50 protein-coding genes and 1 pseudogene (1 of these 51 cut by a window edge) are annotated in these 57,671 nt (G+C 43.5%); 31 read left to right on the forward strand and 20 right to left on the reverse strand.

What is annotated here, in order from left to right; all coding sequences use genetic code 11:
- Positions 1-127 precede the first annotated feature (127 nt).
- Positions 128-3,814, reverse strand: coding sequence for an AAA family ATPase (locus PTE_RS01045; RefSeq protein ID WP_036842378.1), 3,687 nt, complete (start codon positions 3,812-3,814; stop codon positions 128-130).
- On the reverse strand, positions 3,811-5,046 hold the full coding sequence (gene sbcD, locus PTE_RS01050; protein ID WP_036842379.1) for an exonuclease subunit SbcD: 1,236 nt from the start codon (positions 5,044-5,046) through the stop codon (positions 3,811-3,813). Before sbcD ends, PTE_RS01045 begins: the two co-directional genes overlap by 4 nt.
- 261 nt (positions 5,047-5,307) lie before the next feature.
- On the opposite strand from sbcD, the gene phoB reads away from it, so the two are divergent.
- From phoB to brnQ, 3 genes are all read left to right on the forward strand, one after another.
- Complete coding sequence (phoB, locus tag PTE_RS01055; RefSeq protein ID WP_036842382.1) at positions 5,308-5,997, forward strand: phosphate regulon transcriptional regulator PhoB; 690 nt, start codon at positions 5,308-5,310, stop codon at positions 5,995-5,997.
- Positions 5,998-6,020: 23 nt separating this feature from the next.
- On the forward strand, positions 6,021-7,358 hold the full coding sequence (gene phoR, locus PTE_RS01060; protein WP_036842384.1) for a phosphate regulon sensor histidine kinase PhoR: 1,338 nt from the start codon (positions 6,021-6,023) through the stop codon (positions 7,356-7,358).
- Positions 7,359-7,707: 349 nt separating this feature from the next.
- Entirely contained in the window at positions 7,708-9,039 is a 1,332-nt protein-coding gene (gene brnQ / locus PTE_RS01065; protein ID WP_036842386.1) for a branched-chain amino acid transport system II carrier protein, read from the forward strand.
- A gap of 125 nt (positions 9,040-9,164) precedes the next feature.
- On the opposite strand, the gene ggt is transcribed toward brnQ, so the two are convergent.
- The 3 genes from ggt to PTE_RS01080 all read right to left on the reverse strand — a co-directional run bounded on the left by ggt (position 9,165) and on the right by PTE_RS01080 (position 12,535).
- Positions 9,165-10,928 (reverse strand): gamma-glutamyltransferase, encoded by a 1,764-nt coding sequence (gene ggt, locus PTE_RS01070; protein ID WP_036842388.1) that lies wholly within the window; start codon positions 10,926-10,928, stop codon positions 9,165-9,167.
- Positions 10,929-11,151: 223 nt separating this feature from the next.
- Positions 11,152-11,754 (reverse strand): peroxiredoxin C, encoded by a 603-nt coding sequence (locus PTE_RS01075; protein WP_036842390.1) that lies wholly within the window; start codon positions 11,752-11,754, stop codon positions 11,152-11,154.
- 160 nt (positions 11,755-11,914) lie between these two features.
- On the reverse strand, positions 11,915-12,535 hold the full coding sequence (locus PTE_RS01080; RefSeq protein ID WP_036842391.1) for an acyl carrier protein phosphodiesterase: 621 nt from the start codon (positions 12,533-12,535) through the stop codon (positions 11,915-11,917).
- A 104-nt stretch (positions 12,536-12,639) separates the two neighbouring features.
- On the opposite strand from PTE_RS01080, the gene queA reads away from it, so the two are divergent.
- The 12 genes and pseudogenes from queA to PTE_RS01140 form a co-directional block, all read left to right on the forward strand.
- A complete protein-coding gene (queA, locus tag PTE_RS01085; RefSeq protein ID WP_036842393.1) occupies positions 12,640-13,707 on the forward strand; it encodes a tRNA preQ1(34) S-adenosylmethionine ribosyltransferase-isomerase QueA in 1,068 nt (355 codons plus the stop codon).
- Between the two features lie 60 nt (positions 13,708-13,767).
- Positions 13,768-14,892, forward strand: coding sequence for a tRNA guanosine(34) transglycosylase Tgt (tgt, locus tag PTE_RS01090; RefSeq protein WP_036842395.1), 1,125 nt, complete (start codon positions 13,768-13,770; stop codon positions 14,890-14,892).
- A gap of 94 nt (positions 14,893-14,986) precedes the next feature.
- On the forward strand, positions 14,987-15,319 hold the full coding sequence (yajC, locus tag PTE_RS01095; protein WP_021323460.1) for a preprotein translocase subunit YajC: 333 nt from the start codon (positions 14,987-14,989) through the stop codon (positions 15,317-15,319).
- 27 nt (positions 15,320-15,346) lie between these two features.
- Positions 15,347-17,194: a protein translocase subunit SecD gene (gene secD / locus PTE_RS01100; protein ID WP_071992917.1), complete on the forward strand. Its 1,848-nt coding sequence runs from the start codon at positions 15,347-15,349 to the stop codon at positions 17,192-17,194.
- A gap of 10 nt (positions 17,195-17,204) precedes the next feature.
- On the forward strand, positions 17,205-18,173 hold the full coding sequence (gene secF / locus PTE_RS01105) for a protein translocase subunit SecF (RefSeq protein ID WP_036842400.1): 969 nt from the start codon (positions 17,205-17,207) through the stop codon (positions 18,171-18,173).
- A gap of 114 nt (positions 18,174-18,287) precedes the next feature.
- Complete coding sequence (nrdR, locus tag PTE_RS01110) at positions 18,288-18,737, forward strand: transcriptional regulator NrdR (RefSeq protein ID WP_036842402.1); 450 nt, start codon at positions 18,288-18,290, stop codon at positions 18,735-18,737.
- A gap of 6 nt (positions 18,738-18,743) precedes the next feature.
- Positions 18,744-19,853: a bifunctional diaminohydroxyphosphoribosylaminopyrimidine deaminase/5-amino-6-(5-phosphoribosylamino)uracil reductase RibD gene (ribD, locus tag PTE_RS01115; protein ID WP_071992918.1), complete on the forward strand. Its 1,110-nt coding sequence runs from the start codon at positions 18,744-18,746 to the stop codon at positions 19,851-19,853.
- Positions 19,854-19,979: 126 nt separating this feature from the next.
- Positions 19,980-20,450 carry a 6,7-dimethyl-8-ribityllumazine synthase gene (gene ribH, locus PTE_RS01120; protein WP_036842404.1) on the forward strand — a complete coding sequence of 157 codons (471 nt, stop codon included), beginning with the start codon at positions 19,980-19,982 and terminating at the stop codon, positions 20,448-20,450.
- A gap of 26 nt (positions 20,451-20,476) precedes the next feature.
- Positions 20,477-20,893 (forward strand): transcription antitermination factor NusB, encoded by a 417-nt coding sequence (nusB, locus tag PTE_RS01125; RefSeq protein WP_036842405.1) that lies wholly within the window; start codon positions 20,477-20,479, stop codon positions 20,891-20,893.
- A 102-nt stretch (positions 20,894-20,995) separates the two neighbouring features.
- Positions 20,996-21,985: a thiamine-phosphate kinase gene (gene thiL, locus PTE_RS01130; protein WP_036842406.1), complete on the forward strand. Its 990-nt coding sequence runs from the start codon at positions 20,996-20,998 to the stop codon at positions 21,983-21,985.
- Complete coding sequence (gene pgpA / locus PTE_RS01135) at positions 21,978-22,469, forward strand: phosphatidylglycerophosphatase A (protein ID WP_036842408.1); 492 nt, start codon at positions 21,978-21,980, stop codon at positions 22,467-22,469. Before thiL ends, pgpA begins: the two co-directional genes overlap by 8 nt.
- A 308-nt stretch (positions 22,470-22,777) precedes the next feature.
- Positions 22,778-23,713 (forward strand): annotated as a pseudogene (locus tag PTE_RS01140) (MFS transporter); the annotation flags it as partial.
- A 240-nt stretch (positions 23,714-23,953) separates the two neighbouring features.
- Here the strand turns inward: PTE_RS01140 and dxs are convergent.
- The 3 genes from dxs to xseB form a co-directional block, all read right to left on the reverse strand.
- Positions 23,954-25,819, reverse strand: coding sequence for a 1-deoxy-D-xylulose-5-phosphate synthase (gene dxs, locus PTE_RS01145; protein WP_036842410.1), 1,866 nt, complete (start codon positions 25,817-25,819; stop codon positions 23,954-23,956).
- Between the two features lie 120 nt (positions 25,820-25,939).
- Positions 25,940-26,857, reverse strand: coding sequence for a (2E,6E)-farnesyl diphosphate synthase (gene ispA, locus PTE_RS01150; RefSeq protein WP_036842411.1), 918 nt, complete (start codon positions 26,855-26,857; stop codon positions 25,940-25,942).
- A 4-nt stretch (positions 26,858-26,861) separates the two neighbouring features.
- On the reverse strand, positions 26,862-27,140 hold the full coding sequence (gene xseB, locus PTE_RS01155) for an exodeoxyribonuclease VII small subunit (RefSeq protein ID WP_036842413.1): 279 nt from the start codon (positions 27,138-27,140) through the stop codon (positions 26,862-26,864).
- Between the two features lie 196 nt (positions 27,141-27,336).
- Between xseB and thiI the strand changes: the two genes are divergently transcribed.
- Positions 27,337-28,785 carry a tRNA uracil 4-sulfurtransferase ThiI gene (gene thiI, locus PTE_RS01160; RefSeq protein WP_036842416.1) on the forward strand — a complete coding sequence of 483 codons (1,449 nt, stop codon included), beginning with the start codon at positions 27,337-27,339 and terminating at the stop codon, positions 28,783-28,785.
- Positions 28,786-28,862: 77 nt separating this feature from the next.
- Here the strand turns inward: thiI and panE are convergent, their stop codons facing one another.
- On the reverse strand, positions 28,863-29,774 hold the full coding sequence (gene panE, locus PTE_RS01165) for a 2-dehydropantoate 2-reductase (protein ID WP_036842417.1): 912 nt from the start codon (positions 29,772-29,774) through the stop codon (positions 28,863-28,865).
- Positions 29,775-29,908: 134 nt separating this feature from the next.
- Here panE and PTE_RS01170 point away from each other — a divergent pair, with 134 nt between their 5' ends.
- Positions 29,909-30,400: a YajQ family cyclic di-GMP-binding protein gene (locus tag PTE_RS01170; protein WP_036842418.1), complete on the forward strand. Its 492-nt coding sequence runs from the start codon at positions 29,909-29,911 to the stop codon at positions 30,398-30,400.
- Positions 30,401-30,554: 154 nt separating this feature from the next.
- On the opposite strand, the gene PTE_RS01175 is transcribed toward PTE_RS01170, so the two are convergent.
- The 9 genes from PTE_RS01175 to PTE_RS01215 all read right to left on the reverse strand — a co-directional run bounded on the left by PTE_RS01175 (position 30,555) and on the right by PTE_RS01215 (position 40,296).
- A complete protein-coding gene (locus PTE_RS01175; protein ID WP_036842420.1) occupies positions 30,555-31,913 on the reverse strand; it encodes an MFS transporter in 1,359 nt (452 codons plus the stop codon).
- Positions 31,914-32,062: 149 nt separating this feature from the next.
- Positions 32,063-32,947, reverse strand: coding sequence for a heme o synthase (gene cyoE, locus PTE_RS01180; protein ID WP_036843442.1), 885 nt, complete (start codon positions 32,945-32,947; stop codon positions 32,063-32,065).
- A 13-nt stretch (positions 32,948-32,960) separates the two neighbouring features.
- Positions 32,961-33,293, reverse strand: coding sequence for a cytochrome o ubiquinol oxidase subunit IV (locus tag PTE_RS01185; RefSeq protein WP_036842421.1), 333 nt, complete (start codon positions 33,291-33,293; stop codon positions 32,961-32,963).
- Positions 33,293-33,907 (reverse strand): cytochrome o ubiquinol oxidase subunit III, encoded by a 615-nt coding sequence (locus PTE_RS01190; protein ID WP_036842423.1) that lies wholly within the window; start codon positions 33,905-33,907, stop codon positions 33,293-33,295. Before PTE_RS01190 ends, PTE_RS01185 begins: the two co-directional genes overlap by 1 nt.
- A complete protein-coding gene (gene cyoB / locus PTE_RS01195; RefSeq protein ID WP_036842424.1) occupies positions 33,897-35,888 on the reverse strand; it encodes a cytochrome o ubiquinol oxidase subunit I in 1,992 nt (663 codons plus the stop codon). Before cyoB ends, PTE_RS01190 begins: the two co-directional genes overlap by 11 nt.
- Before the next feature lie 4 nt (positions 35,889-35,892).
- Positions 35,893-36,819: a cytochrome o ubiquinol oxidase subunit II gene (cyoA, locus tag PTE_RS01200; protein ID WP_036842426.1), complete on the reverse strand. Its 927-nt coding sequence runs from the start codon at positions 36,817-36,819 to the stop codon at positions 35,893-35,895.
- Positions 36,820-37,183: 364 nt separating this feature from the next.
- On the reverse strand, positions 37,184-37,945 hold the full coding sequence (locus PTE_RS01205) for a nucleoside-specific channel-forming Tsx family protein (RefSeq protein WP_036843444.1): 762 nt from the start codon (positions 37,943-37,945) through the stop codon (positions 37,184-37,186).
- Positions 37,946-38,186: 241 nt separating this feature from the next.
- Positions 38,187-39,665 (reverse strand): muropeptide MFS transporter AmpG, encoded by a 1,479-nt coding sequence (gene ampG, locus PTE_RS01210; RefSeq protein WP_036842435.1) that lies wholly within the window; start codon positions 39,663-39,665, stop codon positions 38,187-38,189.
- Positions 39,666-39,717: 52 nt separating this feature from the next.
- Positions 39,718-40,296 (reverse strand): lipoprotein, encoded by a 579-nt coding sequence (locus tag PTE_RS01215; RefSeq protein WP_036842437.1) that lies wholly within the window; start codon positions 40,294-40,296, stop codon positions 39,718-39,720.
- Between the two features lie 244 nt (positions 40,297-40,540).
- On the opposite strand from PTE_RS01215, the gene bolA reads away from it, so the two are divergent.
- The 9 genes from bolA to PTE_RS01260 all read left to right on the forward strand — a co-directional run bounded on the left by bolA (position 40,541) and on the right by PTE_RS01260 (position 51,044).
- Complete coding sequence (gene bolA, locus PTE_RS01220; protein ID WP_036842439.1) at positions 40,541-40,852, forward strand: transcriptional regulator BolA; 312 nt, start codon at positions 40,541-40,543, stop codon at positions 40,850-40,852.
- A 376-nt stretch (positions 40,853-41,228) separates the two neighbouring features.
- Positions 41,229-42,533 carry a trigger factor gene (gene tig, locus PTE_RS01225; RefSeq protein WP_036842442.1) on the forward strand — a complete coding sequence of 435 codons (1,305 nt, stop codon included), beginning with the start codon at positions 41,229-41,231 and terminating at the stop codon, positions 42,531-42,533.
- 273 nt (positions 42,534-42,806) lie between these two features.
- Entirely contained in the window at positions 42,807-43,430 is a 624-nt protein-coding gene (gene clpP, locus PTE_RS01230; RefSeq protein ID WP_036842445.1) for an ATP-dependent Clp endopeptidase proteolytic subunit ClpP, read from the forward strand.
- Between the two features lie 137 nt (positions 43,431-43,567).
- A complete protein-coding gene (clpX, locus tag PTE_RS01235; RefSeq protein ID WP_036842447.1) occupies positions 43,568-44,839 on the forward strand; it encodes an ATP-dependent protease ATP-binding subunit ClpX in 1,272 nt (423 codons plus the stop codon).
- Between the two features lie 209 nt (positions 44,840-45,048).
- The gene (gene lon / locus PTE_RS01240) at positions 45,049-47,403 is read left to right on the forward strand and encodes an endopeptidase La (protein WP_036842448.1); all 2,355 of its coding nucleotides are present in this window, start codon (positions 45,049-45,051) and stop codon (positions 47,401-47,403) included.
- Between the two features lie 230 nt (positions 47,404-47,633).
- Positions 47,634-47,909 (forward strand): nucleoid-associated protein HU-beta, encoded by a 276-nt coding sequence (gene hupB, locus PTE_RS01245; RefSeq protein WP_081738128.1) that lies wholly within the window; start codon positions 47,634-47,636, stop codon positions 47,907-47,909.
- A gap of 177 nt (positions 47,910-48,086) precedes the next feature.
- Positions 48,087-49,958 (forward strand): peptidylprolyl isomerase, encoded by a 1,872-nt coding sequence (gene ppiD / locus PTE_RS01250; protein ID WP_036842452.1) that lies wholly within the window; start codon positions 48,087-48,089, stop codon positions 49,956-49,958.
- 150 nt (positions 49,959-50,108) lie between these two features.
- A complete protein-coding gene (locus PTE_RS01255; RefSeq protein ID WP_036842455.1) occupies positions 50,109-50,483 on the forward strand; it encodes a ComEA family DNA-binding protein in 375 nt (124 codons plus the stop codon).
- A 153-nt stretch (positions 50,484-50,636) separates the two neighbouring features.
- A complete protein-coding gene (locus PTE_RS01260; RefSeq protein ID WP_021323860.1) occupies positions 50,637-51,044 on the forward strand; it encodes an acyl-CoA thioesterase in 408 nt (135 codons plus the stop codon).
- 28 nt (positions 51,045-51,072) lie between these two features.
- On the opposite strand, the gene queC is transcribed toward PTE_RS01260, so the two are convergent.
- Both queC and PTE_RS01270 read right to left on the reverse strand, forming a co-directional pair.
- Complete coding sequence (gene queC, locus PTE_RS01265; protein ID WP_036842457.1) at positions 51,073-51,771, reverse strand: 7-cyano-7-deazaguanine synthase QueC; 699 nt, start codon at positions 51,769-51,771, stop codon at positions 51,073-51,075.
- Between the two features lie 32 nt (positions 51,772-51,803).
- A complete protein-coding gene (locus tag PTE_RS01270) occupies positions 51,804-52,856 on the reverse strand; it encodes a PLP-dependent cysteine synthase family protein (RefSeq protein ID WP_036842458.1) in 1,053 nt (350 codons plus the stop codon).
- Positions 52,857-52,982: 126 nt separating this feature from the next.
- Here PTE_RS01270 and PTE_RS01275 point away from each other — a divergent pair, with 126 nt between their 5' ends.
- From PTE_RS01275 to amtB, 5 genes are all read left to right on the forward strand, one after another.
- On the forward strand, positions 52,983-53,444 hold the full coding sequence (locus PTE_RS01275; RefSeq protein ID WP_036842459.1) for an Lrp/AsnC family transcriptional regulator: 462 nt from the start codon (positions 52,983-52,985) through the stop codon (positions 53,442-53,444).
- 86 nt (positions 53,445-53,530) lie between these two features.
- Positions 53,531-55,300, forward strand: a complete 1,770-nt coding sequence (locus PTE_RS01280) for a SmdA family multidrug ABC transporter permease/ATP-binding protein (protein ID WP_036842461.1) — start codon at positions 53,531-53,533, stop codon at positions 55,298-55,300.
- A complete protein-coding gene (locus tag PTE_RS01285; RefSeq protein WP_036842463.1) occupies positions 55,293-57,077 on the forward strand; it encodes a SmdB family multidrug efflux ABC transporter permease/ATP-binding protein in 1,785 nt (594 codons plus the stop codon). The genes PTE_RS01280 and PTE_RS01285 overlap by 8 nt, the downstream gene beginning before the upstream one ends.
- 167 nt (positions 57,078-57,244) lie before the next feature.
- The gene (glnK, locus tag PTE_RS01290) at positions 57,245-57,583 is read left to right on the forward strand and encodes a P-II family nitrogen regulator (RefSeq protein WP_036842464.1); all 339 of its coding nucleotides are present in this window, start codon (positions 57,245-57,247) and stop codon (positions 57,581-57,583) included.
- A gap of 22 nt (positions 57,584-57,605) precedes the next feature.
- Positions 57,606-57,671, forward strand: the start of a protein-coding gene (gene amtB / locus PTE_RS01295; RefSeq protein ID WP_036842465.1) for an ammonium transporter AmtB. The gene runs 1,218 nt beyond the window's last position; only the first 66 of its 1,284 coding nucleotides appear in the window; the start codon lies at positions 57,606-57,608; the stop codon falls past the right edge of the window.

The following is a 57,671-nucleotide window of genomic DNA, read 5'->3' on the forward strand; positions in this document are numbered from 1 at the left end:
AAGTTAGGTAAATGTAAAATAAACGGAGTATAGAATCGTTGATAAATGAATTAAATATGGCAGGATAAACAAAGTGGAATCCTGCCATGGCGCTTTCATTTTAGTGATGGTTTTTTATTATTTTCCGCTATTGTTTATCATAACGAAACTCAGGTGAAAGTTTACTTATTCCAAGTCCATTAATTTTTTTAACCTTAATCTGTACTGGGATCCGTTCTTTCATGGCTTCGACGTGGCTTATAACACCAATGGTTTTCCCGGAAGCATTCAGATGGTCCAGAGCATCAAGCGCAATATCGAGGGTTTCTGGATCAAGTGTGCCAAAGCCTTCATCCAGGAACAGTGAATCAATACAGGTTTTATTGCTGACTAAGTCAGACAAAGCTAAAGCCAGAGCGAGGCTGACCAGAAAACTTTCACCACCGGAAAGGGTTTTGGTATCACGAATGGCATCGGCTTGCCAGGTATCAACAACTTGTAGTTCAAGACCGTCACTGTTTTTGCGTTGCAAATAATAGCGTCCGTGAAGTTTTCTCAACCGTTGATTGGCAAGATGAACCAGATGATCCAGTGTTAGCCCTTGGGCAAAACGGCGGAATTTAGCGCCATCTGCTGAACCAATCAGGTTATTAAGGTAACTCCAGTCATCATAATTTTGTTGGCAATGGTTGATCTCTTCCAGCAAGGATTTTTGTTGTTGGCGGCGTACTGCGTCATTACTAAGCAGGTTTCTCAATTCTCCTTGTTGTAAGGTGTTTCTTTTCAGCTCATCAGTGATGTTTTCCAACTGTTCAGTCAATTGTGGTTTTGTATGTTGAGCAAGTAACTCAGGGCGATTTTTCAGATGTTGTTGCAGGGCTTCTGCTGCTTTTTGACACAAGGCTTTGACCTGTATCTGTTGTTGTTCGAGCTGTTCTTTGAGTTGTTGCAACGCTTTACGTTGCTCTGGTGATAATAGGGCGGCTTCAAAGGTACTCTGATCGGCAAATATGCTTTTTGCTAACGCAGAGTTGAAATTCTGTTCTGCCAGCTGTTTTTGTTGTTCAGCTTGTTTGCTGTTTTTTTCTGTCTCATGAATTGCGCCGGTAAGCTGGTTGATACTGGATTGTGCCTGTTGCAGAGATGACAGTATCTGTTTGTACTCTTCTTCCAACTGCTGAGATTGTTGCTGTAATGCCTGAGTAATTTTCGCGACCAACTGTTCACCAAATAGTTTTTGGCGCTGCTGTTGCGTATCTGCGAGTTGCTGTTTCTGTTGTTGTTCTTTTTGATTAAATACGTTTAAACGGGATGCATATTCTTCTTTTTGTTTACTCAGTGATTCAATCTGGTTTTGAACGATGGCTTGTTCTTTTTGAATCTGTTGCCAATTTTCACGGCAGTTTTGATATACCTGCCACTCATTTCTACGTTGTTGCAGCCAGTTTTCAGCATCATTCAGGATCGGCAGTGATAAATCATATTCCTGTAATTCAGAAGTCATTTTTTCGATAATATCAGCCAGCTTACTCTGTTGTTGCTGTATCTCTGGTTGCAGTTCAGACAGGTGTTTTTTCAGGGCATTGTATTGTTGTTTATTTAGTTCAATGCCTTGCTCCATTTTTTTAATCTGTTCTGTATGTATTGTTAGTGTTTTTTCTGTTTTTTGATGTTCTTTTTCTGCCAGTTCAAACTCGGCTAATTGGGCCAGACAAAGCTGATAAGCCGATTGGTTCTGTTGTACAAATGCTTCAAGCGCCGGTTTATCTGAAGGAGAAATTTCAGTTTGTAATGTTTCGCAAGTTTGCTGCCATTGTTGAATTAATGAATTCAATTTTGGTTCAGCGTCAGCAACTTCTTGCAAAATATGGTTGTATTGTTGCTGTTGAAACTCGTTTTTATTAACTAACGATATTTTGGTAGTTTGTAGTTCTTCACATTCCTGACGTAAATCTTTTAGCCGTTGTTCTGATTTTGGCAATTCAATCTTTTGATAAGCTTGAATAGCCGGATGATGTTCAGAACCGCAAAGTGGACAAGGAACGCCTTCTTTGAGTTGTGCCCGTTCTTTTTCCAGGCTGACAATTTTTTGTTCTAACTGAATACGTTGAGAAAGATCTGCTAAATGTTGCTGTTTGTCTGAGAGTTGTTTATCAATAGCTTCAATTTGAACAGGAAGTTCCTTTAATAATCTTTCCGGTTGTTGTAAACGAACATGATTACTGGCAATCATGGCTTGTAATTGCAGGATCTGCGGGGACAGTATTTCCAGTTTATGTTGCAGCGGCAGTTGTGCCTGATGTTCAATTAATTGTTTTTGTAATCTTTCCGGTGAATATTGCTTTTGCAGATGAAAAAATTGCTGTTCTGCTTGTTCAAACGCCAGTTTCAGTGGTTGGTTATTTTCAATCTGTTGTTTTAGGTCTGCTTCTTGTTTATGCAGACTAGTGTTGAGCTGTGTGATTTCGGTGGTGAGCTTGTCAATTTTTTGAGTCTGGTGATCAATCTGTTGCTGCTGCTCTTGCCACCAGGAGAATTGGTGTTGCCAGAAAGCAATTTTTTCACCGAAATATTGATGATAAACCTGCTGTTCGAAATAGTTTTCCAGTTGTTTTCTTTGATTAGTTAATGATAGGGCGTGCTGATTTGCCGCGTTATATTGCTGGTCATTGTTTTCAAATGCTACTTTCTGTTCGCCGATTTGTTGCAGGGTAAGATTAAGATCTTTAGTCTGACCATCAATCTGATGATCCAATGGGATCACCTGTTCTGATATCAGTTTTTCTTGTTGTTGTCGGTGTTGTTGATGTGCTTCTCTGGCAGAATCGGCATCAGTCGCTTTTTGTTGTATCGGCGTGAATGTCTGCTGCTGTTGTTGAAGTTGCTGATGCATATCTTCCAACTGCTTATTGATTCTCTGATGCTCATATTGAGTTCGGTTTTTGTCATCCAATAATGGACGAAGTATTTCTGCTGGTTCACTGTTAGCCAGTTTTTGCAGTTGCGGTTCTGCATGGGTAAGCGCGTTTTCTGCCTGTTGTAAAATAACCTGATTTTCAGTAGCAAATTGTTGAAGTTCTTCCTCACGGATCAACCATTGCTCCGAATGTTGCAGGGTTTTAATTTGTTGATTCAGCTGTGATTCAGAATCAGCGAGTTGTTGCTGTTGCTCGAGATATTGTTGATGCTGTTCTTCCGTTAACAAATCAATGGCAGAGGCTTTGGCTTGCAGAATACTCAGTTCTGATTGGGCTTCTTTATGTTGCTGGTAAATTTGCTGGGATAAAATACCGTAAATTTCAGTACCGGTTAATTCTTCTAATAAATCAGCCCGTTCATTGGGCTGAGCATTGAGGAAAGCAGCGAAGTCGCCTTGGGATAACAGCATGGATTTGGTGAAACGACCGTAATCCAATCCGGTAATTTCGATAATTTTCTCTTTCTTATCCTGGATCTTATCTGCCAGAATTTTGCCGTTGCTGCTGAATGCGAGTTCCACTTTCGGGGCTTGCAGATTGCCGTCCGGCTGGTTGCGCGCTCGCCGTTGGCTCCAGAAAGCGCGGTAAGCGACACCTTTCACTTCAAACTCAACCTCAGCCAGGGATTCTGCTGTGTGGCGGGTCATCAGCTCATTTTGTGATGCCGAAACTGTCAATCGCGGTGTTTCGTGATAAAGCGCAAGGCAGATGGCATCCAGTAAGGTGGTTTTACCCGCACCGGTAGGGCCGGTTATGGCGAACAGACCGCTGCTGGCAAACGGCTCTGTTGTGAAATCAATCTTCCATTCACCTTGTAATGAATTAATGTTTTTCAGCCGCAGACTCAGAATTTTCATGCCTGTTCCTCCTTGTTTTTATCCTGATAGAGATTATTCAGTGTTTGTTCGAAAAGGGTGGTCAGACGTTTTTTGTGTTCTTCATCTTCAAGTTCTGATTGCTCAAGCCGCCGGGTAAAAACCTCGTTAACGCTGAGTTCTGTCAGGGTTTCTCTGTTTTCTTGTGCCAGCATATTGTGCCGTTGTGTTTTACTACGCCGCAGCAGAATGACTTCGACAGGAAGTTTTGTAACCATTGATTGAATTCTTTTTTGGATATCGTGGAGGTAATCTTGTGTGGCAACTTCAATATCCAGCCAGACGGGTCGCTCACCTTTATAGTCATTAAACGTTTGTAATTGTTGTTCAATTTGTTGCAGATCACCCCTGATAAGTTGTATAGGCTGATATTGAGGAATGGGTAAAAGTTTAATGGATTCCAATTTGTCTTGGGTAAATTCCACTAAACAGACACTTTTCTCCTGCCCGACTTCATCAAAACTGAGTGGTATGGGGGAACCGCTGTAGCGAATATGTTCAGATTTGGCGACGAGTTGCGGCCGGTGAATATGCCCAAGTGCAATATAGTCCGCCGGTGGGAAAGCTTGTGCCGGGAAGGCATCAAGTGTACCAATATAAATATCCCGGACTGAATCTGTGGCAGAGGCACCAACGGTGGTGAGATGCCCGGTGGCAATAACAGGTAAGGGTAAATTCAACTCATCACGTAACTTACATGCTTGCTGATAGAGTCGATCATAGTGTTCTGCAATCGCTTCCTGTAATGCCAGTTGTTTTTGTTCTCCTGACTGGCCCGACTGGCTGGTCATAATATCTCTTGGTCGCAGAAAAGGGATTGCACAGAGGATGGCGCCAGCTTGACCTTCCCTAGTGTTAAGTGTTTTTATCTGTTTTTGTGGATCTTCGTCAGCATTTGCAATAACGGTGGTATTCAGGCAGGAAAGCAGCTCTTTTGATTCATTCAACGTTGCCACGGAATCATGATTACCACCCAAGATAATTAACTGACAGCCAGTAGGTTGCAGTTCAACAACAAAGCGATTATATAATTCACGGGCGTAACTGGGTGGTGAGCCGGTATCAAATACATCTCCGGCAACAATTAATGCATCGACCTGGTAATTTTCAACCTGTTTAATCAGCCAACGCAGAAAATGTTGATGTTCAGCAGCCCGGCTTTTTGTAAAAAAATATTGACCAAGATGCCAGTCCGAAGTGTGAATAATACGCATAGTGCCACCGCAATGGGTTAAAGTGAATGATGATTATAATGGCTATATTCTAAATGTCGCCGTTAAATCTGGCTTCGTGAATATATCTCCGAGCCGCCTCGCATTCATGATGAAATATGACAGTTGTTTAAATTAATTATTGCGAAACAGATTGCAGGTGAAGGATAACCGAGGCAGGATTTCATAAATCTGTCATAAATCTGACGCATAATGCCTTTTAAAACTCAGTCGCGTTTATCTCAATATTTAACAGGATTAACCATGATAAGACGTATTCTGGTCGTTGAAGATGAAGCTCCGATTCGTGAGATGGTCTGTTTTGTGCTGGAAAAAAATGGCTATCAGCCGGTAGAGGCGGAAGATTATGATTCTGCGCTGGCATGTTTGTCTGAACCCTATCCTGATTTGGTGTTATTGGATTGGATGATCCCCGGGGGTTCTGGTTTGCAGATAATCAAGCAAATGAAACGGGATAATAATGTCCGTGATATTCCGGTGATGATGCTGACAGCACGTGGTGAAGAGGAAGATCGGGTTCGCGGCCTCGAAGTTGGGGCCGATGACTATATAACCAAGCCTTTCTCTCCTAAAGAGCTGGTTGCCAGAGTCAAAGCGGTATTGCGGCGTATTTCACCTATGGTGATGGAAGATATCATTGAAATGGATGGCTTGGTTTTGGATGCCACTTCCCATCGTGTAACCAGCCAGGATCTGGCTCTGGATATGGGGCCGACCGAATTTAAATTGCTTCATTTCTTTATGACTCATCCTGAGCGGGTCTACAGCCGTGAACAGTTGCTCAATTATGTTTGGGGAGCAAATGTTTATGTTGAAGACAGAACTGTCGATGTCCATATTCGACGTTTACGTAAAGTCTTAGAGATTGGAGGTCATGATAAAATGGTGCAGACCGTTCGTGGGACTGGTTATCGTTTTTCTACCCGTTACTGAGTTTGCGCACCGGAGAACCTGATGTGTTAGAACGTTTATCCTGGAAAAAACTGGTTTCAGAACTGTTTCTTTTTTGTTTGCCTGCATTAATTTTGTCGATATTTATTGGTCATTTATCCTGGTGTTTGTTTGCTTCGGTATTTTTGGCGCTGATATGGCATGGCTATAATTTGCTGAAACTTTCGGATTGGTTATGGTTAGATCGCAGGATGTTGCCGCCGTCGGGAAGAGGGGGATGGGAGCCGATTTTTTACGGTATTCACCAAATGCAGCAACGGAACCGGAAACGGCGCCGTGAACTGGCGTTATTGATCAAACGGTTTCGTAGTGGCGCTGAGTTATTGCCGGATGCCATTGTTATGATGACAACCGAAGGTAATATTTTCTGGTGTAACCGTTTGGCCCAGCATTTACTGGGTTTCCGTTGGCCTGAGGACCATGGGCAGCCTATTTTTAATTTACTTCGCTATCCTGATTTTAATCGGTATATGCTTTCCAGGGATTTTACGCGTCCGTTATCAATAGAGTTAAATAACGGCTTCACTGTTGAGTTTAGGGTTATGCCTTACTCTGAAGAGCAACTATTAATGGTTGCCAGGGATGTGACGCAGAAACGGGCCCTGGAAAATGCCCGCCGTGACTTTTTTGCAAATGTCAGCCATGAAATGCGTACGCCTTTAACCGTATTACAGGGTTATCTGGAAGTCATGCAAGATCAGGAAGTGTCTGGTTCGCTGAATAATAAAGCGCTGAATACGATGCAGGAGCAAGCCCGGAGGATGGATAGTTTGGTGAAGCAATTATTGCAGCTTTCTAAAATTGAAGCCGCTCCTCAGATTGATATGAATGAAGTGGTTGATGTGCCTCTGATACTTAAGGTATTGCGTCAGGAAGCCGCTGCGCTTGGTAATGAATGCTATAAAATTAATTTTGATATTGGTGAAAAACTAAAAGTTTTCGGCAATGAAGAGCAGCTTCGCAGTGCAATGTCGAATCTGGTTTATAACGCAGTTAACCATACCCCGAAAGGCACTCAGATTGATGTCAGTTGGAAAAAGAACTCCCACGGTGCTGAGTTTACTGTGAAAGATAATGGACCAGGTATCAATGCAGAACATTTACCCCGTTTGACCGAACGTTTTTATCGGGTAGATAAAGCCCGTTCCAGACAAACAGGGGGAAGTGGCCTCGGTCTTGCTATTGTTAAGCATGCTTTACATCATCACCATTCCCACCTTGAAATCTCCAGTGAAATAGGACAAGGAGCAACCTTCAGTTTTACTTTACTGTCAGGATTGATTGTACCGGATAGAATAACCAGTAAAAGAGATAAGGATAGTTTGATTAAAAGTAATAATTAATCTTCGCAATTAATCATTAGCTTTACAGGTTAAAAAAAACGCAAATCATATAGTGTGTATTCAATGATAGCTAACAGCAATCACTGGTTTTGAAAAAGAGTGCGGCATATAGTTCTGCATTATGGTTTATCTATTGCCTTCTAGCGCTATAAAAGTTTTACTTGTGGGCAGTTGCTGGCGATTCTATCTATAATAACCACTATAGTTTTGTATTCAACAGATACTGGTGAATATTATTTTGATAATAAATCGTTAAATTAGGGTTCAATATTGCCAATGTAGGCTTAACTATTGGCGGTATTTATATTATTCAAGCCATTAAAATGGTAACAAAAAATTAACAATTATTATGACAAATCGTTTATCATCTAAGGATATTTGGGCGTTAGGGTTTATGACCTTTGCCCTGTTTGTAGGGGCGGGAAATATTATTTTTCCTCCTATGGTGGGATTACAATCGGGTGAATATGTTTGGGTAGCTGCATTAGGCTTTCTAGTCACTGCGGTTGGTTTACCGGTCATTACAATCATTGCGTTGGCAAAAGTAGGCGGTGGTATTGAAGAGCTGAGTTCACCCATTGGTAAGGTTGCGGGGTTGCTGCTGGCGACGGTTTGTTATCTGGCTGTTGGCCCTTTATTCGCAATTCCACGTACTGCAACGGTTTCTTTTGAAGTGGGTATTGCTCCCCTTGCCGGTTCGGGTGAATTACCGCTCTTTATTTACAGTCTGATTTATTTTGCCCTGGTAATTGCTGTCTCGCTTTATCCTGGTCGTTTACTTGATACTGTCGGGCATGTGCTAGCGCCCATTAAAATGCTGGCGTTAGGTATACTGGGTGTTGCTGCTCTACTTTGGCCTGCGGGGGCCTCAATTCCTGCAATTGATGCTTATCAGCAAATCCCATTCTCCAGTGGTTTCGTTAATGGTTATCTGACGATGGATACCTTGGGCGCGATGGTATTTGGTATTGTTATCGTTAATGCGGCGCGTTCAAGAGGTGTTGCTTCATCGTCATTGTTGACCCGTTATGCGACGTGGGCAGGGGTGATTGCCGGGTTCGGTCTGGTGCTGGTTTATCTGTCTCTGTTCAAACTGGGTTCTGGCAGTGGATCATTGATTCCTCATGCGGAAAATGGCGCTGTAATTTTGCATGCCTATGTTCAGCATACTTTTGGTGGTGTTGGCGCTCTTTTCCTCGCCGTGTTGATTTTTGTCGCCTGTATGGTGACTGCGGTTGGATTGACTTGTGCGTGTGCTGAGTTTTTCAGCCGTTATCTGCCTCTGTCTTACCGCTCATTGGTTTTGATCCTGGGTTTATTCTCCATGCTGACTTCTAACCTTGGTTTGAGTCATTTGATCAATATTTCTATTCCGGTACTGACTGCGATTTATCCACCTTGTATCGTTTTGATTGTTCTGAGTTTTACTCTGCGCTGGTGGAATAATTTCAGCCGTATTTTGGCTTCGGTTATGTTAATCAGTCTGCTGTTTGGCATTTTAGATGCTATCAAGTCATCAGAAACCTTGGTGTATTTATTTCCAAACTGGGCAACTCGTTTACCATTGGCTGATCAAGGGTTAGCTTGGTTAGCTCCCTCCCTGTTGGTTCTGGTTGTGTTTGGTGCTTATGACCGTATTTGGGGGCGTTCTGGTTCACAAGAAAGTCAAAGTCATCAGTGACAATGGTCCGTTTATTTGACCGTTCGTCATCGTCAGATCGTTAGAGAAAGTGCGGGATGGCGTGCCTGAGAAAGGTATTCCATCCCGCTGTTACATAGTTTGCTGGTTTCTTTAACTATCTGTCATCAGTAACCAATAGCAGCACCAGCCGGGCGTCGAACATCATTGGCACCATAGAAATAGTTTTCACGAACTTGACCAGATACGGCGGAATCATTACCCGAAGAACCGGTATTTGAAGCGTCGGCAGCTTTTGGTAAACCAACCATAATCAACTCAGCTGCGCCCCACGGTGTTTGTTCCACCATCTTATATCCCATTTTTTCCAGCAAATTCAGCGAGTCTTTAGAAACACCACGTTGTTCATAATAAACTTCATCTGGTAACCATTGGTGATGAATACGGGGGCTATTGACCGCTTCTTGAGGAGGCATACCGTGATCAATGATGTTTAAGGCAGTTTGTAAAGTGATAGAGATAATACGAGAGCCTCCGGGTGAGCCCAGAACAAGGAATATATTATTGTCTTTAGTGACGAGTGTCGGGCTCATTGATGATAGTGGGCGCTTACCGGGGGCGATAGAGTTAGTCGCACCCTGAACGAGCCCATACAGGTTCTTCTCACCAATTTTTGTCGTGAAATCATCCATTTCATCATTGAGGAAGAAACCGGTTCCAGGTGCGATAACGACAGCACCGAAAAGCCCATTGATTGTATAAGTGGTTGAAACCGCATTACCTTCTTTGTCTACAATAGAGTAGTGTGTGGTTTCTGGTTTCTCATGTGGTTCAATACCCGGCTGAACATTTTCTGATGATGTTGCTTCCCCTGGTTTTATTTTTTTACGCAGAGATTCGGCATAGCTCTTACTTAGTAAGCGATCAATTGGGTTTTTGACAAATTCTGGATCGCCAAGGTGAGTATTTCTGTCCATATAGGCATGACGCATCGCTTCCGTCAGTGTGTGAATATAGTCAGCAGAGTTGAATCCCATTTCTTTGAGGTTGTAACCTTCCAGAATATTCAGGGTTTCACACATTGTTACCCCTCCTGAACTGGGTGGCGGTGAAGAGATAAATTTATAACCGCGATAGCTACAGGTGATGGGGGTTGTTTCTGAGATCTTATAATTGGCGAAATCGGCTTCGGTAATAATGCCGCCTGATTTTTTAGCTGCTTCTGCAACCCGTTTAGGAATATCTCCATGATAGAACGCTTCTTGCCCTTTGTTGGCAATTAATTCCAGTGTATTTGCCAGATCGGTTTGTATCAATCTGTCGCCCGGTTGATAAGGGGAGCCATCTTTGCGCAGGAAGATGCGGGCTGCTTCTGGATCTTTGCGGAAACGTTTGATTGAAGTGTCCAGAATGTCTGTGTCTGCACGGGTCAATATATAACCTTCGCGTGCCAGTTTAATTGCAGGCGCCATGACCTGTTCACGACTGAGTTTGCCATATTTTTTTAGGGTACTGTCCAGCCCCATCACAGTTCCGGGCACTCCAGCGGCCAGGTAGCCATATAAACTGGCTCCTTTAACAACGTTGCCTTCTTTGTCCAGATACATGTTGGCACTTGCCGCATTTGGTGCGGTTTCGCGGAAGTTAATAAAAGTATTTGTGCCATCGGCCAGATGAATTGTCATAAAACCACCGCCGCCGATATTGCCGCAGCATGGGTTTACAACGGCTTGGGCATAGCCAACAGCAACAGCTGCATCAATAGCATTTCCACCTATCTTGAGGATATCCACACCAACTTGTGAAGCAAGGTGTTGGGCTGAGACAACCATGCCATTCTTAGCTTCAACGGCGGGTTCTGAAGCGGCATAAAGATGGGAAGAGATGAGTAAGGATATTATTACCAGTGGTGTTTTCCATGTTTTCAACATGTTGTGAACTCCTGTCGTTTTGCGGGATGATTTGTATAAAGTGGAAGTGCTTGTTTTATTTACATGAATTTTAATGTTAACTAATTGTAAATTTAATTATAAGAGGTGATAGTTATTAGAAAGGTTTATTTTTTGTGCGCAAGGCTGCAAAACGAAGAATTTCAGCGATAAAGAAACCAGTTGGCAGAAGCCAACTGGTCTGAATTATGGGTAACGTTTGAGATTACAGTTTAGATGCGTTCTGAGACAGGTATTTAGCTACGCCGTCTGGAGATGCGCCCATACCTTCTTTACCTTTTTCCCACTGTGCAGGGCATACATCGCCGTGCTCTTCGTGGAATTGTAGTGCGTCAACCATACGCAGCATTTCGTCAATGTTACGACCCAGTGGCAGATCGTTAACAACCTGGTGACGGACAACGCCATTTTTGTCGATCAGGAAAGAGCCACGCAGAGCTACGCCAGCGTCTGGGTGCTCAATACCGTATGATTTTTGAATTTCACGTTTAGTATCAGCAACCATTGCATATTTAACTTCGCCGATACCACCGTTATCGATAGGAGTTTTACGCCATGCGTTGTGGACGAATTCAGAGTCGAAAGAAACACCAACAACTTCAACACCGCGTTTTTTGAACTCTTCGTAGCGGTGGTCGAATGCGATCAGTTCGGAAGGACATACGAAAGTGAAGTCCATTGGCCAGAAGAAGATAACGGCAGGTTTACCGTTCAGGTGTTTTTTCAGGTTGAAATTCCCAACTATTTCGCCGTTGCCAAGGACAGCTGCTGCTGTAAAGTCAGGGGCTTGACGAGTTACCAGAACCATGAGTTACTCCTGTAGTTTTAACCGGGGTTTATGTGAAAATTGGATGTAGAATAAGGAATTAGCGTACATCAATAAAGGGTAAAATACTAATTTTTGCAATAGATTTTACCTATCAATACTTTATTTTTATTTTCTTTACTATAACGCTTTACCCGTGTTGTTAATTGGGTGAGGTTTCCAGTTTCATTTGGGGGAGATTGTAAAAATCTTTATTTTGTGCTTTTTCCATCATAGAGGGATAAAATTGCCAGAATAATGCTTCAAGGTCAGAGTAATGTTGTTCTATATCCTGAAATGATCCCGATAAAGCAGATAATCTGGGATGTCTTCGGGCCATGCCATTTAGTACATTTGCGATAAATGTAAGATCTGCATAGCGGATCAACCAGTTTTGTGACCATAAAAACTCATTCATTTCCTGAAATTTTTCGGGAGTTTTATAAAGATGAGGTTCTATCTGACTGTGGACACGGTGAATAAATGCCGGTAATGAGTCATCGGGAACCAGTTTATCCCAATATCGGGAAAGGAAGTGATCCCAAATAATATCCAATGTAATCGGTGCAACCCGCCGATATTGGCTACTGAACAGGTAACGGGCTTGAATAACCAACGGGTGGGTATCTGTTAATACATCAACCCGTCGATGCATGCGAATGCCTGCAACCACGTCAGCGCTGTATTGTCCCTCTGGATTACCGCGAACAAAATCCGCCATCAGGTTCCCTAACAGGGAGCTTTCAGCCAGAGTAGCTAAATGAAGGTGAGCGAGAAAATTCATCCGGTGATTATAATATAAATCAGCGAAGTTATGTGCTTATTTGTTGCACCCTCAGAGCTGCGGCACTAGACTAGTCCGCTTGTTTTTCTGAATGATTAAATACAATGCGAGTCTCCGATTTTACTTTTGAACTTCCTGACGAAATGATTGCTCATTACCCTCAACCACAACGCAGTGGCTGCCGTCTGCTCTCTCTTGATGGTGAAACAGGGGGGTTAACGCATGGTGTTTTTACGGATGTTCTTGATAAGCTGAATGCCGGGGATTTACTGGTTTTCAATAATACTCGGGTTATACCCGCGCGTATTTTTGGCCGGAAGGCCACCGGCGGTAAACTGGAAGTTCTGGTTGAACGGGTGCTGGATGATAAGCGGGTACTTGCACATGTGCGCGCTTCCAAAGCGCCAAAAGAGGGGGCAGAGCTGTTGCTGGGGGACAGTGAGAACGTTAAAGCGACGATGCTGGCCCGCCATGACACGCTGTTCGAAATACGTTTTGATGATCCGCGTGATGTGCTGTCCATTCTGGATGATGTCGGCCATATGCCTTTGCCGCCTTATATTGATCGCCCTGATGAAGAAGCGGATCGCGAGCTGTATCAAACGGTATACAGTGAACGCCCAGGCGCAGTAGCCGCGCCAACGGCGGGTCTCCATTTTGATGAGCCATTATTGGAAGCCCTGCGTGAAAAAGGGGTGGCAATGGTTTTTGTTACCTTGCATGTAGGGGCCGGTACTTTCCAGCCAGTGCGTGTGGAAACCATTGAAGACCATATTATGCATGCTGAATATGCTGAAGTGCCGCAGGATGTGGTTGATGCTGTCCTGGCATGTAAGGCCCGGGGTAATAAGGTTGTCGCTGTCGGAACAACGTCAGTCCGCTCGTTGGAAAGCGCAGCAAGAGCTTGCCAGGATGGGTTAATTGCGCCATTTTTTAATGATACGCAGATTTTTATCTATCCGGGTTTTGAATATCAGGTTGTTGATGCGCTGATTACCAATTTCCATTTGCCGGAATCGACACTTATTATGCTGGTTTCTGCATTTGCTGGTTATAAAAATACTATGAGCGCTTATAAAGAGGCGGTGGCAGAAAAATACCGTTTCTTTAGTTACGGTGATGCCATGTTTATTCGCCGTAATCCTTTGGCTTGCAAGGAAAAAGTTTCTTAATTTATTGTAATTAATGTATGAAATCAGCATCAGACTGTTTATCTGGTGCCTGGAGGTTAAGTGAAATTTGAATTACAAACTACTGATGGTAAAGCTCGGCGCGGTCGTCTGGTTTTTGAACGTGGCGTTGTGGAAACGCCGGCATTTATGCCTGTGGGGACTTACGGCACAGTAAAAGGCATGACACCGGAAGAAGTGAAAGAAACCGGGGCGCAAATTCTGCTTGGTAATACTTTCCACTTGTGGCTGCGTCCAGGGCAGGAAATCATGAAACTTCATGGTGACTTGCATGGATTTATGCAATGGCATGGCCCGATTTTAACGGATTCAGGCGGTTTTCAGGTATTCAGCCTCGGCGCGATGCGTAAAATCAAAGAGGAAGGTGTACATTTCCGTAATCCAATTAATGGTACGCCTGTTTTCCTTAGCCCGGAAAAATCAATGGAAATCCAGTATGACTTGGGTTCTGATATTGTGATGATTTTTGATGAATGTACGCCATATCCTGCTGATTGGGATTATGCGAAACGTTCGATGGAGATGTCCTTGCGCTGGGCAGCTCGCAGTCGTCAGCGTTTTGATGAATTACAGAATAAAAATGCTTTGTTTGGTATTATTCAAGGGAGCATTTACGAAGATTTACGTGATATCTCAGTAAAAGGTCTGGTAGAGATTGGTTTTGATGGGTACGCTGTAGGCGGTCTGGCGGTTGGGGAGCCTAAAGAAGATATGCACCGTGTTCTTGAACATGTCTGCCCGCAAATCCCGCAGGACAAACCGCGTTATCTGATGGGGGTGGGAAAGCCAGAAGATTTGGTGGAGGGGGTTCGCCGTGGCATTGATATGTTCGATTGTGTAATGCCAACCCGTAATGCCCGTAATGGTCATCTTTTTGTCACCGAGGGTGTCATTAAGATCCGTAATGCCAAACATAAAGAAGATATTTCACCGTTGGATGAGCAATGTGACTGCTATACTTGCCAAAATTATAGCCGTGCGTATTTGCATCATCTTGATCGTTGTAACGAAATTCTCGGTGCAAGGCTGAATACTATCCATAATTTGCGGTATTATCAGCGTCTAATGGCTGGGATCCGTAAAGCCATCGAAGAAGGTAATCTTGAACAGTTTGTTGAAGATTTTTATCAGCGGATTGGTAAACCGGTTCCGCTATTAAATGTTTGACTTAAGTGGTTATTGACTGACCTCAGTGTGTATAGCATATTGCGGTTGGTTTTTTGATTACTATCAATTTTGATAACAATGAGGGAAAAGTTTAATGAGTATTATTTCTGAAGCAACGGCATCTGCTGGTGCACCGGCGGCTCAGGGAAGTCCATATTCTCTGATCATCATGTTGGTTGTTTTCGGTCTGATCTTCTACTTCATGATCCTGCGTCCACAACAGAAACGTACGAAAGACCATAAAAAACTGATGGATTCTATTTCCAAAGGTGATGAGGTTCTGACCAATGGTGGTTTGATTGGTCGTGTAACTAAAGTTGCTGATACGGGTTATGTCGTTTTAGCACTGAATGACACCACTGAAGTGACTATTAAACGTGATTTCGTCGCTGCCGTTTTACCGAAAGGTACAATGAAGGCTCTGTAATTTCTGATTTTCCCGAAGGGAACTGCCGTGCTAAACCGTTATCCTTTGTGGAAGTATCTGATGCTGATCGCTGCGATCCTCATCGGTTTGCTTTATGCACTTCCCAACCTTTATGGTGAGGATCCGGCTGTACAAATCACTGGCGCGCGAGGCATTGCCGCCAGTGAGCAAACGCTGGACCAAGTCCGTAATGTTTTAGAGAAAGATCAAATCACGAGTAAATCTATTGCGCTGGAAAATGGTGCGATTCTTGCTCGTTTCAATAATTCTGATATTCAGCTTCGTGCCCGTGAAGCTCTGATGTCCGCGTTGGGCGATCAGTATGTGGTGGCATTGAATCTGGCACCAGCAACACCAACCTGGTTGGGTAAGATTGGCGCAGAGCCAATGAAACTGGGCCTTGATCTGCGTGGTGGTGTGCACTTCCTGATGGAAGTGGATATGGAAACCGCATTAGGCAAACTGCAAGAGCAGAATATTGATGGCCTGCGTACTGATTTACGTGAAAAAGGTATTCCTTATTCTACTGTCCGTAAAATTGATAATTACGGCGTAGAGATCCGCTTCCGTGATGAAAAAGCCCGTTCTGATGCGGAGAGCTATCTTACCAATCGCCATCGTGATGTAGTTTTCAGTGTTGGAGCCAATAATACCCTGAAAGCGGTGATGAGTGATGAGCGTCAGCGTGAAGCCCGTGCTTATGCGGTACAGCAAAACATTACCATTTTGCGTAACCGCGTTAACCAGCTGGGTGTGGCCGAACCGTTAGTTCAGCGTCAGGGAGCTGACCGTATCGTGGTTGAATTACCGGGTATTCAGGATACTGCCCGTGCTAAAGAAATTCTTGGTGCGACAGCAACCCTGGAGTTCCGTTTAGTTAATACTAGTATTGACTCTACTGCGGCTATATCAGGTCGTGTACCGGGTGATTCTGAGGTGAAAAATACCCGCGATGGTAGCCCGGTTGTATTATATAAGCGAGTTATTCTGACCGGGGATCATATTACAGATTCAACCTCTGGTACGGATGAATATGGTAGTCCGGAAGTGAATATTTCACTGGACAGTGCTGGTGGCACCGCAATGTCTAATTTCACAAAAGACAATGTTGGTAAGCCAATGGCAACGTTGTTTGTGGAATATAAAGACAGCGGTAAGAAAGATGCTAATGGCCGTGCTGTGTTAGTCAAAAATGAAGAAGTGATTAACATCGCCAATATTCAGGTTCGTCTGGGGAGTAATTTCCGTATCACCGGTATTTCTAATGCAACTGAAGCCCGTCAGTTATCCTTGCTGCTGCGTGCCGGCGCTCTGATTGCACCGATTCAGATTGTGGAAGAACGTACCATTGGGCCAACTCTTGGCCTGCAAAATATTGAGCAAGGGTTGGAAGCCTGTTTGTGGGGCCTGGTCGCATCAATCCTGTTTATGGTGATTTACTACCGTAAATTCGGTTTGATTGCGAGTAGCGCGCTGTTGGCTAACCTGGTGCTGATTGTTGGTGTTATGTCTCTGTTACCGGGGGCTACGCTAACCATGCCGGGGATTGCTGGTATTGTTCTGACGCTGGCAGTGGCAGTCGATGCTAACGTGTTGATAAACGAACGTATCAAAGAAGAGCTGCGTAATGGCCGTACCATACAGCAAGCGATACATGAAGGCTATAAAGGTGCTTTCTCCAGTATTATCGACGCCAACCTGACTACGCTGATTACTGCGATCATTCTTTACGCTGTTGGTACAGGGTCAATTAAAGGCTTTGCAATAACAACGTCAATTGGTGTCGCTACTTCTATGTTCACTGCTATTGTAGGTACTCGGGCTATCGTGAATCTGCTATACGGCGGTAAGCGTATTAAGAAGCTGTCAATTTAAGGAGCACGTTGTGGCACAGGATTATACTGTTGAACAATTGAACTACGGTCGCAAAGTCCATGACTTTATGCGCTGGGACAACGTTGCTTTCGGAATTTCGTTGCTACTGTTGGTGGCTTCTGTTTTTGTGATGGCAACCCGCGGGTTTAACTGGGGATTGGATTTTACCGGTGGTACGGTAATTGAAATCAAACTCAGTCAACCTGCTGATTTGGATAAGATGCGTGATAGCCTGGCGAAAGCAGGTTTTGAAGATCCTCTGTTGCAAAACTTCGGTAGCAGCCGTGATGTGATGGTGCGTATGCCACCGCTGATGGGTGCGGCGAATGAGGAACTGAGCAAAAAGGTTATTAAGGTCATCAATGACTCCGTTGATAAAGACGCGAGTGTGAATCGTGTTGAAATTGTTGGGCCAAATGTCGGTGCTGAACTTGCCCAAAATGGTGCGATGGCGTTACTGGCGGCGCTTATCTGTATCTTGATTTATGTTGGGTTCCGTTTTGAATGGCGTTTGGCGTTGGGGGCGGTTCTCGCGCTTGCGCATGATGTCATCATCACGCTCGGGGTTCTGTCGTTGTTTCACATCGAGATTGACCTGACAATTGTGGCGTCGCTGATGTCCGTTATCGGTTATTCATTGAATGACAGTATCGTGGTTTCTGACCGTATCCGTGAAAACTTTCGTAAGATCCGCCGGGGTACGTCGTATGAAATTATGAACGTCTCTTTGACTCAAACATTGAGCCGTACCATCATGACTTCTGCGACTACCTTACTGGTGGTGCTGATGTTGTATATTTTCGGTGGTGCAATGCTGAAAGGTTTCTCACTGGCGATGTTAATCGGTGTTTCTATCGGTACGATATCTTCTATCTATGTTGCTTCCGCATTGGCGTTGAAACTGGGTATGAAGCGTGAACACATGATCCAGCAAAAGGTTGAGAAAGAAGGGGCTGATCAGCCATCTTTATTGCCTTAATTATTCTGCCTTGATGCTGTTCAAACACCCTGTGAGTATTCGGCTGGCAGGGTGTTTTTTGTTTAGATTAAGGTAAACTGTAAACTGAGTTCGGACTAACCATCAGGAAGTGATATGCATTGCCCATTTTGTGCCGCTGTTGATACCAAAGTGATTGACTCCCGTTTGGTGGGGGATGGCTCTCAGGTGCGCCGGCGTCGCCAGTGTCTTGAGTGTCATGAACGATTTACCACTTTTGAAATGGCTGAGTTAGTTATGCCGAGAGTGATAAAAAGTGATGATATCCGGGAGCCATTCGATGAAGAAAAACTGCGCCGAGGTATGCAAAAAGCATTGGAGAAACGTCCGGTCAGTTCTGATGATGTAGAAGTGGCGATTAGCTATATTAAATCTCAGTTACGTGCTACCGGTGAACGGGAAATTCCATCTAAAATGATTGGTAATGTGGTGATGGATGAATTGAAGAAATTGGATAAAGTCGCCTATATCCGTTTTGCTTCCGTCTACCGCAGCTTTGAAGATATTCGTGAATTTGGCGAAGAGATTGCTAAATTACAGGATTAATAAGTAGTGAATAACGATGAAAAATATATGACGCGTGCTTTCGAATTGGCGCGTCAGGGATGTTTTACCACATCACCTAATCCTAATGTCGGTTGTGTGATTGTGCGTGATGGGCAGATTGTTGGGGAAGGTTTTCATTTACGTTCTGGTGAGCCACATGCTGAAGTCCATGCTTTGCGCATGGCCGGAGATAAAGCCAAAGGGGCAACGGCTTATGTCACTCTTGAGCCATGCAGCCATCACGGTAAAACACCGCCTTGTGCCGATGTCTTGATTGCTGCCGGCGTTAGCCGTGTGATTACCGCTATGCAGGATCCTAACCCGCAGGTCGCGGGAAGAGGGTTTTATAAGCTACAACAGGCGGGTATTGAAGTCGAACATGGGCTGATGATGGAGGCGGCGGAATCCCTCAACAAAGGGTTTTTGAAGCGGATGCGTACAGGCTTCCCGTATATTCAGTTGAAGATGGCGGCTTCTCTTGACGGACGAACTGCGTTGGCTTCTGGAGAAAGCAAATGGATTACCTCATCCCAGGCTCGTTATGATGTGCAAAAATTCCGTGCTCAGTGCAGTGCGATTCTGAGTTCCAGCAGTACTGTTCTGGCTGATGATCCTAGCCTGACTGTTCGCTGGAATGAACTGGATGCAGAAACTCAGGCGATTTATCCTGAAGAAACTCTTCGTCAACCAGTGCGTGTTATTGTTGATAGTCAGAACCGTGTTACCTCGCAGCATCAGGTCATACAACAACCCGGCCATTGTTGGCTTGCTCGTACTAAAACGGATGAACATAACTGGCCTGAAAATGTAGAGCAGATACTGTTGCCTGCTCATGGTGCTGGTGTAGATTTAGTGTTATTGATGATGCAATTGGGTAAACGTCAGATTAATACTGTCTGGGCCGAATGCGGCCCGCTGTTGGCGGGTGCATTACTGACTTTGGGGCTGGTAGATGAATTGATATTTTATGTTGCGCCAAAAGTGCTGGGTGATGCCGCCTGTGGTTTGTTTACCATTCCTGAACTTAAAAATCTGGCGGATGCGCCGGAATTTAACATTTTTGATGTACAGCAAGTCGGGCCTGATCTTCGTCTGCGTTTGCGGCCTGTATACTGATTGAATATGTGAGTGCGGGTTAACCCGCCTGTTTTTATGCTCTGTTGCTAAATCGGCAGGCGCGGCTAACGAAAGAATATGATAGAATCCGCCCCCCCGCGGATATGAACAGATATAAGGAAGGCTATGAACGTCATCAAAGGTATTGTTGCGGCTCCACAAGCTCGTGTGGCGATTGCCATTGCACGTTTTAACAACTTCATTAATGATAATCTGTTAGAAGGCGCGATAGATGCGCTTGAGCGTATCGGCCAGGTGACCTCAGAGAATATCACTGTTGTCTGGGTTCCTGGTGCATATGAATTACCATTGACGGTAAAAACATTGGTCGAAACCCAAAAATATGACGCAGTTGTCGCGCTGGGTACCGTTATCCGTGGTGGTACCGCTCACTTTGAATACGTTGCTGGTGAATGCAGTTCCGGTCTGTCTAATGTAGCAATGACCAGTAAAATCCCAGTAGCATTTGGTGTTCTGACTACAGAAAGCATTGAACAGGCGATTGAACGCGCGGGAACCAAGGCGGGCAATAAAGGCGCAGAAGCTGCATTAACCGCACTGGAAATGGTCAATGTAATTAATGCCATTAAAGGCTGATTTTAGTTTTAATTAAGGGGAATCTTGTGAAACCTGCTGCTCGTCGTCGTGCTCGTGAGTGCGCTGTTCAGGCTATATACTCATGGCAATTATCTGGCAATGACATTGCTGACGTTGAATTACAGTTTCTGTCGGAGCAGGACGTCACTGGTGTTGACGTAACCTATTTTCGTGAATTGCTGTCAGGGGTCGCTGTGAACGCAGTTAAGCTGGATGCTTTGATGGCTCCTTATCTTTCCCGTCAGCTTGAAGAGTTAGGTCAGGTAGAAAAAGCCATTTTGCGTATTGCTATGTTTGAACTAAGTTATCGTGATGATGTCCCTTATAAAGTGGCTATTAACGAAGCTATCGAATTGGCCAAAGTCTTCGGTGCTGAAGATAGTCACAAATTCGTGAACGGGGTACTGGATAAATCTGGCCCAGCAGCACGCAAGAAAAGATAATTCTCACTGCTTGCCGGGTTTTTCCCACCGTAGACGATGATTTATAAGGCCGGGATACCGGCCTTATGTACGTAATCATCTGTAACTTTTTGGGATTCTATTATGGCATGTGGCGAATTTGACCTCATTGCGCGTTATTTTGATCGCCAGGTAACTAACCGGCGTGACGTAAATCTGGGTATTGGTGATGACTGTGCACTGATGACGCTGGCCGATAAACAGCAATTAGCTGTCAGCACGGATACCTTGGTTTCAGGCGTTCATTTCTTACCTGATATTTCTCCTGAAGATTTGGCTTATAAATCTCTGGCGGTGAATTTAAGTGATCTGGCCGCTGTCGGTGCTGATCCAGCCTGGCTTTCACTTGCGTTGACATTACCGGAAATAGATGAGTGTTGGCTAAGTGGTTTCAGTGACAGCCTCTTTGAACAATTGCGTTATTACGGTATGCAGCTTATCGGTGGTGACACCACCCGTGGTCCAATGAGTCTGACATTAACGATTCATGGTCTGGTTCCCGCAGGCAGAGCATTGCGGCGTGCCGGCGCAAAAAATGGCGATTGGATTTATGTGAGTGGCTCGTTGGGTGACAGTGCGGCAGGTTTGGCTCTGTTGCAAAACCATTTGCAAATTTCTGATCCAGAGTCCCGTGATTGGCTAATTCAACGTCATCTCCGGCCACAACCCCGTATTTTGTTAGGGCAGGCATTGCGTAACCTGGCAACGTCAGCAATTGATTTGTCTGATGGCTTGATTTCCGATCTGGGCCACATATTGAAAGCCAGCCGATGTGGAGCCAGAATAAATCTGGATGCGATCCCTTACTCTGGTGCAATGAAACAATACGTTGAACCGCAACAGGCACTTATGTGGGCTTTGAGTGGCGGGGAGGATTATGAATTATGTTTTACTGTCCCGGAAAGGAATCGCGGCGCGCTGGAAATCGCTTTGGCTCATACTGGCGCTGGTTTTAGCTGTGTCGGGCAGATTATGCCGGAATCAGAAGAGATTCGTTATTACAGCAATAATAAAGAGATTAAATTGGATCTAAAAGGGTTCGATCACTTTATTACCGAGGAAGCACATGGATGAGGCAAAACGCCGTTTACGGATGAGTAATCCCTGGCATTTATTAGCGACGGGTTTTGGTAGTGGGCTATCGCCGGTAATGCCAGGAACAATGGGATCTGCTGCTGCTATTCCATTCTGGTTATTACTGATGCAGTTTCCAGAATGGGTTTGCTGGTTGGTGATTATTGCCGGAATGTTGTTCGGGATAATGATTTGCCAGCGTACTTCTGATGATATGAAAGTTCATGACCACGGCAGTATTGTCTGGGATGAATTTATCGGTATGTGGATCACATTAATGGCGATTCCTGTGGTTAACTGGCAGTGGGTTTTAACGGGTTTTATTGTGTTCCGTATTTTGGATATGTGGAAACCATGGCCTATTCGCTGGTTTGATCGTTATGTTCATGGCGGATTAGGTATCATGTTAGATGATATTATCGCAGCTGTATTTTCTTTCGCCATTGTTTGGTTACTGGCGTTTTATCAGATTTTGACTTTCTGATGTGCAGTGCATTTGATTATTAAGTCTATTTACGGTTTTTATAAATCGACTGGGTATAATATTTGGGTGCATATCGAGCAAAAGAGGGATAGGATCTGCCTCTCCACCAAATTGTTCCATTGGGCTCTCCCATTTTTCAGCGGGATTTATGACGAAGGCTTTCTAGCCCTTCTAACATGTCATGGGTGAAGCCTGTTCTTCAATACTTCGTCACTAATACCAAGTGATATTTCATCTTGTAGACACCGTGATAATGTGATTTCATTAGTAATGTGATGATTTTATTGTTTTTTTACGAGAATAACTAGTTTGCCGGGCAGCTGGAAGCATCGCGCCTTGCAGCCCTCGCGGCGTTCTTGATTGGACTCGGTTGGGGAATGTTCTATATCAGTGGGCCCATGGCATTGTCGGAGCGTGTTACCGATGTTGACAGGGATCACTAGTTTACCCGCTTTAGTGCGTTTCAAATGGCTGGGATTTGCGGCGGTCCTATCCTTCTCACCGCAGCGGTTGAACAGGCAGGAGTGCCCGTCCAAACAACGTTTCTCCTTGTTGGCATCGTTGGTACCTTCGCCTCACTGCTTCTGGCGATTTTTGGGATCAGGGAGCCGCGTGGTCAACGGGAGTTATCACTGAGACCTTGGGTGAAAAAAATAACGAAGATCGCCGCAAGTAGTGCGATCCGTCCCATTGTGATGGTAGGTCTGGGAGGCTGCGTATTCTCCGGCATGATGTCGTTCCAGAGTTCACTTGTCGAAGGAACTCGTGCAAATGCAAGTACATTCTTCGCTGTACATGCAGCGACCGTGGTTGTGTCGCGGCTTTTGTTGGCCCGAGGTTTATCGACAATGCCCCGTATCCCGTTAGTCACTACGCTGATGTTATTCTTAATCATGGGCATTTTGGCTCTGCTGGGTATACCGGTTCACCCCGTGTTCCAGATTGTGGCGGCCATGTTAACGGGGATAGGGTATGGATTGGTGTATCCTGTCATTCAAACATGGGCAGTAAACGACTCTGCTATTGAGAATCGTCATGCGGCTCTCACCTGGTTTGTTGCCGCCTATTTTGTAGGTATATTTGGATTTCCGGTGATAGGTGGATGGATATTAGTTAGCGGGGGCAAGGCTTTGTTTATCCCCGTCCTGGCCGCAATAGCTTCTCTTGAACTTGTGATGGCGTTATTGGGTGGGCGGTGGTTTTGCCGCATTAAGGACAAGCATGCGGCTTTATCAAAAGTATAAAGCGGCGAAACCGACTTTTTGTTTTTTGCCCCATACCGCTGAGATTTATTCACTATTAATGCGTCCGTAAAGTTGGCTTGCTTAGTCCTACCGCCGCATTTAATCGGCTTTGCATTGATGTAGTCGTCCAATGCACACCAGAACGCATAGCCATCTTCGAAGACAACATTGGGTTCTTCAATAAGGCTATGCAACACATCTACCAGCGGCTCTTTAGAATGTCCTATTATCCCTATATACTCAGAAAAATAGCCTTTTATTGATACTATTTTGAATGCCTGCGGCATCAAGCCCTAAATCAGCTCTGATTTCTTCCTGGCTGCCTTGTGGCACAAATTGGTCAGGCAGGCCAATGTTCAGAATTTGCACAAGACGGCCTTCTTGCATCAACAGTTCATTAACACCACTGCCGGCACCACCCATAACCGCGTTTTCTTCCAAAGTGACCAGTAAATCATGGCTGCCAGCCATTTGCAGAACCAGCTCTTTATCCAGTGGCTTAACGAAACGCATATCAACGACAGTCGCGTCCAGTGATTTTGCTGCTGTTAGTGCATCGGGTAACAGAGTGCCAAAGTTCAGAATTGCTACTTTCTTACCCTGACGGTGAATAACACCTTTACCAATGGGCAACTGCTCGAATGGTTGACGTTCTGCGCCAGTTCCTGCTCCTCGCGGATAGCGTACTGCTACCGGACCTTGCTGGTAATGATAACCGGTATGCAGCATTTGGCGGCATTCGTTCTCATCACTTGGTGCCATGATCACCATGTTGGGAATGCAACGAAGGAATGAGAGATCAAACGCTCCTTGATGTGTCTGACCATCAGCGCCAACGATGCCACCGCGATCTATTGCAAACAGTACAGGCAGATTCTGGATTGCGACATCATGAATAAGCTGATCATAAGCACGTTGCAAGAATGTTGAGTAGATAGCGACAATCGGCTTGTAACCACCAATTGCCAGACCAGCGGCAAAAGTCACGGCATGTTGTTCTGCGATAGCGACATCAAAGTATTGATCCGGATATTCGCGGGAGAATCGCACCAGACCGGAGCCTTCACGCATAGCCGGAGTGATCGCCATCAGTTTCTTATCGTTAGCGGCTTCTTCACATAGCCAGTCTCCAAATATTTTGGAGAACGTCGGGCGGTTGTCTGAACTCTTGGGTAATGTACCGCTAGCCGGATCAAATTTAGGCACCGCATGCCAACTGATAGGATCTTTTTCGGCTGGCGCATAGCCACGGCCTTTTTTGGTCATGATATGTAGGAGTTGTGGCCCTTTCAGCTCGCGCATATTTTTCAGTGTCTGAGTTAATGTCAGTACATCATGTCCGTCAATCGGTCCTATGTAGTTAAAGCCCAGTTCTTCAAACATTGTGCCGGGAATGACCATCCCTTTGATATGTTCTTCGGTTTTTTTCAGTAATTCTTTAATGGGGGGCAGGTTAGAAAAGACTTTTTTTCCACCTTCCCGTAGTGTGGTATAGAGTTTCCCGGAAAGAAGCTGAGCCAGATGGTTATTTAACGCACCGACGTTCTCTGAGATAGACATTTCGTTGTCATTAAGAATGACCAGCATATCGGGATCGATATCCCCCGCGTGGTTCATCGCTTCAAAGGCCATACCCGCCGTTATCGCGCCGTCACCAATAACACAGACTGTGCGGCGGTCTTTGCCTTCACGCTGAGCGGCAATTGCCATACCTAATCCAGCGCTGATGGAGGTAGATGAGTGCCCGACGCACAAGGTGTCGTATTCACTTTCATCCCGCCAGGGGAAGGGATGAAGTCCATTTTTCTGACGAATAGTATCAATACGATCCCGGCGTCCTGTCAGGATCTTGTGCGGATAAGCCTGATGACCAACATCCCATACTAGTTTATCGAAAGGCGTTTTATAGACATAATGCAATGCCACAGTCAGTTCAACGGTACCAAGACCGGAGGCAAAATGACCACTGGAGCGACTGACACTGTTTAGCAAGAATTGCCGAAGTTCATCACATAGCTTCGGCAGGCTCTCTTTTGGCAACATACGAAGTTCTTCAGGATTTTCCGCTAATGCCAATGTTGGGTATTTGGCTATATCAATGCTCATTTGATGCTCGTTAAGAAGTGTTTATTAATAGAGCTGCTGGAGGCCAAATTTACCAACAGACCTTATAACTCATCCCATTAGGTTATTTTATGTAATGATAACGCTTATTGGGATAGGTAATTAATTGTTACGTTCAATGATAAAGCTGGCAAGTGCGCGCAGCATTGTTGTGTTATAGGATTTTTCTTCCAGTTTATTCAATGCTTCTAGCGCTTCTTGATACAGCTGGTGCGTTTTTTTCTGTGCTTGTTCTAACCCCAGCAATGCCGGGTAGGTACTTTTTCTTAATTGCTGGTCACTGCCTTGACGTTTTCCGATCATTTCGGTATCGCCAATGACATCGAGAATATCGTCATGAACCTGGAAAGCGAGGCCAATAGCCTGGGCATACTGATCCAATTCAGGTAAGGCATTATGTCCACTCTGGCCTGCGCCATAGGCTCCCATTCTGACAGCGCAACGGATAAGAGCACCCGTTTTGTGGCGATGAATTTGTTCTAGCGCATGAAGATCAATCTGTTTGCCTTCAGCTTCTAAGTCTAGGGCTTGACCGCCACACATACCGGCGATACCACTGGCGGTTGCCAACTCAGAAAGCATTTCAAGGCGATCCGCCGTTGTCACATCCGGCATTTCTCTTTTAGATAAGATTTCAAATGCCAGAGACTGTAAAGCATCTCCCGCCAAAATAGCGTGGGCCTCACCAAATTTGATGTGGCAAGTTGGTTGCCCACGGCGTAAATCATCGTTATCCATTGCGGGTAAGTCGTCATGAATTAATGAAAAAGCATGAATACATTCAACCGCTGCGGCGGGTGCATCCAGATTATTGGCAGATAATCCGAACATGTCACCTGTGGCATAAACTAAAAATGGACGCAGACGTTTGCCACCAAGTAAAGCGCCATGTTGCATTGCCTGAACCAGTGGTCTATCTGAAAATGCCAATGAAGATAATGTGCTTGTCAGAACGTTATTGATACGTTGTTGACAGGTCTTAAGCTGTTCTTTGAATTGAATCGGGTTTTGTTCAGGCATAGGCTCACTCAGTATCCGGGGAGAAGTTATTTAGCGGAGATTGGGCGTCATCGTTAAGAAGAATTTGTACCCGCTGTTCTGCTTGTTGCAAAGTCCGTTGCCCTTGACGGGCTAACTGAATACCACGCTCAAACTCGTTCAAGGCTTCTTCCAGTGCCAATTCACCGGATTCTAGACGGACGACAATGTGCTCTAACTCTTTTAATGAGCTTTCAAATGTCATTGCTGGTGTGGTTTCTGGTGTACTGCCTGGGCTTTCTGATGTTGCGTTTTTCTTTGGCATAATCTTTTTACTATTTAGAGTTCGCCTGAGGGTTGCAGGCTATCCTATTATGCTGGTGCAAACAAATCCTTAACTGGTTTTGTATTTTTTGCGCGCTATGTCGTGAGATAGTGCTATACTCCGCAGCCTGATTTGACTACCAGAACATGATGTCAGTTTCATTTATCAAAACTCCTAACGACTACTATAACTCACTATGAAGTTTATTATTAAATTATTCCCAGAAATCACGATCAAGAGCCAAACTGTCCGTTTGCGCTTTATTAAAATTCTTGCCAGTAATATTCGCAATGTGCTCAAAGCCTTGGGAGATAATATTGCAGTAGTTCACCATTGGGATAATATCGAAGTTCGTACTAAAGATGAAAACCTTGGCTCTCAAATTTGTGATGCGCTGACACGTATCCCCGGTATCCACCATATTCTGCAAGTAGAAGAACGTGAATTTCGTGATATGCATCATATCTTTGAACAAGCTTATGAGGCTTATGGCGAATTGCTCCATAACAAAACATTTTGTGTACGGGTTAAACGCCGTGGTAAACATGCGTTTACTTCTAATGAAGTAGAACGCTATGTCGGTGGTGGTTTAAACCAGCACATTGAATCTGCGAAAGTAAAACTGACTCATCCTGATGTTACCGTTAATCTGGAAATTGAGCAGGATACACTGATTCTGGTGAAAGCCCGTTATGAAGGCATTGGCGGTTTTCCTATCGGAACGCAGGAAGATGTGCTGTCTCTGATTTCCGGTGGTTTTGATTCTGGTGTTTCCAGCTATATGTTGATGCGCCGTGGCTGCCGTGTTCATTATTGTTTCTTCAATCTTGGTGGTTCTGCTCATGAAATTGGTGTGAAGCAGGTCGCTCATTATCTTTGGAACCGCTTTGGCAGTTCCCATAAAGTCCGTTTTGTTGCCGTGGATTTTGAACCTGTCGTTGCTGAAATTCTGGAAAAAGTTGATGACGGGCAAATGGGTGTGGTGCTTAAACGGATGATGGTAAGAGCAGCATCTAAAGTTGCAGAACGTTATGGTGTGCAGGCTATTGTTACCGGTGAGGCGTTGGGGCAGGTTTCCAGCCAGACGCTGACCAATCTGCGTTTGATTGATAATGCATCGGATACTTTGATTCTGCGGCCGCTGATTTCTCATGATAAGGAGCACATTATCAGACTGGCACGCGAAATTGGCACTGAGGATTTTGCCCGTACGATACCTGAGTTTTGTGGCGTTATTTCAAAAAGTCCAACTGTAAAAGCGGTTAAAGCCAAAATTGAAGCGGAAGAGGATAATTTCGATTTTGATATTCTGGAAAAAGTTATTAGTGAGGCTCAGAATATTGATATACGTCAGATCGCAGAACAAAGCAGTGAGCAAGTCGTTGAAGTTGAAACGGTCACTGAATTTGCTCCAACTGATGTATTACTGGATATTCGTTCTCCTGATGAACAAGATGATCGGCCATTGCAGATGAATGGCGTAGAAATCAAATCACTGCCGTTCTATAAATTAAGTAGCCAGTTTGGTGACTTACCCAGAGAGAAAATCTATCTGCTCTATTGTGAGCGCGGAGTGATGAGCCGCTTGCAGGCGCTTTATCTGTGTGAACAGGGGTTTGATAATGTGAAAGTTTATCGGCCTTAATGACGATATTTAGAGGCTTCCCATCAGGGAAGCCTCAATGATGAGTTTGAAGCAGGGCGCTTTTGTTTACTTTTTCACTACCATGAACCAGGCAGATGAGTGCTGAATGGTTCATAATCACTTTCCTTACATTTTATCAGGTTATATATACGGGTATTCTCAGGAGCAGGCAGGCCATGAGCACGGGCCCGGCGCAATAAATATCCAGTGATATAGTCAATTTCAGTGTGACGTTTTGCGCGGATATCTTGCAACATTGAAGAGTAGTTTTTTGCTGTGCGCTCAATAACATCGTAGATATAGGCAGTTAGGTTACTGATGGAAGTATGTATGTTTTCTCGCTCCATAACCTGAATGATTTCTTCACACAAAACATTTAATTGTTCCGGGTAGCAAAGCAAATCTCCATTCCTGCATTCATAAATCGCAGTAAGTGGGTTTATGACACAGTTAGCCGCGAGTTTTAGCCAACTAATAGCGAAAATTTCATTATGCCACGCAACGTCCGGCAAAGCCTGATGCAGAATATCGGCCAGAGAGCTGAATACAGTTGCATTTGATGTTGCAGAGCCAATATGTGTTAGTCCAGAAGCCGTATGATAAACCTGTTGGTTATTCTGATATGCGCCGTGAGTCGTGATGCCAAGGAGTATTGGATTAGGTGCAGATAGCAATTCTTCCTGGGAACCCATGCCATTGTGTAGTAATAAGATTGGGCAATCAGATGAAAGTTTGGGGAGTAGATTATTAACCGCATCAGATACTTGCCAGGCCTTCAGGCAGACAATCAGTAATTCGCTGTTGGCAAGATGGTCATTGTCATTAGTTGGGATAGGCTGGTCAAATGCTTCTCCATTAATTTCGTCAATATGAACAGGTAAATCAGGCTGGGGGATCCTTAGCCAACCTTGTACCTGGTGTTTTCGTTGTGATAATGCTGCCAGCCACAGTTTTCCTATAGCGCCACAGCCAAGAACGGTTATCTTCATAATATACCCTCGTTGCAAGACGCTGTAATATTGAATGGAAATAGCAAGATCCCGCTAATCTGAGTATAGAGCTTTTGCTGACAATGGAAAGCGGTTATCATGCCAACTTATTGATTATCAGGAGGTCACGGATAATGCCATCTTTCGATATTGTCTCAGAAATTGATATACATGAAGTTCGCAATGCGGTAGAAAACGCGCAGCGTGAGCTTGCTACACGCTGGGATTTCCGTAATGTCAGCGCCAATTTTGAATTAAATGAAAAAAGTGAATCTATCAAGATTGCCAGTGAGTCAGATTTTCAGGTAAATCAGTTGGTTGATATTATACGTGAAAAACTGGCTAAACGTGGTATTGATGGAGCTGCACTAAATATCCCTGATGATATGTTGCACAGTGGTAAAACTTATAGCGTTGAAGCGACTCTGAAACAAGGGATTGATACCCCTACAGCGAAAAAGATCGTGAAGCTGATTAAGGATAGTAAATTGAAAGTGCAGGCTCAGATTCAGGGTGAGCAGGTGCGGGTAACCGGTAAAGCGCGTGATGATTTGCAGAGTGTTATGGCATTGGTTCGTGGAGCAGAATTAGGACAGCCATTCCAGTTTACTAATTTCCGGGATTGATTTTTCTCGTATTGGCTAACTGGCTTCGCTTAATGTATTAACATATCTGGCTTAATGTGGGGTGGGATATTCCTGAGCGGGAATTCCATCCCCAATTTCCCTTCAATATCTAACTGGAGAATGAGGGGGTTTTGTTAGCGAAAGCCGCTGTAAGTTATGCTATCAATTGCTCAAGTTGTGCTCTGCTCGTCTGCTTAATATCTACTTTTATGTAAGCGCTATACTCTTCCGGCACAATAACAACTTCGCGAACACCGGGTTGAACAAGAATTTTTTGTTCCAGCAATGTCTTATTGACTATATTTTCTGGCAGCGAAATTCTGATACTGCTGACATAAGGGGGTTGTTTCATTGTCGTGCTGATAATAAACCAAATAATTGTCAGAGCGATACCTGCCATAAATACCAGCGATGCTCCCTTTAATTCATATAACCAGCCACCAAGGCTACCCCCCAAAGCTACACCTAAAAACTGGCTGGTGGAGTAAATTCCCATTGCTGTACCTTTATAACCCGCCGGCGCTTCTTTGCTGATAAGTGATGGCAGAATAGCTTCCATTATATTGAAAGCAATAAAGAAAATTTGTATGCCAACAAAGATTGTCCACAAATGGTTCCCCGCTGACCACAATACAATTTCGGCGATAAATAGCAGTGTGATACACAATAGAAACACTTGTTTTATGCGGCGCTTTTTTTCTGCGTAGATAATGAAAGGCAAAACAGATAAGAATGAAATCAGCATGGTGATCAGATAAACCTTCCAATGCTGTTGGGCTGGGAATCCAGCTTGTTGCATAACCAGAGGCAGAGCGACAAAGCTTGCCATTAGCAAAGCGTGCAAACTTAGAATGCCAAAGTTCAGTTTTAGCAGTTGGCTATCAGCTAAAACTTTATGGAAACTGTGACGAACAACGTCTGATTCACGGTTAAGAACGTGTTTATCTGTGGAAGGAACAGCAAATAATGTTATCAGAATGCCACAACCGGCTAGAACGGTAATGCCCCAAAACAGGCCATTTAAGCCAATGGTGTGAGTAAGAATTGGGCCAAGTACAATTGCTATGGCGAAAGTGACGCCAAAGCTAATACCAATAAATGCCATTGCTTTAGTTCGGTTTTGTTCGCGGGTCAAATCAGAAAGCAGAGCCATAATTACGGAGGATATAGCCCCGGAGCCTTGAAGCGCCCGCCCAACGATTATGCCCCAGATAGAATCACTGAGAGCAGCCGTGATACTGCCAAGAACGAAGAGTAGTAGTCCACCAACAATTAAGGGTTTACGGCCAATTTTGTCAGAAAGCAGGCCAAAAGGGATCTGGAAAATTGCCTGAGTTAAACCATAAATACCAATAGCGATACCAATAAGTGCTTCGGTAGAACCTTTTAGATCAAGACCATAGGTTGTTAAGACAGGAAGGACCATGAACATGCCCAGCATACGTAAAGAAAAAACTGAACCTAAGCCCCATGTCGCCCGAAGCTCAAGTGGCGTCATTTTATTATCGTTCATGGTTACCTCGAAATATTTAGATGTGCCATTGTAGATAGGTTTTTGATAAGCGGTAAATAGTTAATTGAATTAATAATATTGAAGTATAAGGGGGAGGATATGAAAAGGAAACTGATGGCAAAGGCGTATGCCATTGCCATCAGGGAGAATTACCGGATGTAAGTTAGAAGGGTTTCTGAGGACACATTTGGGTCAACAGACATCATGACGCTCAGGGAAGTGATTGCCACAATGGAAAATACAAATAACTTACGGGCCCAAACGCGGTCATTAGCCGTTTTATAACCGGATAATGCCATTCCCAACCACCAGATGCTGACTGCCGCTGCAACAATCAGATATTTGTAACCAGCGTAACCGCTGATTGCCAGCATGAGAGTTGCAATCATAAATGCCAGGATATAAAGGATAATATGGTTTTTCGCCACAGATATGCCTTTAATCACGGGTAGTACAGGGATGTTCGCTGCCTGATAATCCTTGAAACGGAAGATAGCAATGGCATAGGAGTGCGGCATTTGCCACAAACTGAAAATCAGTAACAGGATCAACGCACCCGTGTCAAACTGACCAGTTACTGCACAATAACCGATAACCGGAGGCGCAGCGCCGGACAAACTGCCGATCAACGTGCCATAGACAGATTTCCTTTTCATGTAGAGGCTGTAAACCCCTACATATACGACAAAACCGATAATCGCTAATTGCATTGCTAAGGCATTGGCTGCTACATAGAGCAGCACCATGCCAGCAATACCCAGTATTGATGCATAAATCAGGCTGATTTTCGGATCAATAAGCCCTTTTACAAGGACGCGGTTTTTTGTTCTTTCCATGATCCGATCGATGTCACGGTCAATGTAGTTGTTAAATACACAACCAGAAGCCACGACTAATGAGACGCCGAGCAGAGTCGAGATGAACAAAGGGTAATCAATCACCCCTTTCGAGGCGAGTAGAAAACCACCGATGACAGAAATTAAATTGCCGAAAATAATTCCTGGTTTAGTTACTTGCAGGTATTGCTTAATCATAATATGCAGCTCTTTAATCAACCATCATATTAATGTTGAGGTTGTACATGATCCATAACGAGCCAACAACAACAATACCGATAATCAAAATAGTGAACAGCAATGCTACTAAGTTCCAGCGCTCTTCTGACGAAGTGTTCATGTGCAGGAAGTAGATAAAATGAACAAGAATCTGCACAACAGCCAGACCGACTACCGTTGTCAGGATAGTGGCATGGGAGGCGGAACCATCCATTACCATCCAGAATGGAATCACTGTCAGGATGACTGAAAGAACAAAGCCGATAATATAAGACTTCAGGCTACCGTGGCTAGCTCCAGTATGAGCTGTATTTGAATGACTCATTACATAGCTCCTAACAGATAAACAACGGTAAACACACAGATCCACACCACATCAAGGAAGTGCCAGAACAAGCTCAGGCAGTTTAGACGGGTTTTATTAACATCAGTTAAGCCGCGGCGTGTTACCTGAATCATCATGATGATAATCCAGACCAGACCACAGGTCACGTGGATACCGTGAGTGGCGACCAGTGCGAAGAATCCGGACAGGAACGCACTGCGGTCAGGGCCGTAGCCTTCTGCAATCAGATGATGGAATTCATACAGTTCCATTGCTACGAAGCCAAGGCCGAACAGGAAAGTCATACCGAGCCAGGCGTTAACCTGGCCGATTTTGCCTTTGTTCATGCCCAGCATAGCAAAGCCATAGGTGATACTACTGAATAGCAGCAGGAAAGTTTCAACCAGTACAAAAGAGAGGCCGAAAATTTCTTTACCAGATGGGCCGCCTGCGGTTCCGTTAACCAGCACTGCATAAGTCGCAAACAGGCATGCGAACAAAATACAGTCACTCATCAAGTAGATCCAGAAACCGAATACCTTAGTGGCTCCCGCATCGTGGTGCCCATGATCCTCATGGGCATGATTATGGTTAGTCATAGTTTCAGTTGACATGATTCAGACCTGCCTTGCTAATTTGTTCATGGTGTTGATTCTCAATTTGCTCAACTTCAGCAACGGGTACGTAGTAATCAACATCGTTATCAAAGCTTTTCGCGATCCAAGTGATAATCATGCCAGCGAAGCCTGCGATAGCCAGCCACCAGATATGCCAAATCATAGCGAAACCAAAAAGCAAGCTGAAGCCAGCAATAACCACACCTGCACCGGCATTTTTAGGCATATGAATTTCTTCATATTTAGCAGGACGTTTATAAGCTGTGCCTTTTTCTTTCATATCCCACCATGCATCACGGGTTTGAACATGTGGAACTTCAGCAAAGTTATAAAATGGTGGTGGAGAAGATGTTGCCCACTCCAGAGTACGTCCGCCCCAAGGATCGCCGGTCAGGTCACGGTTTTGGTCACGGTCACGGATACTGACGTAGAATTGAATGACCTGGCACAGGATACCAACGGCAATCAGTGCAACACCGATTGCGGAGACAACCAGCAGAGTATGGAATTCAGGGTTGATATCTTGGCTGATACGACGGGTCATTCCCATAAAGCCGAGTGCATAAACTGGCATAAAGGCGATAAAGAAGCCAATGAGCCAAAACCAGAATGCGCGGACACCCCATTTTTCATTTAGTGTGAAACCAAATGCTTTCGGGAACCAGTAAGCAGTACCAGCGAAACAACCGAAGACAACACCACCGATGATAACGTTATGGAAGTGTGCGATCAGGAACAAGCTGTTATGCAGAACGAAGTTTGCACCCGGAACTGCCAGTAGAACCCCAGTCATACCACCGATCGAGAAGGTGACGATGAAGCCGACAGTCCACAACATCGGTGTTTTATACTCAATGCGGCCCTGATACATCGTGAACAGCCAGTTGAAGATCTTAACCCCTGTCGGAATCGAGATAATCATGGTGGCGATACCGAAGAAGGCGTTAACGTTCGCGCCGGAACCCATTGTAAAGAAGTGGTGCAGCCATACGATGAACGACAACACGGTAATGGCAATGGTTGCCCATACCAGAGAAGTATAGCCGAACAGCCGTTTTTTCGAGAACGTCGCAGTAACTTCAGAGAAGACACCAAAGACCGGCAGTACCAGAATATAAACCTCAGGATGACCCCAGGCCCATATCAGGTTGATGTACATCATCATGTTGCCACCCATATCATTGGTAAAGAAATGGGTGCCCATATAGCGGTCGAAAGTCAGCAGGGCAATGGTCACAGTCAGAATTGGGAATGCTGCGATGATCAGTACGTTAGTACACAGTGCTGCCCAAGAGAATACAGGCATTTTCATCATAGACATGCCAGGGGCACGCATACGCAGGATCGTGGCAAAGAAGTTAACGCCTGTCAGTAACGTACCGATACCGGATATCTGGAGACTCCATATCCAGTAATCGACCCCAACGCCAGGGTTATACTCTATACCTGACAGTGGAGGGTAGGCTAACCAGCCAGTCTGAGCGAACTCACCCACACCCAGTGAGATGTTAATCAGAGCGACACCAACGACGAAGAACCAGAAACTCAGTGAGTTCAGGAATGGAAACGCAACGTCACGGGCACCGATCTGGAGTGGAACCACGATGTTCATCAAGCCGACAACGAAAGGTGTTGCCATGAAGAAAATCATGATGACGCCGTGAGCGGTAAAGATCTGGTCATAGTGATGCGGCGGCAGGAATCCTGCTTCGCCAGCAGAGGCGACAGCCTGCTGACCACGCATCATAATGGCATCGGCAAAGCCACGAAGCATCATGACCAGTGCCACGACGATATACATAATACCGATTTTTTTGTGGTCAACGCTGGTTAACCACTCGCTCCACAGCCATTTCCATTTACGGAAATAGGTCAGGGCTCCGACAACTGCGAGCCCTCCGAAGAGAATCCCGGCAAGAGTGACCATGATAATGGGCTCATGTAATGGGATTGCATCAAGTGTTAATTTTCCCAACATTACTTTATTCCTCAACTCCGGCATGAGCAATTTCGCTCATATTCATGTTATGACCTGTCGTTGCACTGTGGCCGCCATGCATATTCATGTCGCCCATAAATTTGGCAATAATGTCTTGATACAGGTTAGGCTTAACGCTTGAGAAGTATTCAACCGGATGGTTCTGGCTTTGTTTGGCTAACTCATCAAATGCTTGCATGGTATCCAGGGTTTTGGGAGAGGCTTTCACTTTTTGAACCCATTGTTCAAAACCTTCACGATCTGCGGTAGCTGTGGCAGTAAATTTCATGCCAGAGAAGCCATGCCCACTGTAACTGCTGGACAAACCTTTATAAGTGCCAGGTTCATTGGCAATTAAGTGAAGTTTAGTCTGCATACCCGCCATTGCGTAGATTTGACCACCTAACTGTGGAATGAAGAATGAGTTCATCACAGAATCAGAGGTGATTTTGAAGTTAACAGGAACACCAGTAGGGAAAGCAATTTCGTTAACGGTAGCGATACCTTGCTCAGGATAGACGAACAGCCATTTCCAATCGAGAGAGATTACTTCAATAGTCACTGGTTTTTCGTCGCTGACCAGTGGTTTATAGGGATCAAGCTCGTGGGTTGTTTTCCAGGTAATAGTCGCCAAAATGATAATGATAATGATAGGAACCGTCCACACTACCAGCTCAATTTTATTTGAGTGTGCCCAGTTAGGGCGATAGGTAGCGTTTTTGTTGGCTTCGCGGTAACGCACGGCAAAGGTAAATGCCATGATGATTACCGGAATAACAATGATAAGCATCAGGCCAATAGCCGTGAGTATTAGCGTTTTTTGTTCAGCGCCGATAGCGCCTTTAGGATTCATCAATACCATATCACAACCATTCAACATAAGAGTGGCTGCCAGTAATGACAATATCCCAATACTTTTATTGTATTTCATAAGTCTAACGACTCCAAATAACAAAAGCTCTATTGTCGTTTCATCAGTGTGGGCATTCTACGGTAAGGCCACAGGAGTGTAAACATTTGTAATAGTTAGTTGATAGGTTGTTGACCCTTTATGTTAGTGGGATCACATGTAAATGGAAGATGCAGCAAGAGCTAGCTTGAAAAGGTTATTTAAGCTTAACGAGGTGTGACTGAAATGTGATGGAAATATTAATTTATATTAAAATATTCTTATATTTTTCAGCGGAAGGAAAAATATAAAAGTTTACTTTAAAGATTTCTATAACGGCAATTTTATTTAAAAATTAAACTAACTGTAAGCTACTCCAGAAGTAGCTCACAGTTAACATCAATAATTAGAAATTATATTTGATGGTGTAGACAATCCCATCCTGCCAGAACCCTTCACCTAATTTATGATCGGCATATCGATATTGAACGCCGGTTGTGAAAGATGGGTGAGGTGTCCACCACAATGCTACTGCGCCGTTAACACCGTCCCGCCCGCCATTGCCATAGCGTTCATTCCGGTTAAGTTCTATTTCATTCCAGTTAGTTATACTGAATTTTTCCTGCCAGAGCTGAAAATCATAACCTGCCACCCAGCCGACAACATAGCCGTTATTACCCGAGTAGAAAGTTTGATCAACATAATGTAGTGCAACGAATGGTTTGAACCAGACACCGGCGATGTCAGTGTTGTAGCCAATACCATACAGGGTATTTACCTCATGGAAATTCCCACCATGTGCTTTTCCTGGGAGGGAATAGGTACCGTAAACATGGCCGTAGAGATTGAAACCAGTATCAGCCAGATAGAAGCGCCCGGTTGTTTTGAAGGTGTATCTTTGGTTATCCCCTGGTTGAGCATGCTTACTGTTGAAAGCATTTTCCAGATCAAAGAACCCGTATAATTCACCCCAGTCAAACCCGGTTCCGCCTTCCAGTTCCACATAGGCAAAGTCGTCTTTATGAGAGGTTTGCCCTGATTTATGTGTGGTGTGGCTGGTCCAGTCAAGATAGTTCATGCTGATATTGGCAAAGCCCCATTGATATTCAGCATAAGCTGGAACTGAGACAGTAGTAAATAAGGCAGTAGCCAGAAGGGTTTTTCTCATAAATTTCTCTAACGCATCCATGAAAAGAGGTTTTTAGTTTTAAAGCTATGTGGTAAGCCTTAAAAATGGTAGCCTGATTTTACGCGGATATGAATATTGAACAATCCAATAATTACTCAAAAATAGCACTTTTAGATAAATGACTATCTGAAATGTGATCGTTATCACTTAGTTTTTAGCTGGGTATAAAAAGGCTGACCGTAGTCAACCTTTAATAAGTTAATTTAATATCTTTACTTTCTTAAGCTAATTTGTTCCTTCTTAATGCAAGATAATCCAGAACGCTACCTAAAATGATGCCGGCGATACTGAACTGTGCTCCTAACAATAGTAATTGTTCGGCCAGATTAGGTGCATTAGTCCAGTTGAGAGCATTGGTGATTATGATAAATAACCAAAATGTAAGAAGGATACTTGCTAATGATAGTAAGCCAAGAGCCAGACGATAGAAATTTCCGAACTCAGTACGCGGCATAAAATCATTGGTTTGTTGGGTGTAAGCCAGAGTTTGGCGGCAGATAAATAGCAGTAATAAACCTGGAACAGAGGCTGCTATGGAAAACAGATAGAAGTTTGGCCAGCCATGTAATTCAACGAACCAACCCGCAATTGGGCCGACGTATACTCGTCCAACAGCCGATAAGGCAGATAATAAAGCAAACTGTGTTGCGGAGAATGATTTGTGACATAAAGCCATAAGCAAGGCAACAAATGCAGCGGTTCCCATTCCACCACAGATATTTTCCAAAAAAATGGCACTGCCCATAGTGTAGATATTTTTGTGAGTGATGGATAACAGCCAGTATCCAGTATTAGAGATAGCTTGAAGAATGCCAAATATCATTAGTGAGCGAAATAAACTCCATCGTTGCATCAAATAACCACCATATAATGCACCGACGATAGTTGCGGCTAATCCCAGTGTTTTGTTGATCATACCGACTTCACCAGCATCAAAGCCAATACCACGGATAAGAAATGGGATGCTGAGACTGGCAGCAAAGGCATCGCCTATTTTATACATGACAATTAATAGCAGTATCAGCCACGCATTATTACGACTGAAAAAATCAGCCAATGGTTCTATTGCAGCCTGATGAAGTGTTTTGGGTGGGGGGACCTCAACTTTAGGTTCTTTGGCCCTTAACGTTGCATAGACGCCGATCAGCATCAATCCAGCCATCAACCAGTATGTGTGTTGCCAGCCTATATAGCGATCTGCAATCCATAATGCTAACCCGCCTGAAACTAACATTGCTAATCGATAACCAAGTACCGAAACAGCAGCACCTGCACCCCGTTCTTCGCTACTGAGTAAATCTGTTTTATAAGCATCAAAGACGATATCCTGTGACGCAGAACAGAAAGCGACGGCGACGGCCAGTGCGGCCAGCCACCATAAATGTTGAGATGGTTGGAGAAAACCCATTGCAGCAATACTGGCTATCAGTAATAACTGTGTAATAAGTAGCCATCCACGGCGGCGTCCAAGGAAAGAAGGGGCAAAACGGTCCATAAAAGGGGACCAAAGAAATTTGAAAACATATGCCTGGCCAGCAAGGGAAAAGAAGCCAATGGTTTTAAGATCGACATCTTCAACGGTCATCCACGCTTGTAGGGTGCCGGCAGTCAATGCGAGAGGTAAACCAGAAGCAAAGCCAAGTAAAAGCAGGATACGTGAGTTATGTTGAGTAAAAACAGTGAGATAACGATAATACATGAGCCTCCCAAAACTCTGTCCTTGGCGGACAGAGTAAGTCATTAATCCTTAATTAGCGGGCATTTTGTTTGATGAAATTACTGACGGAAGGATCCTGAGCCATATCTGCGATGACTTCAGATAGTACAGTATTTACCGCATCAGCAATTTTCTCATTGGTTGCTCCGAGAGGACCTTGTACATTGTAGCTAGTGCGATAGTTTTTAACTTGTTTACTTCCGTTTTGCGCTGCACTGATAATGGAAATATCGGCTTTTGTTGAAATATTATGGCGTAAGCTGCCTTCTTTAACATCTGCATACAGGTTGTTCACAATAATTTGCAGATTAGCATTGGCTGGAGAGCCAATCATATAACCACGGGCAGCCATCTGTTTTTCCAAGATTTCCTGGAGCAGAAAACGCAGATCACGGGACGGTTTTAGTATTTCCAGCTTTGCATTACGGTTAACTTGAGCGAGTGTCTGAGATTGGCGATTGTCGGCACCACTGATGCTGATGGTAATAGCACCCATAGTTGGATCTGCTGTTGGCAGCGTAATTTTAGGTTCGATGGTCAGGGTATTGCTGGGAGCAGTACAACCGGCAAGAAGAAAAAGGGCTATAAGCGGAAATAATATTCTTTTCAACATGTTGATTTTCTCATCAGTGATAAGGATGTCCAGTAATATTTATCAATAAGCATAAACTACGCCAATAATAGCACTGCCTTTGATCATGGCATATCTCTGATGAGGTAAACATTATAAAAACCTTAGCGATGTGGGATTCGATTAAAGATATTTTAATGTTCTGACGCTATAACTTATGAAGAATAGACTAAAATCATTAATATGGTTGGCAGTTACGATTGCTGTGTAGTTAAGGAGAATGATTATGGTGTATCAGGATATAGAAGAGAAATTACAGGCTGCATTTAACCCCTCATATCTTGAGGTTACTGATGAAAGTTATCGTCACAATGTCCCCGTAGGTTCTGAAAGCCATTTTAAGGTAGTGATCATCAGTAATAAGTTTGTTGGTGAACGCATGCTGAACCGCCATCGTTCCGTTTATGGCACATTATCGGCAGAACTGGCCGCAGGTGTTCATGCTTTGGCGTTACATACCTATACCGAAAAGGAGTGGAATGAATTGCAGGATACTGTTTTAGCTTCACCGGCTTGTCGGGGTGGTAATGTGGCCTGAGTACTGAATTGGGGCATTCTTCTGAAATTGCGATATCAAAATAGCATGTACTCGATTAACGGCCTTTGGGCCGTTTTTGCGTTTTATATGTGACACATTTTGAACGCAATTCTGATAGCAAAGAAATCGTTGTTGCATGAAATGGATGAATACCTCGGGCTTTTGTTAGCAATTCTCGACTCACACCGTCTGCATCGCTATAATGCTGCGTCTAATTTTTAGAATGGTTTCGGGATGCTTCTGACATCAGGGATTCTCGGTTTTTAAATGCGACCGCCCCGGTTCTTAGAGAGTGTTGCGATTGGCACATAGAACATCTGCCGGTTGTATGGTCTCTGGAGTTGACCGAGCACTATGATTTTTTTGAGGTAAAAAGATGCAAGTTTCTGTTGAAACCACTCAAGGCCTTGGGCGTCGTGTGACAATCACCGTTCCTGTTGCCGATGTTGAAAAGGCAGTTAGCAGTGAGTTGGTCAATGTAGCAAAAAAAGTTCGTATCGATGGTTTCCGTAAAGGCAAAGTGCCTATGAACATCGTTAAACAACGTTATGGTGCTTCTGTTATTCAAGATGTTCTGGGTGATCTGATGCAACGTAACTTTATTAATGCAATCATCGAACAAAAAATCAATCCAGCGGGTGCGCCAAGTTATGCGCCAGAGCAGTTCAAAGACGGCGAAGATTTCACTTATTCTGTAGAGTTTGAGGTGTATCCGGAAGTTGAGCTGAAAGACCTGGAAGCCATTGAAGTTGAAAAACCTGTTGTTGAAGTAAAAGACGAAGATGTTGATACAATGTTGGAAACATTGCGTAAGCAGCAGGCTGACTGGAAAGAAACCGAAGAAGCTGTTAGTGCAGAAGATCGTGTTACTGTTGACTTCAATGGTTCTGTTGATGGTGAAGAGTTTGAAGGCGGCAAAGCTTCTGACTTTGTTCTGGCTATGGGCCAGGGTCGTATGATCCCAGGTTTCGAAGAGGGCATTGTTGGTCATAAAACTGGTGAAGAGTTCACTATTGATGTGAACTTCCCAGAAGATTATCACGCTGAAAATCTGAAAGGTAAAGCAGCTAAGTTTGCGATCACTTTGAAAAAAGTGGAACAGCGTGAATTGCCGGAGTTGACTGAAGAATTCATCAAACGTTTCGGTATTGCTGATGGCACTGTTGACGGTTTGCGTGCAGAAGTACGTAAAAATATGGAACGTGAACTGAAAAATGCAGTTCGTAACCGTATTAAATCTCAGGTTATCGATGGCTTAGTTAAAGCTAACGAAATCGAAGTTCCGGCCGCTGTTGTTGATGGCGAAATTGATGTTCTGCGTCGTCAATCTGCCCAGCGTTTTGGTGGCAATGAAAAACAAGCGTTGGAATTGCCTCGTGAACTGTTTGAAGAACAAGCTAAACGTCGCGTTGTTGTTGGCCTGTTATTAGGTGAAGTTATCAGTAGCAATGAACTGAAAGCTGACGAAGAGCGTGTTAAAGGATTGATTGAGGAAATGGCTTCTGCCTATGAAGATCCTCAGGAAGTGATCGAATTCTATGGTAAGAACCAGGAATTGATGAGTAATGTGCGTAATATTGCTCTGGAAGAACAAGCTGTTGAAGTTCTTCTGGGTAAAGCAAAAGTTTCTGAAAAAGAAACAACTTTCAATGAGTTAATGAATCAGAATCAAATGGCATAAGCGTTGGCTTTGCTTGAGATAACGAGTTTATCATCTCTGTGAAATTGAACCCGCAGATAAATCTGCGGGTTTTTTTATGAATAAAAGGCAAAATTTTTCTTGAAAAAAGTGGGTTTAACCCCAGATCCTTTTCTACATTATGTATATGATTGCAAGATTTTTCAGGGGTAATCCTCCTTTGATTGATTAACTTTTGAATCATGGTCATCATCGCTTATCTCAAGTAGAATCGGTTATGAATGGCACCAACATGAATTCTATTAGGAGACGGAAATGTCATATAGCGACAAGCGGGATCAATATGTGCCTCATATGGCTTTGGTGCCGATGGTAATTGAACAGACTGCACGTGGAGAACGTTCGTTCGATATCTATTCACGCCTGTTAAAAGAACGTATTATTTTTCTGACTGGCCAGGTCGAAGATCATATGGCAAACCTGATTGTGGCCCAAATGTTGTTCCTTGAGGCAGAGAATCCGGAAAAAGATATTTTCTTATACATTAACTCCCCAGGTGGTGTGATTACTGCGGGCATGTCCATTTATGACACTATGCAGTTCATTAAACCGGATGTTAGTACCATTTGTATGGGGCAGGCATGTTCGATGGGGGCATTCTTGCTGACCGCCGGCGCAGAAGGAAAACGCATCTGTTTGCCAAATTCCCGGGTCATGATCCATCAACCATTAGGTGGTTTCCAAGGGCAGGCTACAGATATTGAGATCCATGCCCAGGAAATACTTAAAGTTAAATCGCGTATGAATGATTTGATGGCAAAACATACGGGAAAAACCCTTGAAGAAATTGAGAAAGATACAGAGCGTGATCGCTTCTTGTCAGCAAGTGAAGCCGTAGATTATGGGTTGGTTGATAAGATTTTCACCCATCGCGATTAATTTATTATTCCCGGAAGCTATAATATAAATATTCGCCTTACTATTTGGTAAGGCTATGTCATTCGGGGTAATAGCAGAGTTTCCTGCTTTGCCAGATGAATCTGGGGTAGCAGTTGATTAAAGTGAGGTTGTGACTGATGACAGATAAGCGCAAAGACGGTTCAGGAAAGCTGCTGTATTGCTCTTTCTGCGGGAAAAGCCAACATGAAGTGCGGAAATTGATTGCTGGCCCGTCAGTGTATATCTGCGATGAATGTGTGGATTTATGTAACGACATCATTCGCGAAGAAATTAAAGAGCTTGTACCACATCGTGAGCGTAGTGCATTACCAACTCCTCATGAAATTCGTCAGCATCTGGATGATTATGTTATCGGCCAGGAAACGGCGAAAAAAGTGTTAGCAGTTGCTGTTTATAATCACTACAAGCGGTTACGTAATGGTGATACCAGTAACGGTGTTGAATTAGGTAAAAGTAATATTCTGCTTATTGGGCCAACAGGGAGTGGTAAGACACTGCTGGCTGAAACACTGGCCCGTTATCTTGATGTTCCCTTTACTATGGCAGATGCGACTACGCTGACCGAAGCGGGATATGTGGGCGAAGATGTAGAAAACATTATTCAGAAGTTACTGCAAAAATGTGACTACGATGTGCAGAAAGCTCAACGCGGTATTGTTTACATTGACGAAATTGACAAAATTTCACGTAAATCTGATAACCCGTCAATTACCCGGGATGTTTCAGGGGAAGGTGTACAGCAAGCGCTGCTGAAACTGATTGAAGGTACAATTGCGGCGGTTCCTCCTCAAGGGGGGCGTAAGCATCCACAGCAAGAGTTTTTACAGGTAGATACCTCTAAGATCTTATTTATTTGTGGTGGTGCGTTTGCTGGATTGGATAAAGTGATTAGTCAGCGTTTAAATACCAGCACCGGTATTGGCTTTGGTGCGAAAGTCAAAGGTGAGTCAGAAAAAGCGACTGAAGGCGAATTATTTGCACAGGCTGAACCAGAAGATCTGATTAAATTTGGTCTTATCCCTGAGTTTATTGGGCGGTTACCTGTTGTTGCCACGCTTAATGAACTGAGTGAAGATGCGTTGATTCAGATTCTAAAAGAGCCTAAAAATGCGCTGACTAAGCAGTATCAGGCACTATTTAACCTTGAAGGCGTCGATTTGGAGTTCAGAAGTGAAGCTCTGATTGCTATCGCTAAGAAAGCGGTGCTTCGTAAGACAGGGGCCCGTGGCCTGCGATCTATTGTTGAAGGTGCATTGCTGAATACGATGTACGATCTGCCATCAATGGAAAATGTTGGGAAAGTTGTTGTAGATGAATCTGTTATTAATGGTCAATCTGCACCATTACTGATTTACAGCAAGCCGGATGCTCAGGTTTCTGGTGAATAATTGAGGCCAAGACAGGGAATTCACTAAACGAGATATTATTGAATAAAATGAGGGGGTTGCCCTCATTTTGTTTTTAATTAAAGTATCATACCATTGAATGTTAAATTCCTGTCCCCATATATTTTATATTCTATGAAGTGAAACTCGTGAGAACCGTATTTCACGAGATTCCTTAAAAACTGGCGAAAGCTAAACGAAGAGAGAGCTCTATGAATCCTGAGCGTTCCGAACGCATAGAAACTCCTGTATTGCCTTTGCGCGATGTAGTGGTTTACCCGCATATGGTGATCCCTCTGTTTGTAGGGCGTGAAAAGTCTATTCACTGCCTGGAAGCAGCAATGGATCATGACAAACAGATCATGTTGGTTGCGCAAAAAGAAGCTTCAACTGATGAGCCAGGGGTTAATGACCTTTTCTCCGTTGGTACAGTAGCTTCTATTTTACAGATGTTAAAACTGCCAGATGGCACCGTAAAAGTACTTGTCGAAGGGTTGAAACGTGCCCGTATTACGACTCTGACTGACAATGGCGAACATTTTTCTGCTCAGGCTGAGTATCTTGATTCACCAATTGTTGATGAGCGTGAGCAGGAAGTTCTGATCAGAACGGCTATTAATCAGTTTGAAGGTTACATTAAGCTCAATAAAAAAATTCCGCCGGAGGTTTTGACCTCACTGCACAATATTGAAGATGTCGCTAAATTAGCTGATACAATCGCTGCTCATATGCCATTGAAACTCAGTGACAAACAGACTGTTCTGGAAATGTCTGATATTGTTGAGCGCCTTGAATATCTAATGGCAATGATGGAATCGGAAATTGATCTGTTACAGGTAGAAAAACGTATCCGTAATCGCGTGAAGAAACAAATGGAAAAGAGCCAGCGCGAGTACTACCTGAATGAACAGATGAAAGCGATTCAGAAAGAGTTGGGTGAAATGGATGATGCGCCTGATGAGTATGAGACTCTCAAGCGCAAAATTGAAGCGGCAAAAATGCCAAAGGAAGCCCATGAAAAAGCGGAGGCTGAATTACAAAAGCTGAAAATGATGTCTCCTATGTCGGCGGAAGCGACGGTTGTCCGTAGCTACATTGATTGGATGGTACAGGTTCCGTGGGTTGTCCGTAGTAAAGTTAAAAAAGATTTGGTTAAAGCCCAGGAAACTTTAGATACTGACCATTATGGTTTGGAGCGCGTGAAAGAACGTATCCTTGAGTATCTGGCAGTACAAAGCCGAATCAGTAAAATTAAAGGGCCGATTTTATGTCTGGTTGGGCCTCCAGGTGTGGGTAAAACTTCTTTAGGACAATCTATCGCACGGGCAACCGGACGGAAATATGTGCGTATGGCACTGGGCGGAGTTCGTGATGAAGCGGAAATCCGTGGTCATCGCCGTACCTATATTGGCTCTATGCCGGGTAAATTGATTCAGAAAATGTCCAAAGTTGGGGTGAAAAATCCATTGTTCCTGTTGGATGAAATCGACAAGATGTCATCTGATATGCGTGGTGATCCAGCTTCTGCCTTATTGGAAGTTTTAGACCCGGAACAGAACGTGGCATTTAACGACCATTATCTGGAAGTCGATTATGATTTGTCAGATGTTATGTTTGTTGCAACATCCAATTCTATGAATATTCCAGCACCATTACTGGATCGTATGGAAATTATTCGTCTTTCCGGTTACACCGAAGATGAAAAACTAAATATTGCCAAACGTCATTTGCTGCCCAAGCAGATTGAGCGTAATGCCCTGAAAAAAGATGAATTAACTATTGATGACAGTGCCATTATTGGCATTATCCGTTATTACACCCGTGAAGCCGGAGTGCGTAGTTTAGAACGAGAAATTTCTAAACTGTGCCGTAAGACGGTGAAAACATTGCTTATGGATAAGAGCTTAAAACACATTGAGATCAATGCAGATAATCTGAAGGATTATCTGGGTGTTCAACGTGTGGATTATGGTCGTGCAGATACAGAAAACCGTATTGGTCAAGTCACAGGACTTGCATGGACTGAGGTTGGTGGTGATTTATTGACCATTGAAACCGCATGTGTTCCAGGGAAAGGTAAGCTAACCTATACCGGTTCATTAGGTGAGGTTATGCAGGAATCCATTCAGGCTGCATTGACTGTTGTTCGTGCCCGGGCTGATAAACTGGGTATCAATTCTGATTTCTATGAAAAGCGGGATATTCATGTCCACGTTCCTGAGGGTGCAACACCAAAAGATGGCCCAAGTGCAGGTATCGCTATGTGCACAGCATTGGTTTCCTGTCTAACAGGTAATCCAGTTCGGGCTGATGTTGCTATGACGGGTGAAATTACTCTGCGTGGTTTGGTTTTGCCAATCGGTGGTTTGAAAGAGAAACTATTGGCTGCGCATCGAGGTGGCATTAAAACAGTCTTGATTCCGGAAGAGAATAAACGTGATCTGGAAGAAATTCCTCAAAACATTATTGCGGATCTACAGATCCATCCGGTTAAGCGTATTGAAGATGTTTTAGCTATTACATTGCAGGATCCTGCGTTTGGCGCGGAATTAGTGTCAGTTAAATAGTATAAAAATAATGAACGATCTCAAGAGCTATGGATGAAATATAGGCTGGTAAGTGAATTCAGGCTTACCAGCTTTTTTTGTATTGTTAACTTGGATGAATTGTCTAATAAATATTTTGCTGTTTTATGATTTCTTGCCAATACCGGAAAGGATTGATATAACGGCACTGCTATCGGGTTATCCGTTAGGATTCTGATGCGATAGTAAAATACTATATGGGGATGATAAGAGTGAATAAATCACAACTGATCGACAAAATTGCTGCTGGCTCTAATATTTCTAAAGCCGCTGCCGGGCGTGTAGTAGATGCATTCATTTCTTCTGTAACTGGTGCATTGAAAGATGGCGATGATGTTGCTCTGGTGGGATTCGGTACTTTTGCTGTTCGTGAACGTTCTGCACGTACTGGTCGTAACCCTCAAACAGGGAAAGAGCTCAAAATTGCTGCGGCTAAAGTACCTGCTTTCCGTCCAGGTAAGGGTTTGAAAGACGCGGTTAACGAGTAACACAAACCAAATATTCTTTGTCAACGTCTGTTATATTGGTAAACATAGACTGACGAGACAGATTTGGTAAGCTAAAATAGAAGCGCATCAATTGATTGGTGCGCTTTTTTTCTCTTAACGCTTGAATTAGCGTAATATGGCGTTTTCTATTTCACCAAAGCGGAGTTTTGCCTCTTTATGATGGACAACCTACGCACGGCGGCAAACAGTCCTGTGCTTAAAATCGTGCTGGCTCTCATTATCCTGTCTTTTGTACTGACGGGGGTTGGGGGCTACTTGACAAGTGGAACTGATAGTTATGCTGCCGAAGTGAATGGTCAGACTATTAGTCGTACTCAATTGGAGCAGGCGTTTCAGCAAGAGAGAAACACGTTGCAAGAACAACTGGGAGATAAATTCTCTGTGTTGGCAAGTGACGAACAAAGTATGAAGCAGATTCGTAGCCAGGCTTTGGAACGCCTGATTAATAACGTGTTGATTGAGCAATATTCCCGTGAATTGGGTTTATCTGCCAGTGATGAGCAAGTTAAGGATTCTATCCGAAATACCCCTTATTTTCAGACAAACGGTAAATTTGATAACAACAAATATCTGGAACTGCTCAACCGTTTCAATTTTAGTCCGGATATTTTTGCTGAACAAACACGCCAGAATTTAATTAATCAGCAATTACTTATGGTTTTTTCTGGTAGTGAAATAGCATTGTCTGGTGAAGCAAAACTCAATGCTGAATTGCTTTTGCAAAAGAGAACAGTCCGTCTGGCTACACTGGAGCTGAAGAAAATTCAGGCGCAGCAAGAAGTGACAGATAAAGATTTACAGGATTATTATGTTCGAAATAAGAACAGCTTTATTGCTCCTGAAGAAGTGAAAGTCAGCTATATAAAAATGGATGCTGTAAATGAAATGGATAAAGTTTCAGCCACATCCGCTGATATTGATACTTACTATGAGCACAACTTGAAGCGCTATACTCAATCAGAGCAGAAAAAGTACAGTCTGATTCAGCTTGCAACTGAAACAGAAGCCAAAGTAGTGCTTGATGAGCTGAATAAAGGTGCTGATTTTGGTAAATTGGCGACTAAAAAATCCACAGATAAGTTTTCAGCGAAAAATAATGGTAATATTGGCTGGATGGAAGCGGATTCTCTTCCTGAAGAGATGAAAAAAGCTAACTTGAAAGAGAAAGGCCAAACTTCTTCTGTGATTAAAGTTCCTAATGGTTTCGCTATTTTCCATTTAGATGATGTTAAGCCTCAAATAACTAAGCCTTTGTCTGAAATTCGCCCTGAAATTGAGAAAATAGTTAAGCAGGAAAAGGCGGTAGATGCTTTCTATGCTCTGCAACAGAAGGTCAGTGATGTGGCTACCAGCGATAATGAATCTTTAGCTGCTGCTGAGGAAGTTTCAGGTATTAAAGTTGTGACGACTAATTGGTTTGATCGCAATAATGTGCCGGCAGAGATTAACTTTAATTCTGTTATTCATGCAATTTTTGAAGGTAATCTTGTTGATGGGCAAGGGCCAACAGGCACTAACTCTGATGTGATCTCAGTTGACGGTGATCGTGCGTTTGTTCTGCGTGTAGATAATTACAAACCAGAAACAGTACAGCCATTTGAGAAAGTTAAAGAACAGGTTGTCGAACTAGTTAAGCGTCAGAAAGCTGAAAAACAGCTTCAAATTGAAAGTGAGAGATTACTTGCTGCCTTAAAAGAAGGTAAAGGTGAACAAGCTATGAAGGATGCAGACATCCATTTTGGTGAATCTCAGGTTATTCAGCGTATGCCTCAAAATAATGTATTGGTTGATGCGGTATTTGCTTTACCACAGCCAAAAAAAGATAAGGCAGAGTATGGTTTAGCGAAAAATAATTTGGATGATGTTGTTTTGATTCAATTGGATAAAGTGACTCCAGGGGTTATATCTGGGGAGCAAATTAAAAGCATGACTGATGGTTACCAGAGTGAAATGGGTAACGCGATGTTGGAGTCTTTACTGATTAGCTTACGTGAAAAAGCCAAAATTAAGTTCGGTCATATCGAATAAAAATTTGCGGCGAATATCGCAAATATCTTTGTAATTATCTTGCTAACAAAGGCCGCTTTCGCGGCCTTTCGCATATCTGATACTCGTCTATTGTGCTCAAATTTATCTGTGGCAATCTTTTTTGCACTGATAAAACACGGAGGAATGAGTATGAAAAAATCGGGAATTTTATCTGTTTTGCTTGCTGGCTTGCTTTATACGTGTGGAGGGCAATTTGCAATTGCTGCTGAACACGTAAAAGACAAAGTAGCTAAAACAGCCAGTACTACAAGTAATTCTTCATCAGAAAAGCAGTTACAGCCGCAAGATGCTTTGAAAGTAGAAGAAAAGGGAAAGGTGAATATCAATACTGCAAGTGCAGAAGAATTAGCAAAAGCACTGAATGGTATTGGGGTGAAAAAAGCACAGGGAATTGTTGAGTATCGTGAAAAACACGGCTCATTTACTGCTGTGGAACAGTTACAGGAGGTTCAGGGAATAGGGCCAGTTTTTATTGAACGAAACAGAAGTAAGTTGAGCTATTAGTAGCCATCCAGCATCCTCATTCATGATTTATTTTGTGAGTGGGGATGTTGTGATCGGGGTTGCAAATAAATCACTTTAATTCGTGTAAATTTTTTGTTTTGCTATTGTTAACCAAGCCTGGTCAGATGAGTGATGTTAACGTTAGGAAATATTATGAGTTCAATTATAAAAGTTCATGGTTATCATATCGATTTATTTCAACATGTAAACAATGCCCGCTATTTGGAGTTTATGGAAAGTGCTCGATGGGAATGGCTATATAAGCACTCTGTAGTGGAATGGATACAGAAAAATAATGTTGGGTTTGCGGTGGTTAACATGAATATTAATTATCGTAGTTCAGCCGTTCTTGGTGATGAATTGGAAGTGGATTGCCGATTGACAGAGTTGAGAAACAGAAGTGGTGTATTTTCGCAGGAAATAATACGCAAGAGGGATAATCAACTCATTACAGATGCTAAAACCACGTTTGTGTGGATTGATAGGAAAACGCAAAAAGCATTGTCTATTGAAGGTGAATTACGTGAAATAATGGGAGCTTTGATGAAAACGGGACAATGAGAGGAGAATGTTCTCATTGTCCTTTGGATTAAGATAAATGTGTTTTTGCTTTCATTTCAGTCATTATTTTCTCAGGCGCATTCAGATATTGTTCCAGTCCGCTAGCTCTGAGATGACAAGCTGCACATGTACCACAGCCATTACCTTGAATGCCGTTATAACAAGTCAGTGTCTGGCTACGGATGAAATCTAAATGCTGATAGTAGTCGGACAATGCCCAAGTTTCAGCTTTATTGAGCCACATCAATGGAGTTTCAAAGCGGATATCACGGGCAATGCCAAGGCTTACCGCTTTATTCAGTGCCTTGACAAATTCATCACGGCAATCAGGGTAGCCGGAGAAGTCAGTCTCGCATACGCCAGTGATAACGGTTTCAGCTTCAACTTGGTAAGCATATATAGCAGCTAAGGTCAGGAACAAAATATTGCGGCCAGGGACAAATGTGCTGGGTAGAGTACTTTTTTTACTTTCACTATAGTTAGGAACAGGGATGTTATCACGCGTCAGACTGCTGAGGGCTAGTTCGTTAAGTAATGTGACATCAATTACCTTATGTGCAACAGCACCAAGAGAATGGCTAATATTACGTGCAACATCAATTTCGGCACGATGGCGTTGGCCATAATCAAAAGTGACACAATGTACTTCGTCATATTGATTAATTGCTTGAATCAGACATGTAGTGGAATCTTGCCCACCACTGAATACAACAACAGTTCGTCTCATTGTAACATCCTCATTGGAATAAAACGGCTATGTTACTTATAACCCTGGAGATTGGGTAGCTGCTTTAGGTAAGGTGAGATATCGCCGATATTATTTTTTACCCAATCCGGGTTGTAATAAGTGTCGAGATAACGTTCACCGCTGTCACACAGTAAGGTGACTATTGCTCCTTGTTCTCCACGTTCATGCATTTGATGGGCAAGCAGGAGTGCACCCCAAACGTTGGCCCCCGTAGATGCTCCAACTTTTCTGCCCAGTAATTTTTCCAGCCAATAAATCGTTGCAATGCTGGCACAATCCGGTATTTGTATCATGTCATCGATAACGGTAGGAATAAAAGAAGGCTCTGCCCGGGGACGGCCAATACCCTCAATTTTGCTGCTGTAATTGCCACGTATATCACAACAATTTTGACGGTAGCAGTCATAAAATACAGAGTTTTCTGGATCAACAACAATCAGTTTGGTGTTGTACCCCTGGTAACGGATATAGCGTCCTAATGTTGCGGAAGTCCCGCCAGTGCCAGCGCTCATAACGATATAATCTGGTTCAGGAAAGGGTTCCATTTGCATCTGGCGGAAAATACTTTCAGCAATATTATTATTACCCCGCCAGTCTGTTGCACGTTCAGCATAAGTGAATTGATCCATATAATGACCATTTAATTCTTTCGCTAGTTGTTCTGATTCGTCATAAATTTGCGCTGGATGATTAACAAAATGGCATTTACCGCCGTAGAATTCAATTTCTTGAATTTTACGTTTTGCGGTGTATGAGGGCATAACCGCAATAAAAGGTAATCCAAGTAGACGGGCAAAATAGGCTTCGGATACAGCAGTACTACCAGATGAGGATTCAATAATTGGAGTACCTTCCTTAATCCAGCCATTGATAAGTGCGTAAAGGAATAAAGAACGGGCAAGTCTGTGTTTTAGACTGCCGGTCGGGTGGGTACTTTCATCTTTCAGATATAAATGGATACTTGGAAAAGCCGGTAAATTAAGGCGGATGAGATGAGTATCAGAACTGCGTTGGTAATCTGCCTGAATCTCTTTGATTGCCTTGGTTGTCCAGCTGTGCGACATAAATTGTTCACTCTTAATTAGAATATGATTGATGATGAGTAGATTAACTTTATACTGGGAGAAATGGGTTGTTATTTTTTTCAATATGTGGTTTCTTTATGGAAAAATTTTCTATAAGAGGTGGCTATGTTAGATAAAATAGACCGCAAGTTGCTTAAGTTACTACAGAAAGATTGTAGCCTGTCTCTGAATGCGTTGGCGGAAGCTGTTAATCTTACCTCTACCCCTTGCTGGAAACGTTTAAAACGGCTTGAAGACGAAGGCTATATCGTTGGCAAAGTTGCTCTGCTTGATAGTGAAAAATTAGGACTAGGGTTGACAGTGATTGTCATGATCAGAACTCAGCAGCATAACAGTAGTTGGTATGAGGAATTTGTTGCATTTATAAAGCAAATGCCAGAAGTTCTGGCTTTTTACCGTATGGCCGGTGAATGTGATTATCTGATGCATGTAGAAGTTGTGGATATGAAAAGCTATGATCTCTTCTACAAGCGCATGGTTAATGGTGTTTCGGGATTGATTGATGTTACATCCAGCTTTGCAATGGAAAAAATCAAGTACACTACAGCATTACCGATACCAGATTAACTAATTATTATTCAATGAGTTAACTTCATTATTCTGAATGTTGTTCAACATTTATACTATCTATTTCTATTTCAGGATATACGCGTGTGAGATTATTTTCTCAATTAAGCTGGTACTTCCGCAGCGAGTGGCGTCGCTATCTTGGCGCAGTGACTCTGCTTATTATCATCTCTATTCTGCTACTGGTTCCTCCATATCTGGTGGGCGTAATTGTTGACGGCATCCGTGCTGGTTCTATGCCATCTCACCAACTGATGGTGTGGATTGGTGTTATGCTGGTCATTGCATTGATTGTTTATATTCTGCGTTATATATGGCGCTTATGGTTGTTTGGGGCGTCATATCGATTAGCGGTTAAATTACGGAATAATTTTTACCGGCAGCTTAGCCGACAAACCCCTGAGTTTTATCTGCGTCACCGTACGGGTGATTTGATGGCCCGTGCTACTAATGATGTGGACCGTGTGGTATTTGCTGCGGGTGAAGGGGTGCTCACTTTAGTTGACTCGTTGGTTATGGGTTGCGCAGTGCTGATTATGATGAGTGTACAAATTAGTTGGCAGTTAACTTTATTATCTTTGTTACCTATGCCAATTATGGCAATCATCATTAAACGATATGGTGATCAACTTCATCATCGTTTCAAATCTGCACAAGGTGCCTTTTCTGCTCTGAATAACCAGGCTCAGGAAAGTCTGACCAGCATTCGCATGATCAAGGCGTTTGGTCTTGAAGATCTGCAATCAAATCAGTTTGAACAGGTTGCTGTGGAAGCTGGTCGTAAGAATATGTATGTTGCCAGGGTGGATGCCCGATTTGATCCGACGATTTTTATTGCTATCGGTATGTCAAACTTTCTGGCTATCGGTGGTGGTAGCTGGATGGTGCTGAATGGCATTTTGACTCTTGGGGAGCTTACTAGCTTTGTGATGTACCTTGGCCTGATGATTTGGCCAATGTTAGCGCTGGCATGGATGTTTAATATCGTTGAACGGGGAAGTGCTGCATACAGCCGTATCCGTAGCTTGTTGCAGGAGCCTCCGGTTATTGCGGATGGTAACCGTCATTTATCTCCTGAGCGTAGTGTTCTGAATGTGAATATCAAAGCGTTTCATTATCCGCAAAGTAACAAAACTATTTTAAGTCAAATTAACTTCCGGTTATCACCCGGACAGTTACTGGGGATATGTGGCCCAACCGGTTCCGGTAAGAGCACACTACTTGCGTTGATACAGAGACAGTTTGATGTGACTGATGGGGAAATTCTTTTCCAGTCGATTAAAATTGCAGATATCCGGTTAGATGAATGGCGAGCACGGTTTGCCGTTGTCAATCAAACTCCTTTTCTATTTTCAGATACAGTTGCCGGGAATATTGCTTTGGGACGTCCTGAGGCAACACAGGAACAGATCGAAGAAGTTGCCCGTCTTGCCAATGTTCATGAAGATATTCTTCGTTTACCTGAAGGGTACCAGACGGAAGTGGGCGAGCGTGGAGTGATGCTTTCTGGTGGGCAGAAGCAGCGCATCTCTATTGCAAGAGCATTGCTTTTAGATGCAGAGATTTTGATTCTGGATGACGCTTTATCTGCGGTTGATGGGCAAACTGAACACAATATCTTACAAAACCTCAACCAGTGGAGACAACAACGCACGGTTATTATCAGTGCCCATCGCCTGTCTGCATTAACTGATGCTAATAATATTCTGGTAATTCAGCAAGGTTCTGTTATACATCAAGGGAGGCATCAGCAACTGGCGGATCAGCCAGGATGGTATCGTGATATGTATCATTATCAGCAGCTTGAAGCAGCATTGGATGACGAGGAAACCACAGAGGGAGATAAAGATGACTAAGGTTCGCCGATTGTGGCCGTCTCTGAAACGTTTGCTGGTTTATGGAAAAAATTATCGTAAGCCGTTGGGGCTGGCGGTACTAATGCTGTGGGGGGCTGCAATTGCGGAAGTAAGTGGTCCGATTTTGGTTAGTTACTTTATCGATAATATGGTTGCAACGGGTAATATGCCAGCAGGAGTGATTATTGGGCTGTCTGTAACCTTTATTTCTCTGCAACTGATTACGGCCGCATTACACTATTTCCAGACTTTATTGTTCAATCAAGTGTCAGTTGATGTGGTTCAGCAACTTCGTACTGATGTGATGAATGCAGCATTGCGCCAGCCTTTGAGTGCTTTTGATAATCAACCGGTAGGGCAATTGATTTCCCGTGTAACGAATGATACTGAGGTCATTAAAGATCTTTATGTCAATGTGGTTCCTACGGTATTCCGTAGTATAGCGTTGATTGGTACGATGATGATTGCCATGTTTGTGCTGGAATGGCGTATGGCATTGATTGCAATTCTTATTTTTCCTGCCGTGTTGATTGTCATGGCGATATACCAGCATCTAAGTACGCCAATTGTCCGACGGGTACGCAGTTATTTAGCTGATATTAATGATAACTTTAATGAGATCATCAATGGCATGAGTGTTATTCAGCAGTTCCGGCAGCAGGCTCGTTTTGGTGAACGTATGTTGTCAACAAATCGTGCTCATTATAAAGCGAGAATGCAGGCATTGCGATTAGATGGGATTTTGTTACGCCCATTACTAAGTTTATTGTCTACTATGGTGTTGTGCGGTCTTATTGTTTTGTTTGGGTTCAGTGGGGCAGGAGTGATTGGTGTCGGGGTATTGTATGCTTTTATCAATTATCTTGGGCGGTTGAATGAACCACTAATCGAACTGACTTCTCAACAATCAATCCTGCAACAGGCTGTAGTTTCTGGTGAGAGGATATTTGAATTAATGGATAGCCCTCAACAAGGTTATGGCATGGATAGTCAACCATTATCCAATGGTCGAATTGATATAGAAAATGTCAGTTTTTCCTACCAGGGTGACAAAATAGTTTTACAAGATATTAATTTACAGGTTCCGGCTTATGGTTTTATTGCTTTGGTTGGTCATACCGGTAGTGGAAAAAGTACGCTGGCAAATTTACTGATGGGATATTACCCGTGGCAGAAAGGGGAGATTTACCTTGATAGCCGGCCTGTATCGTCTCTGTCTCATTCGGTATTACGCAATGGTGTGGCAATGGTTCAGCAGGATCCAGTTGTTCTTGCTGACTCTTTCTTTAACAATGTTACGCTTGGTCGAAATATTTCAGAAGAGAAAGTTTGGCAGGTACTGGAAACTGTGCAATTAGCTGAGTTAGTGCGTACGCTTCCTGATGGCCTTCATACTATCTTGGGAGAACAGGGCAATACGTTGTCAGCTGGCCAAAAACAATTGCTTGCTATGGCGAGAGTGTTAGTGCAAGCACCGCAAATTTTGATCCTTGATGAAGCGACAGCAAATATTGATTCTGGTACGGAACAGGCGGTACAACAGGCTTTAAGATTGATTCGTCAGCAAACAACGTTGATCGTGATTGCTCATCGTCTGTCTACCATTGTGGAGGCTGACAATATTTTGGTGCTGCATCGTGGTGCAGTTGTTGAACAAGGACGCCATCAACAATTATTGATAAGACGTGGGCGTTATTATCAGATGTATCAGTTACAACAAGTAAGCAATACATTAAATGAATGTAGCATAATCTCTGAGGAAGAGATGTTGGTTTAATCAGATTTGCACTGATTTGGTGCTCTAACTGGAGAGTACATTCGTTGCTCTCCTCTCTTCTTCTCCCCTTACTCTATTATTACTTGATTTTTATATATTTCTAATTTCTGGCACACCATTTGCTATTCCTTTATTGCAAACACAATCGCCGGATGGCAGGGGGATATATGAAGCTCATTACGACAATTATAAAACCATTCAAATTGGAGGATATTAGGGAGGTTCTCTCTGGTCTTGGTGTTCAAGGATTGACTATAACAGAGGTAAAAGGATTTGGTCGTCAAAAAGGGCATGCGGAGCTTTATCGTGGAGCTGAATATAGCGTCAATTTTTTACCTAAGGTGAAGGTAGATATTGCTGTAGCAGATGAGTTAGTTGAGGAGGTAATTCATGCAATTCAGCAATCGGCTTTCACTGGAAAAGTTGGCGACGGTAAAATTTTTGTCGTCGAATTACAACAGGCTATCCGTGTCAGAACTGGTGAGATTAATGATGCGGCACTGTAAGTCACTGATAGAGACGATATATATGAAAAGACAATTCTCTGTGGCTACCGGTGTTGTGGCCAGTTTTTTACCATCATTATCTCAGGCA

Origin of the sequence: Photorhabdus khanii NC19, from assembly GCF_000517265.1 — a bacterium.
In the GTDB taxonomy this organism is placed as follows: Bacteria; Pseudomonadota; Gammaproteobacteria; order Enterobacterales; family Enterobacteriaceae; genus Photorhabdus; species Photorhabdus khanii.

Coding starts and splice junctions, on each gene's coding strand:
- queC (WP_036842457.1), bottom strand. CDS start 51,771: ATGAGACGAACTGTTGTTGTATTCAGTGGTGGGCAAGATTCCACTACA.
- PTE_RS01185 (WP_036842421.1), bottom strand. CDS start 33,293: ATGAGTCATTCAAATACAGCTCATACTGGAGCTAGCCACGGTAGCCTG.
- glnK (WP_036842464.1), top strand. CDS start 57,245: ATGAAGCTCATTACGACAATTATAAAACCATTCAAATTGGAGGATATT.
- PTE_RS01080 (WP_036842391.1), bottom strand. CDS start 12,535: ATGAATTTTCTCGCTCACCTTCATTTAGCTACTCTGGCTGAAAGCTCC.
- ggt (WP_036842388.1), bottom strand. CDS start 10,928: ATGTTGAAAACATGGAAAACACCACTGGTAATAATATCCTTACTCATC.
- ribH (WP_036842404.1), top strand. CDS start 19,980: ATGAACGTCATCAAAGGTATTGTTGCGGCTCCACAAGCTCGTGTGGCG.
- PTE_RS01255 (WP_036842455.1), top strand. CDS start 50,109: ATGAAAAAATCGGGAATTTTATCTGTTTTGCTTGCTGGCTTGCTTTAT.
- PTE_RS01215 (WP_036842437.1), bottom strand. CDS start 40,296: ATGTTGAAAAGAATATTATTTCCGCTTATAGCCCTTTTTCTTCTTGCC.
- PTE_RS01285 (WP_036842463.1), top strand. CDS start 55,293: ATGACTAAGGTTCGCCGATTGTGGCCGTCTCTGAAACGTTTGCTGGTT.
- ppiD (WP_036842452.1), top strand. CDS start 48,087: ATGATGGACAACCTACGCACGGCGGCAAACAGTCCTGTGCTTAAAATC.
- phoB (WP_036842382.1), top strand. CDS start 5,308: ATGATAAGACGTATTCTGGTCGTTGAAGATGAAGCTCCGATTCGTGAG.
- lon (WP_036842448.1), top strand. CDS start 45,049: ATGAATCCTGAGCGTTCCGAACGCATAGAAACTCCTGTATTGCCTTTG.
- nrdR (WP_036842402.1), top strand. CDS start 18,288: ATGCATTGCCCATTTTGTGCCGCTGTTGATACCAAAGTGATTGACTCC.
- clpX (WP_036842447.1), top strand. CDS start 43,568: ATGACAGATAAGCGCAAAGACGGTTCAGGAAAGCTGCTGTATTGCTCT.
- xseB (WP_036842413.1), bottom strand. CDS start 27,140: ATGCCAAAGAAAAACGCAACATCAGAAAGCCCAGGCAGTACACCAGAA.
- thiI (WP_036842416.1), top strand. CDS start 27,337: ATGAAGTTTATTATTAAATTATTCCCAGAAATCACGATCAAGAGCCAA.
- PTE_RS01205 (WP_036843444.1), bottom strand. CDS start 37,945: ATGAGAAAAACCCTTCTGGCTACTGCCTTATTTACTACTGTCTCAGTT.
- thiL (WP_036842406.1), top strand. CDS start 20,996: ATGGCATGTGGCGAATTTGACCTCATTGCGCGTTATTTTGATCGCCAG.
- PTE_RS01275 (WP_036842459.1), top strand. CDS start 52,983: ATGTTAGATAAAATAGACCGCAAGTTGCTTAAGTTACTACAGAAAGAT.
- PTE_RS01045 (WP_036842378.1), bottom strand. CDS start 3,814: ATGAAAATTCTGAGTCTGCGGCTGAAAAACATTAATTCATTACAAGGT.
- dxs (WP_036842410.1), bottom strand. CDS start 25,819: ATGAGCATTGATATAGCCAAATACCCAACATTGGCATTAGCGGAAAAT.
- yajC (WP_021323460.1), top strand. CDS start 14,987: ATGAGTATTATTTCTGAAGCAACGGCATCTGCTGGTGCACCGGCGGCT.
- clpP (WP_036842445.1), top strand. CDS start 42,807: ATGTCATATAGCGACAAGCGGGATCAATATGTGCCTCATATGGCTTTG.
- queA (WP_036842393.1), top strand. CDS start 12,640: ATGCGAGTCTCCGATTTTACTTTTGAACTTCCTGACGAAATGATTGCT.
- brnQ (WP_036842386.1), top strand. CDS start 7,708: ATGACAAATCGTTTATCATCTAAGGATATTTGGGCGTTAGGGTTTATG.
- tig (WP_036842442.1), top strand. CDS start 41,229: ATGCAAGTTTCTGTTGAAACCACTCAAGGCCTTGGGCGTCGTGTGACA.
- PTE_RS01075 (WP_036842390.1), bottom strand. CDS start 11,754: ATGGTTCTGGTAACTCGTCAAGCCCCTGACTTTACAGCAGCAGCTGTC.
- panE (WP_036842417.1), bottom strand. CDS start 29,774: ATGAAGATAACCGTTCTTGGCTGTGGCGCTATAGGAAAACTGTGGCTG.
- cyoA (WP_036842426.1), bottom strand. CDS start 36,819: ATGAAATACAATAAAAGTATTGGGATATTGTCATTACTGGCAGCCACT.
- PTE_RS01175 (WP_036842420.1), bottom strand. CDS start 31,913: ATGAACGATAATAAAATGACGCCACTTGAGCTTCGGGCGACATGGGGC.
- ampG (WP_036842435.1), bottom strand. CDS start 39,665: ATGTATTATCGTTATCTCACTGTTTTTACTCAACATAACTCACGTATC.
- sbcD (WP_036842379.1), bottom strand. CDS start 5,046: ATGCGTATTATTCACACTTCGGACTGGCATCTTGGTCAATATTTTTTT.
- bolA (WP_036842439.1), top strand. CDS start 40,541: ATGGTGTATCAGGATATAGAAGAGAAATTACAGGCTGCATTTAACCCC.
- cyoE (WP_036843442.1), bottom strand. CDS start 32,947: ATGATTAAGCAATACCTGCAAGTAACTAAACCAGGAATTATTTTCGGC.
- PTE_RS01190 (WP_036842423.1), bottom strand. CDS start 33,907: ATGTCAACTGAAACTATGACTAACCATAATCATGCCCATGAGGATCAT.
- PTE_RS01260 (WP_021323860.1), top strand. CDS start 50,637: ATGAGTTCAATTATAAAAGTTCATGGTTATCATATCGATTTATTTCAA.
- ispA (WP_036842411.1), bottom strand. CDS start 26,857: ATGCCTGAACAAAACCCGATTCAATTCAAAGAACAGCTTAAGACCTGT.
- PTE_RS01170 (WP_036842418.1), top strand. CDS start 29,909: ATGCCATCTTTCGATATTGTCTCAGAAATTGATATACATGAAGTTCGC.
- pgpA (WP_036842408.1), top strand. CDS start 21,978: ATGGATGAGGCAAAACGCCGTTTACGGATGAGTAATCCCTGGCATTTA.
- cyoB (WP_036842424.1), bottom strand. CDS start 35,888: ATGTTGGGAAAATTAACACTTGATGCAATCCCATTACATGAGCCCATT.
- PTE_RS01270 (WP_036842458.1), bottom strand. CDS start 52,856: ATGTCGCACAGCTGGACAACCAAGGCAATCAAAGAGATTCAGGCAGAT.